The sequence below is a fragment of the Pectobacterium brasiliense genome (genome assembly GCF_013449685.1).
Taxonomy (GTDB): domain Bacteria; phylum Pseudomonadota; class Gammaproteobacteria; order Enterobacterales; family Enterobacteriaceae; genus Pectobacterium; species Pectobacterium brasiliense_A.
This window is the reverse complement of the sequence record NZ_JACDSF010000033.1, coordinates 57,854-100,418: the sequence shown is the minus strand read 5'-3', so window position 1 is coordinate 100,418 and position 42,565 is coordinate 57,854. Positions and strand designations below refer to the sequence as shown.

At 53.0% G+C, this 42,565-nt stretch carries 42 protein-coding genes (1 of these 42 only partly in view); 14 read left to right on the top strand and 28 right to left on the bottom strand.

Annotated elements, in window-relative coordinates:
- Positions 1–377 precede the first annotated feature (377 nt).
- On the bottom strand, positions 378–680 hold the full coding sequence (locus tag H0248_RS14555) for a hypothetical protein (protein ID WP_180786451.1): 303 nt from the start codon (positions 678–680) through the stop codon (positions 378–380).
- Positions 681–925: 245 nt separating this feature from the next.
- On the opposite strand from H0248_RS14555, the gene H0248_RS14550 reads away from it, so the two are divergent.
- Complete coding sequence (locus tag H0248_RS14550; protein WP_180786450.1) at positions 926–1,228, top strand: DUF1889 family protein; 303 nt, start codon at positions 926–928, stop codon at positions 1,226–1,228.
- A 158-nt stretch (positions 1,229–1,386) separates the two neighbouring features.
- On the opposite strand, the gene fis is transcribed toward H0248_RS14550, so the two are convergent.
- The 6 genes from fis to H0248_RS14520 form a co-directional block, all read right to left on the bottom strand.
- On the bottom strand, positions 1,387–1,683 hold the full coding sequence (gene fis / locus H0248_RS14545) for a DNA-binding transcriptional regulator Fis (protein ID WP_005975342.1): 297 nt from the start codon (positions 1,681–1,683) through the stop codon (positions 1,387–1,389).
- A 23-nt stretch (positions 1,684–1,706) separates the two neighbouring features.
- Positions 1,707–2,672, bottom strand: coding sequence for a tRNA dihydrouridine synthase DusB (gene dusB / locus H0248_RS14540; RefSeq protein WP_010681537.1), 966 nt, complete (start codon positions 2,670–2,672; stop codon positions 1,707–1,709).
- 357 nt (positions 2,673–3,029) lie between these two features.
- On the bottom strand, positions 3,030–3,764 hold the full coding sequence (locus tag H0248_RS14535; protein ID WP_180786449.1) for a carbonic anhydrase: 735 nt from the start codon (positions 3,762–3,764) through the stop codon (positions 3,030–3,032).
- Between the two features lie 175 nt (positions 3,765–3,939).
- Positions 3,940–4,827 (bottom strand): 50S ribosomal protein L11 methyltransferase, encoded by an 888-nt coding sequence (prmA, locus tag H0248_RS14530; protein ID WP_039282860.1) that lies wholly within the window; start codon positions 4,825–4,827, stop codon positions 3,940–3,942.
- Positions 4,828–4,844: 17 nt separating this feature from the next.
- Positions 4,845–6,296 (bottom strand): sodium/pantothenate symporter, encoded by a 1,452-nt coding sequence (gene panF, locus H0248_RS14525; RefSeq protein ID WP_014913828.1) that lies wholly within the window; start codon positions 6,294–6,296, stop codon positions 4,845–4,847.
- Positions 6,286–6,528, bottom strand: coding sequence for a YhdT family protein (locus H0248_RS14520; protein ID WP_010681541.1), 243 nt, complete (start codon positions 6,526–6,528; stop codon positions 6,286–6,288). Before H0248_RS14520 ends, panF begins: the two co-directional genes overlap by 11 nt.
- Before the next feature lie 331 nt (positions 6,529–6,859).
- Here H0248_RS14520 and leuA point away from each other — a divergent pair, with 331 nt between their 5' ends.
- A complete protein-coding gene (gene leuA / locus H0248_RS14515; RefSeq protein WP_180786448.1) occupies positions 6,860–8,530 on the top strand; it encodes a 2-isopropylmalate synthase in 1,671 nt (556 codons plus the stop codon).
- Here the strand turns inward: leuA and H0248_RS14510 are convergent.
- The 7 genes from H0248_RS14510 to acuI all read right to left on the bottom strand — a co-directional run bounded on the left by H0248_RS14510 (position 8,520) and on the right by acuI (position 14,791).
- Positions 8,520–9,281: an AraC family transcriptional regulator gene (locus H0248_RS14510; protein ID WP_180786447.1), complete on the bottom strand. Its 762-nt coding sequence runs from the start codon at positions 9,279–9,281 to the stop codon at positions 8,520–8,522. The genes leuA and H0248_RS14510 overlap by 11 nt on opposite strands.
- Positions 9,282–9,428: 147 nt before the next feature.
- Complete coding sequence (gene accC / locus H0248_RS14505; RefSeq protein ID WP_039557841.1) at positions 9,429–10,772, bottom strand: acetyl-CoA carboxylase biotin carboxylase subunit; 1,344 nt, start codon at positions 10,770–10,772, stop codon at positions 9,429–9,431.
- Positions 10,773–10,783: 11 nt separating this feature from the next.
- The gene (gene accB / locus H0248_RS14500) at positions 10,784–11,251 is read right to left on the bottom strand and encodes an acetyl-CoA carboxylase biotin carboxyl carrier protein (protein WP_010681551.1); all 468 of its coding nucleotides are present in this window, start codon (positions 11,249–11,251) and stop codon (positions 10,784–10,786) included.
- A 24-nt stretch (positions 11,252–11,275) separates the two neighbouring features.
- Positions 11,276–11,728, bottom strand: a complete 453-nt coding sequence (gene aroQ, locus H0248_RS14495; protein WP_180786446.1) for a type II 3-dehydroquinate dehydratase — start codon at positions 11,726–11,728, stop codon at positions 11,276–11,278.
- Between the two features lie 254 nt (positions 11,729–11,982).
- Entirely contained in the window at positions 11,983–12,582 is a 600-nt protein-coding gene (gene msrQ, locus H0248_RS14490; RefSeq protein ID WP_180786445.1) for a protein-methionine-sulfoxide reductase heme-binding subunit MsrQ, read from the bottom strand.
- 58 nt (positions 12,583–12,640) lie between these two features.
- On the bottom strand, positions 12,641–13,642 hold the full coding sequence (msrP, locus tag H0248_RS14485) for a protein-methionine-sulfoxide reductase catalytic subunit MsrP (protein ID WP_180786444.1): 1,002 nt from the start codon (positions 13,640–13,642) through the stop codon (positions 12,641–12,643).
- A 171-nt stretch (positions 13,643–13,813) separates the two neighbouring features.
- Entirely contained in the window at positions 13,814–14,791 is a 978-nt protein-coding gene (gene acuI, locus H0248_RS14480; RefSeq protein WP_110162846.1) for an acrylyl-CoA reductase (NADPH), read from the bottom strand.
- 177 nt (positions 14,792–14,968) lie between these two features.
- Here acuI and csrD point away from each other — a divergent pair, with 177 nt between their 5' ends.
- The 8 genes from csrD (at position 14,969) to tldD (ending at position 27,343) form a co-directional block, all read left to right on the top strand.
- Complete coding sequence (csrD, locus tag H0248_RS14475; protein WP_180786443.1) at positions 14,969–16,906, top strand: RNase E specificity factor CsrD; 1,938 nt, start codon at positions 14,969–14,971, stop codon at positions 16,904–16,906.
- 317 nt (positions 16,907–17,223) lie between these two features.
- Positions 17,224–18,267, top strand: coding sequence for a rod shape-determining protein MreB (gene mreB, locus H0248_RS14470; RefSeq protein WP_010300322.1), 1,044 nt, complete (start codon positions 17,224–17,226; stop codon positions 18,265–18,267).
- A gap of 172 nt (positions 18,268–18,439) precedes the next feature.
- Complete coding sequence (mreC, locus tag H0248_RS14465; protein ID WP_180786442.1) at positions 18,440–19,423, top strand: rod shape-determining protein MreC; 984 nt, start codon at positions 18,440–18,442, stop codon at positions 19,421–19,423.
- On the top strand, positions 19,420–19,908 hold the full coding sequence (mreD, locus tag H0248_RS14460) for a rod shape-determining protein MreD (RefSeq protein ID WP_010300327.1): 489 nt from the start codon (positions 19,420–19,422) through the stop codon (positions 19,906–19,908). The genes mreC and mreD overlap by 4 nt, the downstream gene beginning before the upstream one ends.
- A gap of 8 nt (positions 19,909–19,916) precedes the next feature.
- A complete protein-coding gene (locus H0248_RS14455) occupies positions 19,917–20,510 on the top strand; it encodes a Maf family protein (protein ID WP_180786441.1) in 594 nt (197 codons plus the stop codon).
- Positions 20,500–21,969 carry a ribonuclease G gene (gene rng / locus H0248_RS14450; protein WP_180786440.1) on the top strand — a complete coding sequence of 490 codons (1,470 nt, stop codon included), beginning with the start codon at positions 20,500–20,502 and terminating at the stop codon, positions 21,967–21,969. The genes H0248_RS14455 and rng overlap by 11 nt, the downstream gene beginning before the upstream one ends.
- 41 nt (positions 21,970–22,010) lie before the next feature.
- On the top strand, positions 22,011–25,841 hold the full coding sequence (gene yhdP / locus H0248_RS14445) for an AsmA2 domain-containing protein YhdP (RefSeq protein WP_180786439.1): 3,831 nt from the start codon (positions 22,011–22,013) through the stop codon (positions 25,839–25,841).
- Positions 25,842–25,897: 56 nt separating this feature from the next.
- A complete protein-coding gene (gene tldD / locus H0248_RS14440) occupies positions 25,898–27,343 on the top strand; it encodes a metalloprotease TldD (protein WP_180786438.1) in 1,446 nt (481 codons plus the stop codon).
- A 39-nt stretch (positions 27,344–27,382) separates the two neighbouring features.
- Here the strand turns inward: tldD and aaeR are convergent, their stop codons facing one another.
- Complete coding sequence (aaeR, locus tag H0248_RS14435) at positions 27,383–28,324, bottom strand: HTH-type transcriptional activator AaeR (protein WP_110162844.1); 942 nt, start codon at positions 28,322–28,324, stop codon at positions 27,383–27,385.
- Between the two features lie 335 nt (positions 28,325–28,659).
- On the opposite strand from aaeR, the gene aaeX reads away from it, so the two are divergent.
- The 3 genes from aaeX to aaeB are packed head-to-tail and all read left to right on the top strand — an operon-like array spanning position 28,660 to position 31,836.
- Positions 28,660–28,863 (top strand): p-hydroxybenzoic acid efflux pump operon protein AaeX, encoded by a 204-nt coding sequence (aaeX, locus tag H0248_RS14430; protein ID WP_005975424.1) that lies wholly within the window; start codon positions 28,660–28,662, stop codon positions 28,861–28,863.
- 7 nt (positions 28,864–28,870) lie between these two features.
- The gene (aaeA, locus tag H0248_RS14425) at positions 28,871–29,836 is read left to right on the top strand and encodes a p-hydroxybenzoic acid efflux pump subunit AaeA (RefSeq protein ID WP_180786437.1); all 966 of its coding nucleotides are present in this window, start codon (positions 28,871–28,873) and stop codon (positions 29,834–29,836) included.
- 11 nt (positions 29,837–29,847) lie between these two features.
- Entirely contained in the window at positions 29,848–31,836 is a 1,989-nt protein-coding gene (gene aaeB / locus H0248_RS14420; RefSeq protein WP_180786454.1) for a p-hydroxybenzoic acid efflux pump subunit AaeB, read from the top strand.
- Between the two features lie 56 nt (positions 31,837–31,892).
- On the opposite strand, the gene yjgA is transcribed toward aaeB, so the two are convergent.
- Positions 31,893–32,444 carry a ribosome biogenesis factor YjgA gene (gene yjgA / locus H0248_RS14415; RefSeq protein WP_010681569.1) on the bottom strand — a complete coding sequence of 184 codons (552 nt, stop codon included), beginning with the start codon at positions 32,442–32,444 and terminating at the stop codon, positions 31,893–31,895.
- Between the two features lie 295 nt (positions 32,445–32,739).
- Between yjgA and pmbA the strand changes: the two genes are divergently transcribed.
- Complete coding sequence (gene pmbA, locus H0248_RS14410; RefSeq protein WP_010681570.1) at positions 32,740–34,080, top strand: metalloprotease PmbA; 1,341 nt, start codon at positions 32,740–32,742, stop codon at positions 34,078–34,080.
- Positions 34,081–34,180: 100 nt separating this feature from the next.
- Here the strand turns inward: pmbA and rnk are convergent, their stop codons facing one another.
- From rnk to H0248_RS14350, 12 genes are all read right to left on the bottom strand, one after another.
- Positions 34,181–34,591 (bottom strand): nucleoside diphosphate kinase regulator, encoded by a 411-nt coding sequence (rnk, locus tag H0248_RS14405; protein ID WP_014913850.1) that lies wholly within the window; start codon positions 34,589–34,591, stop codon positions 34,181–34,183.
- A 171-nt stretch (positions 34,592–34,762) separates the two neighbouring features.
- Positions 34,763–35,035, bottom strand: a complete 273-nt coding sequence (gene npr, locus H0248_RS14400; protein WP_010296626.1) for a PTS phosphocarrier protein NPr — start codon at positions 35,033–35,035, stop codon at positions 34,763–34,765.
- 31 nt (positions 35,036–35,066) lie between these two features.
- Positions 35,067–35,924, bottom strand: coding sequence for an RNase adapter RapZ (rapZ, locus tag H0248_RS14395; protein WP_010296630.1), 858 nt, complete (start codon positions 35,922–35,924; stop codon positions 35,067–35,069).
- 160 nt (positions 35,925–36,084) lie between these two features.
- On the bottom strand, positions 36,085–36,558 hold the full coding sequence (ptsN, locus tag H0248_RS14390; RefSeq protein WP_039279069.1) for a PTS IIA-like nitrogen regulatory protein PtsN: 474 nt from the start codon (positions 36,556–36,558) through the stop codon (positions 36,085–36,087).
- Positions 36,559–36,653: 95 nt separating this feature from the next.
- Positions 36,654–36,941 carry a ribosome hibernation promoting factor gene (gene hpf, locus H0248_RS14385; protein WP_180786436.1) on the bottom strand — a complete coding sequence of 96 codons (288 nt, stop codon included), beginning with the start codon at positions 36,939–36,941 and terminating at the stop codon, positions 36,654–36,656.
- A 23-nt stretch (positions 36,942–36,964) separates the two neighbouring features.
- Complete coding sequence (rpoN, locus tag H0248_RS14380; RefSeq protein WP_180786435.1) at positions 36,965–38,398, bottom strand: RNA polymerase factor sigma-54; 1,434 nt, start codon at positions 38,396–38,398, stop codon at positions 36,965–36,967.
- Positions 38,399–38,447: 49 nt separating this feature from the next.
- Positions 38,448–39,173 (bottom strand): LPS export ABC transporter ATP-binding protein, encoded by a 726-nt coding sequence (gene lptB, locus H0248_RS14375; RefSeq protein WP_010296638.1) that lies wholly within the window; start codon positions 39,171–39,173, stop codon positions 38,448–38,450.
- A 3-nt stretch (positions 39,174–39,176) separates the two neighbouring features.
- Positions 39,177–39,743, bottom strand: a complete 567-nt coding sequence (lptA, locus tag H0248_RS14370; RefSeq protein ID WP_180786434.1) for a lipopolysaccharide ABC transporter substrate-binding protein LptA — start codon at positions 39,741–39,743, stop codon at positions 39,177–39,179.
- Positions 39,724–40,290, bottom strand: a complete 567-nt coding sequence (lptC, locus tag H0248_RS14365) for an LPS export ABC transporter periplasmic protein LptC (protein WP_180786433.1) — start codon at positions 40,288–40,290, stop codon at positions 39,724–39,726. Before lptC ends, lptA begins: the two co-directional genes overlap by 20 nt.
- Positions 40,287–40,853 carry a 3-deoxy-manno-octulosonate-8-phosphatase KdsC gene (gene kdsC / locus H0248_RS14360; RefSeq protein ID WP_180786432.1) on the bottom strand — a complete coding sequence of 189 codons (567 nt, stop codon included), beginning with the start codon at positions 40,851–40,853 and terminating at the stop codon, positions 40,287–40,289. The genes lptC and kdsC overlap by 4 nt, the downstream gene beginning before the upstream one ends.
- Before the next feature lie 19 nt (positions 40,854–40,872).
- A complete protein-coding gene (kdsD, locus tag H0248_RS14355) occupies positions 40,873–41,964 on the bottom strand; it encodes an arabinose-5-phosphate isomerase KdsD (protein WP_180786431.1) in 1,092 nt (363 codons plus the stop codon).
- 53 nt (positions 41,965–42,017) lie between these two features.
- On the bottom strand, positions 42,018–42,565 hold the 3' portion of the coding sequence (locus H0248_RS14350; RefSeq protein ID WP_180786430.1) for a calcium/sodium antiporter. The gene runs 418 nt beyond the window's last position; the window shows 548 of its 966 coding nt (coding positions 419–966); its start codon lies beyond the right edge, outside the window — the gene reads right to left on this strand; the stop codon is at positions 42,018–42,020.

Genomic DNA, 42,565 nt, shown 5'->3' with positions numbered 1-42,565 from the left:
TACACAATTTTAATTACAGGCTCGAAACAGAGCCAACGGCGATGCGTGAGGTTGTTCCTTCATTACTTTATGTTTTAGCTGATGATAATTAGATAGGCGTCAATGCATGTTTATTTTTGTACTTTGCCAGCTATTTGCTGGCTTTTTTAACTAGGCCAATTACCGAATTCTTGCGGAGGTCTGGAAGGGGGATCGTAGTAAATGTGGCTTACTGGAGCTGTTTTCTACTAATTTCTTCTCTCAAAAATTCAACACTTCCTTTACGAATATCAATATTTTCTCCGCAGGAACTGAATGATTTATGCCTTTCTTCCCAGCAGGGCGAGATCTAACTCACTTTGTGTGGTTATTATGCTCAAAATAGATACGATTTCAGTTCAAAGAATGCACGTCAGATACATAATTACCGATTGATAAAAGGTTATTAATATATGGGTATTATCAAATTTCTTGAATTGTATGCGTTTTAAGCAAAGTGGAATCCCGCCCTGTTCTTCCCAGTCATCCGGGTGTGCGCCTTCTGCCATTGATAATGACATAACGGCATGATGTACATCAGAGATACAATTTAGCGTCTGCTTATTCAGTTTGACCATCATCCACTCATAACCAAGGATGGAGATAGGCACGCCAAAAATGATGCTTAAACCAAGTACAATCACTCGAAATTTCATTTCCATAATTTCTTCTGCTCACGATAAAGACTAGTAACTTACATTATCGGAGGGGTTAGGCATTTTATGAGTGGAATTACAATAGTTTACGCGTATGTCAATTCATATAAAGATGATAATGAGGGGCTACTTCGCAGCGCCCTTACCTGCGTCATTTAGTTTGGTGGCCCGCCAATACTGTGTCGAAATATTTAGCACAATAATGCACTAATGATATGGTTATATTTCAAAGGCAACTGAAAGGAAATCATATGAATGCTGCATTAGAGCGGGCTTTAGAACATCTTCAGATTGTTACTAATATTTCTTCAGGCCTTGCTCATCCATTGGATGAAAGCACCGCAAAAGAGGTATTCAAGTACCTACATAAGTTAAGTATTAGGCTTGAATATGATGAAATTTCTACATGGGCTAAACAGCATGGTTGGGAAGATCGTCATGCCAGAGAGCTTGCTCTGTTGGCTGAGAAAATTGGATCAGGTGGTCGAGTTGTGGTTAAAAACAAGGGGCGGTTAAGTGAAGACTTTCAAAAAGAGCTACGATCGTTGAAGTAAACCCCAGGTGTTATCAGGGCTGCGAAAGCGGCCTTTTTTGTTTTTGTGCTTTCTGTATCGTTCAGCAACCAGTGTATAAACATCTGTATAAACATTATAAAAAAACGCTTGCCATTTCTGACAAGCGTTCTTTAAAAACAATAGGTTATGAATTTTGATTAATTCATGCCGTATTTTTTCAATTTCTTACGCAGAGTACCGCGGTTGATGCCCATCATCAGGGCAGCGCGAGTTTGGTTACCGCGGGTGTATTGCATCACCATGTCCAACAGTGGCTGTTCAACTTCAGCCAATACCAGCTCATACAGGTCACTTACATCCTGACCGTTCAATTGAGCAAAATAGTTCTTCAGTGCCTGTTTAACCGAGTCGCGCAGGGGTTTTTGGGTTACCTGAGCCTGAGAGTTTACAGTGGAAACGGTCAGTACGTCAGAATTCACGCGTTGTTCGAACATAGTTCTGTCAGCTCTTTTTCTGTTTACGCAAGATTTTCAAAATATGCCTTCAACGCCTCCAGCTGCTCGCTGGCATCCTCAATGGCGTTGAATGTGCGCCTAAACTGGTCGTTTGGGGCATGCTCCTGGAGATACCAGGATACGTGCTTACGAGCGATACGAAATCCCTTGCCTGGACCATAAAAGTCGTGCAATTCCCGTATATGCTCGATCAACAAGCGCTTGACCTCTGCCAACGGCATTGGTGCCAGCAACTCCCCTGTGTCCAGATAATGCTGGATTTCCCGAAAGATCCAGGGTCTTCCCTGAGCGGCTCGTCCTATCATCAGGGCGTCAGCCCCGGTGTAGTCAAGAACCGCTCTGGCTTTATGCGGGTCTGTAATGTCGCCATTCGCAATAATAGGAATGGAAACGGCCTGCTTAACTGCCCGAATGCTGTCGTATTCCGCGAAACCATTGAACAGGCACGCACGGGTGCGTCCGTGAATGGTTAACGCCTGAATGCCACAGTCTTCAGCCAGTTTGGCAATTTCTACACAGTTACGATGCTCTGGTGCCCAACCGGTTCGGATCTTCAGTGTCACCGGTACGTCTACCGCTTTCACTACCGAAGAGAGGATCTGTTTGACCAAATCCGGATACTGCAACAACGCAGATCCTGCCATCTTGCGGTTCACCTTCTTCGCCGGGCAGCCCATATTGATGTCGATGATCTGCGCGCCGGAATCAGCGTTGATTCTCGCTGCCGCCGCCATCTCATCGGGGTCACAACCGGCAATTTGCACGGCTCTGATACCCGGTTCATCGCTATGAACCATTCGCAAACGCGACTTGTCTGAACGCCACACTTCCGGGTTGGAAGAAAGCATTTCAGACACGGTCATTCCAGCGCCCATCGCATGACAGAGTGCTCTAAATGGGCGATCGCTAATACCAGCCATTGGGGCTGCTATCAAGCGATTACTAAGCTGAAATTGTCCAATGTGCATAGACAAAAATTGACCATACTGTGCCTGCAAGGGCGCGTATATTACGCATTTTTTACGTCAGATGAAAGGCCAAACTTTGACCAATTTACGGCTATCGATCAATGAAAATGCAGTTCGTAGAGGTATATGAAAATATTATTCATATTTAACAGTGTGTTATGTTTTTGTGCTGATTTTTTGAACGACAAAATATTCATCTGCTTACAGAATTTTATCTGCAAGCACGGTCATTTTTGGTGGAGATACAGCAGCCTATCAAGGCTTTATCAGTGAAATGCGTTGGTTAATGTGGCAAAAAAGGGTACTGATTTACCTGAGGCTGGCCGACAGACGGTCTGACCAGCCTCGCGACGTGGCTTAATGGATGATGATTCGGCCATTAAGCGGCTGTGTGGGGCGGTTATTCGCGTGATGCATGACCGAGCGGAACTGGTTTATCTGATCGGTAGAAGCAGTGACGGGATGGTCCAGTACGAGCCAGCGAATGCCTTCTGAGCACGGTGGCGTGGTGAGCGACCCACTAAACCGATAGTAGTTTAATGATGTCGGTAACAAGGCCTGAATCGCGATTGGCGTGCGCACGTCCTCCGGCTGATTAACCTGAGCCGGAATCTGCTGCCATGTCGTGGCTAGCGGCAGATTGGCTTCTCCTTCCTGAAACATCAACGCGATAACGGTAAGCGCGCCAGCCGCGTCTTTATAGACAAAATGGCCTTCTAGCGGAAACTGCTTACCGTCAATTTCATTCTCGCTCGGTGCGTGAAAGTGAAACTGCTGCAAGGTGAATGTCTCGTTATCCAATACCAGCGTATTCCCCGGGCCCACGTTAACCTGAACGGTATGCCCGTTGTTGATAATTTGCTGTGTCCCAGACTGGAAAGCTAGCTGTAGAGGGGCGTGCTGGGCGTCCAGCGCCTGGCGGATATTAATGGGAGATTGGTTTTTACCGGTTTCACACAGCGAGAAGTCTGGGGACAGCTTTCCCCAGTGTGCGGGATCGCCGTTGCCTTCGTAGCCCCAGTGAACCGGATCGGCCGCCAAGGCGGAAAAGCTGGCGGATAACATCAATACGACAGAGAGTTTACCTTTCATTTTTCATCCCTTGAAAATAATGATATGGCATCGTTGAGCGCCGGGCGCAGGTGACGTCCAGTCGCTTGCCGAGCTGAATAATACGCCTGTTTATGGGGATCAATCGTGAGATATAGCAGGAAGAAGTGTGCCCACCGTTGCACATACGGTGGGCGGGACTAGCAGGATAATGTTATTACGATGTGCGGCGTTGGCCGGTAATGCGGCACCACTCTTCGCGTTCAGCCACTGGATCGAGCGTGAACTTGTCTGCGTACGCTTCTGCGACGCCTTCAGCCTGCGTCGCAAGCACGCCAGACAGGCCGAGGTGGCCGCCTGCTTTTGGCAAATCGCTAATCAGCGGTGCCAGCTCGCGTAGCGGACCAGCAAGGATGTTGGCGACGACGACATCGGCAGACAGGTCGGCAGGCTGGTCTTTCGGCAGATAAAGCTCAAGGCGCTCGGAAACGCCGTTGCGCTGTGCGTTGTCGCGGCTGGCTTGAATCGCCTGCGGATCGATATCAATCCCGATGGCGCGTGCGGCACCCAGTTTCAGAGCGGCAATCGCCAGAATGCCGGAACCGCAGCCGAAATCGATGATGGTTTTCCCTTCCAGATCCAGTCCGTCGAGCCATTGCAGGCAGAGCGCGGTCGTTGGATGGGTACCGGTGCCAAATGCCAGACCGGGATCGAGCATGACGTTGACGGCAGTCGGGTCAGGAATGTCACGCCAGCTTGGGCAAATCCACAGGCGTTTGCCGAACTGCATCGGGTGGAAGTTATCCATCCACTCGCGTTCCCAGTCTTTGTCTTCCAGTTGTTCGATTTTGTGTTTAAAACCGACGCCCAGCAGCGGTTCTTGCTCCAGCATCGCGATAACCGCGTTCATATCGGTTTCGGCATCGTACAGGGCAATCGCGTCGGTATCACCCCACAAGCGAGTCTCGCCCGGCAGCGGTTCGAACACGGGATTATCGTGCGTATCCTGAAACGTAACGGATACCGCACCGCTTTCTATCATGGCGTCACCCAGTTGTTCTGCAACATTTCCTGAGGTGTTTATTTTCAGTTGAATCCACGGCATAGCAGTCTCTATTACATTTAAAGTGAAGATGAAGCGGCAACCGGCGCTGGTGGATTATGACCAAAGCGGTTGCCAATAATAAACGCCATCAGGCTGAGTAACAGCGATGGCACAATCGGGTGATATCCAGCCAGCTGAAGATTGAAGCTAGCCAGTAAGGTATAGCAAATCGCCCCGGTGAACATGGCGCTAAGCGCCCCCGCAGCGTTCGCGCGTTCCCAATACAGGCCCAGCACCAGCGGCCACAGGAACACCGCTTCCAGCCCGCCAAACGCCAGCAGGTTCAGCCAGATGATCATATCCGGTGGCCGTAAGGAGGCCAGCAGCACCAGTAGACCCAATAGTAGCGTAGTCATGCTGGACAGGATCTTGATGCGGCGTTCGTTATGGATCTGCTCTGGGCGCACGCTGAGATAAAGATCCTTGATGATCGTGGCGGAAGCCTGAAGCAGATGCGCATTAATGTTGGACATGATAGCGGCCATTGGCGCAGCGAGAAAGATCCCGGCGGCCAGCGGCGGTAGTACGGTAACCATCAGCGCCGGTAACACCTGATCGGGAATCGTCAGATTTGGCATCACGGCGCGGCCCAGCGCGCCAGCCAGATGCATGCCGAGCATCAGAATTCCGATGACGATCGTGCCGATAATAATCCCGCGGTGCAGCGCTTTGCTGTCGCGATAAGAGATGCAGCGCACGGCGGTGTTCGGCAGGCCGATAACGCCGAAGCAGACCAGCACCCAGAATGAGGCCATAAACGGCATCGACAGAATACCGCCGCTGCCCTGCGGCGAGACCAGCATTGGGTCGATCTGTTGCAGCTTATCCACCGCGCTGTGCAGGCCGCCAGCGGCATAGATTACGCCGACCAGCAGGATAACGGTGCCGATCAGCATCACAATGCCCTGCATTGCATCATTGAGCACGCTGGCGCGAAAGCCGCCAAACGTGGTGTACAGCGCAATGGTGACGCCGAAAATCAGCAGGCCGATGTCGTAAGGAATGTTAGCCGCGGTTTCCAGCAGGCGTGCGCCGCCGATGAACTGCACGGCCATCGCACCGATAAACGCGACCAGCAGGCTGATACTGGCGAACCACACCAGCAGCGGGCTGTTGTAGCGGGCGTACAGCATGTCGTTCAGCGTGATGGCGTTGTAGCGCCGCGCCAGAATGGCGAACTTTTTCCCCAGAATCCCGAGCGACAGCAGCATGGTGGGAAGCTGGATCATCGACAGCAGCACCCAGCCCAGCCCATATTTATACGCGGCACCCGGCCCGCCGATAAACGAGCTGGCACTGACGTAAGTGCCGATGAGCGTCATCGCTAGCACAAACCCGCCCATTGAGCGGCCGCCAAGGAAATACTCGTTAAGAAAGTTACCCGCCTGACGGCGACGGTACGCATAGACCGACAGCCCGAAGACCAGCAGCAGATAGCCAATCAGCGGCAATAAAATTTCAATTTGCATCGTCACTCTCCAGTGAGATATCGCGGAAAATGACGCGCACCATCAGCCAGCACAGCAGCGTAAACACGAGCGGCAGCAGCAGGCAAGCCATCTCAAACCAGTGTGGAAGGCCGGTGATCCCTTGTGTGTTGTCAGGCAAATAGGCGGCAAGCACCCAGGCCACTAAATAAACCAGCGTCAGGCCAAACGCCCAGCGGGCCTCTTTGTGCGCCTGAGGAAAGCGTGTATCCATGTTCTGCTCCACCGTGAATGGGAGAATGGGTATCGTTATGAACGTCGTGATGACGAAAGCGGGAATTTTACGGCATGTGGGCCAATTGACTAGTAAGAATTACGTCATCAGCGTAAAAGCCAGTCGCGATGTACGCATTATTTGACGCGAGAACATTTTACTCCAAGCGCCAACGGGGAGTGAACATGACGGTTTTTTCAGAGTGAAAAACGCGGAAAAGGAGCCGAACGGTTTAATGATTGTCACTTTTGCGTCATTAGTTGTCACCTCCGGATGAGCGTGCTCATGGCTCTCTGGATAACACTGGGGTTCCATTAAAAGGAGCCCGATCATGTTGAATAACCCTTCATCGAAATACAAAGCGTATCCACCGATTGGTCTAAAAGATCGGCAATGGCCTGACAAGACATTAACTCAGCCTCCACGTTGGCTTTCCACCGATTTACGGGACGGTAATCAGGCGCTTGCTGAGCCGATGAATGAAATGCGTAAACTGAAATTTTGGGATCTGCTGATTGCCTGCGGATTCAGAGAGATTGAGGTCGCTTTTCCGTCTGCTTCCCAAACTGATTTTAATTTTGTTCGCTTATTGATCGAAGAAAAGCGTATTCCGCAGAATGTGACGATTCAGGTGTTAACGCAGGCGCGAGAAGATTTGATTGCGCGTACCTTTGAATCGCTGAGCGGTGTACATCGCGCCACCATTCACTTATACAACGCGACTGCACCGGTTTTCAGGGAAGTGGTGTTCCGTCAGACACGCGATGAAATTATTCAGCTTGCGGTCAATGCGACGAAGCAGATCCGTCAGCTATGTGCTGAGGCGCAGGAGACTGACTGGACCTTTCAATATTCACCGGAAACGTTCTGTTTTACCGAGCCAGATTTCGCGCTTCAGATTTGCGAGGCTGTCGCCGATGTCTGGGAGCCTGATGCGTGCCGTCCCATGATCATCAACCTTCCTGCGACCGTTGAGGTCAACACGCCTAATGTGTATGCCGATCAGATAGAATATTTTTGCCGACATTTTTCCCGTAGAGATAAGGTCTGTATCAGTGTGCATCCGCATAATGACCGCGGTACAGGCATTGCCTGCGCTGAACTTGCTTTACTGGCTGGTGCTGAAAGAGTTGAGGGCTGCCTGTTTGGTAATGGAGAGCGTACCGGTAATGTCGATTTAGTGACGCTGGCGCTTAATCTTTACACGCAGGGAATCTCTCCTGAGCTCGATTTCAGCCACATGAAGAAGGTGGTGGAAGTGGTTGAGGAGTGTAATCAACTCCCCGTTGCACCACGTCACCCTTATGCCGGAGAACTCGCTTTTACGGCTTTTTCCGGTTCACATCAAGATGCGATTAAAAAAGGGTTTGCAGCACGACAGCGTTCGGCCTCGCCATTATGGGAAATTCCCTATCTTCCGCTCGATCCGGAAGACATTGGTTGCAATTATGAGGCCGTTATTCGCGTAAACAGCCAGTCAGGAAAAAGCGGTGCTGCCTGGCTGCTTGAGAAAAACCATGGCCTCATCTTACCTCGTCAACTTCAGAAGGCATTCAGTCTGCTGGTACAGAAAGCGTCTGAATCTGAGGGGAAAGAGATGTCGCAGATGGCTGTCTGGATGCTATTTCGTGAGGCTTACGGTTTAGTCGAATTACCGCTGATTCGGTTAACTAAATATACCTGCGATAATCAGCTTGGGCAGAACACAACGCTTTCAGCTGACATCATTTTCCGTGAGAAAAGACTGAATTTGAAGGGCGCAGGAAACGGTTTTCTCTCTGCGGGCATGACGGCTCTCTGCCGAGAGGTGAAAGCAGACCTTAATATTGTGAGCTATCAGGAGCACACGTTAGGTCAGCGTAGTGACAGCCGTTCTGTGGCTTATGTGTGCTGTCAGAACCATGCGGGTGAATGTGCATGGGGTGTCAGCATTGACAGCGATGTTACCCGAGCCTCTTTGCAAGCGATGTTGAATGCCGCAGGGCGTTTGATTATGGGTTGAAGTAATTGCCGGGCGCCACGCCCATGACTCTGCGAAACATGGCACTGAAAGCTCCCGGGTTGGCATAGCCTAAATCCAGCGCCACTCGGGTGACTTGTTCGCCCTGTGCCAGACGCGTTAGCGCAATCAGCAAACGTGCACGGCGAACCCACTCACTGAATTGCATACCGGTTTGCTGATAAAAATGTCGGCTGAGTGTTCTTACGCTGACATTGGCTTGCTCGGCAGCGTTGGCCACAGTCCAGGCCTCATAGGGGGCCTGACGGACGGCATTGCACAATAATTTCAGACGCTCAGAAATCGGCTCAGGAAGACAAAAAGGAAGCGTATTCATCAAACGTATTTCATCAAGGATCAGTTCATAAATACGTTCGGTCCGACTTCCTGGCTCATAATTAGCGGGAAGTTTCAGGACATCGACGATGAGTTCTCGTAATAAAGGTGTTATCCCCACGACCTGACAGATAACAGGGAGGTCTGCTCTGGCAAGCGGTTCGACAAAAAGTACTCTGGCCTTAACTTCACCCACAATATGTAAGGCATGTGGAATATCTGCGGGTATCCATACCCCACGCGAGGGTGGAACCACCCAGATTCCCTGTTGGGTTTCAACCCGAATAACCCCGCTAAGCGTATGAATCAACTGAGCGCAACTGTGAGTATGCCAGCTTTCATAATCCCCGTGATTATAGTTGTGTGCGTACGGAATTAATGGTCTGCACGAGAAATCAAAATCGGATTGTCTTGTCACTCTGCAACCACCATCTCATCCTAAAAAAGACGATATATCCTACCTCGTTTGCTTGTGCTAGTCAGCGCTTGAGAACTGCATGACGACTCGGAGGCATAAATAACAAAGGCCAGCATAAGCTGGCCTTTTGACTCGATTGCGCAGTATTTACTGCAAGCCGAGTTTCTTCTCCAGATAGTGGATATTGGTGCCACCTCTCTGGAAGTTTTCATCGCTCATGATCTTCATCTGAAGTTCGATGTTGGTTTTGATGCCATCGATGATCAGTTCAGCCAGCGCGTTCTTCATACGGGAAATCGCGATTTCGCGCGTTTCGCCGTAGGTGATCAGCTTGCCGATCATGGAATCGTAATACGGCGGTACGGTATAACCGGCGTAAATATGCGATTCCCAACGGACACCAAAGCCGCCCGGCGCGTGGAAACGCGTGATTTTACCCGGGCTTGGCAGGAACGTGTTCGGATCTTCCGCGTTGATACGGCATTCCACCGCATGACCGCGAACCTTGACGTCTTTCTGCTTGATGGACAGTGGCAGACCGGCAGCGATGCGCAACTGCTCTTTGATCAGATCCACGCCGGTAATCATTTCGGTTACCGGATGCTCCACCTGAATACGGGTGTTCATTTCAATGAAGTAGAACTCACCGTTTTCGTACAGGAACTCAAACGTACCCGCACCACGATAGTTGATATCGACACAGGCTTTGGCGCAGCGATCGCCGATATTGCGGCGCAGCTCGTCCGTAATGCCCGGTGCTGGCGCTTCTTCCACCACTTTCTGGTGGCGGCGCTGCATGGAACAGTCACGCTCGGCCAGATAGACGGCGTGGCCCTGACCATCAGCCAGAATCTGAATTTCCACGTGACGTGGGTTTTCCAGATATTTTTCCATGTAAACCATGTCGTTGTTGAAAGCCGCTTTGGCTTCCGCACGGGTCATGTTGATGGATTGTTCCAGCTCTTTGTCGCTGCGCACTACACGCATACCACGACCACCGCCGCCGCCAGAGGCTTTGATGATGACCGGATAGCCGATGCGTTTTGCATGAACACGGTTAGCGTCCATGTCGTCGGTCAGAGGGCCATCAGAACCGGGTACGGTTGGAACACCCGCTTTTTTCATGGCGGTGATGGCTGACACCTTGTCGCCCATCAGGCGAATGGTTTCTGCGCGTGGGCCGATGAAGATAAAGCCAGAGCGTTCAACCTGCTCGGCAAAATCCGCATTTTCGGACAGGAAACCGTAGCCAGGGTGAATCGCGACGGCACCCGTGATTTCCGCAGCGGAAATAATCGCTGGGATATTCAGATAGCTTTTTGTCGACGGTGCCGGGCCGATACACACGGTTTCGTCCGCCAGCAATACGTGTTTCAAATCGCGATCCGCACTGGAGTGAACGGCGACGGTTTTGATGCCCAGTTCTTTACAGGCACGCAAAATACGCAGCGCAATCTCTCCGCGGTTAGCGATAACGATTTTATCTAGCATGATAAGCCTCGTTATTCGATGACAACCAGTGGCTCGTCAAATTCAACCGGCTGACCGCTTTCGACCAGGATGGCTTTAACCACGCCTGACTTGTCGGCTTCGATCTGGTTCATCATTTTCATGGCTTCGACGATGCACAGGGTATCGCCAACATTGACGTGCTGACCCACTTCCACGAAGGCTTTAGCATCCGGGCTTGGGGTGCGATAGAAGGTTCCAACCATTGGAGAACGAACGATGTGTCCACTGATGGCAGCCGGTGCTGCTGCAGCTTCCACTGGCGCTGGTGCAACGGCGGCGGCCAGAGCAGGCTGTGGCTGCATCATTGGCGTAGCGTAGGCCTGTTGCATCATCGGGTAGTTAACCGCTGCTGGGGCACGACTGATACGTACTGATTCTTCACCTTCAGAAATTTCCAGTTCGGCGATGCCGGACTCTTCAACCAGTTCGATCAGTTTTTTGATTTTACGAATATCCATGGATGTGGTTCCGTACTCTTTTGTTTAATTGGAAGTTGACAGGCGTTTTACCGCCGTCTGTAAAGCATACCGATAGCCATCTGCCCCCAGGCCACATATCACGCCTACCGCAACATCAGAAAGGTAGGAATGATGACGAAAAGGCTCACGTGCATGCACGTTGGACAGATGAATTTCGATAAACGGAATCGAGACCGCCAGCAGGGCATCACGCAGCGCCACGCTGGTGTGGGTGAATGCCGCCGGGTTAATCAGAATGAAGTCTGTGTTTCCTCTGGCCTGATGGATGGTATCGATCAGAACATGTTCCGCGTTGGATTGCAGATGGGAAAACTTCACGTTCAATGCCTGCGCCTGTGTTTCCAGTTCGCTGACAATGTCTGCTAGCGTCGTCTTACCGTATTTGTCGGGCTCTCGGGTTCCTAGCAGATTCAGGTTTGGACCGTTCAAGAGCAAAATGTGAAACTTTTCTGCCATTGTGCTGCTATCTCCCGCGATTGACCAAGATTGCCAAAACCGTGTCGCACAAAATAGCGCGAAGCTATTCGTTTGTCACCTTTCGTGATGCAAATTGTCCGACCCGAGAAATTAAAGTCGTGCATTATAACCATATCGTGGCAATTCGCAGCTAAATACTGGTCTTATCTGCGGAGATATTCCTGCGCCAGACCGTGAGACGGCGTGAATCTTGCTGCGGCTCATACCCGGCTTTTCCCCTGCTAGCGCGGCGTTTAGCGCCACCATTGACGAAATTTCTTATAACGAAACAGCAGCAATATCAGCGCCGCGAGCGCATACAAAATGGGCTGTGGAGACAGCGTTTTAACTGACCAAAGATAGTGGATAGGCGCAAGGATGGCGACTAAATAGACGAAATTATGCAGTTTTTGCCATTTCGATCCCAACTTGCGCATCATTATCTGTGGCGAGGTCACCGCCAGCGCCAGCAAAATCAGCCAGCTTATGACACCTAGCGTCAAATAAGGACTGGATATCAGCTCCTTACCCAACAGCGCCAAATGATCCAGACCCAGTTCCAGTAGCGCATAGCTCACCAGATGTAACGTCGCCCAGAAAAAGCACCACAGCCCGAGGAGGCGTCGGCAGCGAATGAGCAGCGGCTGTTTGCCGTAGCGCGCTAATGGTGTAACCAGCAGCGTCGCCAGCAGCAATTTCAGCGCCATTCTTCCGGTAAAGTGCTGGATATCTTTGGCCGGGTCGGCACTGAGCCACCCTTGGTCAACGGACAATATCAGCCACAGCAGCGGCAGAAAACCAGCCAGATGGAGTAGCACTTTTAACCGGGTAATGTGTTGTAACGTCAGTCTCATGCTGATGTGGATTCCTATCCTGACAAGGTGTTATTGGCGAGACGTTTTGTGTTGTTAACTAAAAATTATCGCGCAGATTCAGACCGCGATACAGCGAGGCGACCTCATCGGCATAACCGTTGAACAACAGCGTGGGTTGACGCTCAACGTTAAGGAGCCCGCCGGAACCGATGACGCGTTCTGTCGCTTGCGACCAGCGCGGGTGATCCACATGCGGGTTAACGTTGGCATAGAAGCCATATTCATCCGGTGCCGCCAGATTCCATGTGCACGGGGGCTGCTCGCGAGTCAACCGGATATGTACGATAGATTTGATGTTCTTGAAGCCATATTTCCACGGTGTGACTAACCGGATGGGCGCACCATTCTGTGGCGGTAACGTTTTGCCGTAAACGCCGACGGCCAGCAGCGCCAACGGGTTCATGGCTTCATCCAGCCGCAGCCCTTCTACATAGGGGTAATCCAGCCCGCCGCCCATGAAGCGATCTTTTTGTCCCGGCATCTGTTCCGGGTCGTAAAGCGTCTGAAACGCTACGTAGCGGGCATTGTTGGTGGGTTCGGCGTATTTAATCAGCTTGGCTAACTCAAACCCGACCCACGGAATCACCATTGACCACGCTTCGACGCAGCGGAAGCGGTAGATGCGCTCTTCCAGCGGAAAGCGTTTGAGCAAATCGTCTATATCCAGCGTGAGGGGTTTGGCGACATCGCCGTCTATTTTGACGGTCCAGCCTTCGGTTTTTAGCCCGCCAGCATTGGCTGCTGGATCGGCTTTATCCAACCCGAATTCATAGAAGTTGTTATAACCCGTGACTTTATCTTCCGGCGTGAGCGGCAGATCGAGTTTCCAGTCGGCAGGTTGGCTAAATGTGAGCGGTTTACCCGGCGGCGCTTTCGGTTTATCACCGCCTTTAAACCAGGCCAACAGGTCAGCCTGTGCAGAAAATGGCAGCGAGAGCGCCGCAGCGGAAATACCCAGCGCTTTTAAGACGCGCCGACGCTGATAGAAGAGGGATTCCGGGGTAACGTCGGCTTCCGTGAACTTGCGATGTTTTTGCATGTGAACTCCCGCCAGTCATTATTATTGTTGACGCAAAGTGGCGTTTTTTAATGCTTACCGTTCACTTAGTTATAGATTAATTGCGGTAGAAACCGCGACAGGAGAGATGAAATACTTTTTTGCAGGGTGTAACAGCCACCCGAAGGTGGCTGAGTGCGTCAACGAAAGACGTTAGCTGATTTTCACCAGTGTGCGGCCAGTGACTTTGTTTTCCAGCAGCGCAGCGGCAGTGGCAGGGACGTCTTCCAATCCGATTTCCTGTGTCACCTGCTGATAGAACGACTCAGGCAGAATGGTAGCCAGACGCTCCCATGCTTGCTGACGACGATCCAGCGGTGCCATCACGGAATCCACACCTTGCAGGCGAACATTACGTAAAATAAATGGCATCACGGTAGTTGGCAGCGCAACACCGCCAGCCAGACCGCACGCGGCGACCGTTGCGTTGTAATCCATCTGCGCCAGCAGCGTCGCCAACACGTTATCGCCGACGGTATCCACCGCGCCAGCCCAACGTTGTTTCTCCAGCGGACGAGGGCTTCCGCTGAATTCGCTGCGATCCAACACCTGTTTGGCGCCCAGTTTCTTCAGGTAATCGGTGTTGTCAGCGCGGCCGCTGACGGCAGTGACCTGATAACCTAGCTCTGCAAGCAGGGCGACTGCTGTGCTGCCGACGCCGCCGCTGGCACCCGTCACAATAATGTCGCCGCTTTCCGGCGTGATGCCACCGTCTTCCAGCGCCATCACGCACAGCATCGCGGTAAAGCCTGCTGTGCCAAGAATCATGGCCTTACGCGCATCCAGCGATGCGGGCAGTGGCACCAGCCAATCGCTCTTCACGCGTGCCTGTTGCGCCAATCCGCCCCAGTGGTTTTCACCCACGCCCCAACCAGTCAGGATAACAGGCTGGCCGACGCTAAACCGATCGCTGTCGCTGTGGCGTACGGTTCCGGCGAAGTCGATTCCAGGAACCATCGGGAAGTTACGGATAATTTTACCTTTGCCGGTAATGGCAAGCGCATCTTTATAGTTAATGCCGGACCAGTTGATATCGACAGTTACATCCCCGGTGGGAAGCTGCTCGGCGTCAATCTCGCGAATCTGAGCGTGGGTCAGTCCGTCTGACTGTTCAAGAACTAAAGCCTGCATGGGCTATCTCCTGTGGCAGGATTAAAATGGGGAAGTCATTAACGACTATAGTTATTACAGGTACTATTTGTTAAAAAGTACTGTTTGTTAAAAAAGGTACTATGTTGCTGGCCTATGCGAACTGATAAAAAACAACAAACTCGCAGAAATAACAATTATTTGGAATAGGACGCAGGGATGGGATTTACGACCAGGTTCTCGATACTCATAGTATTGCTGACGGTTATCGCCATTTTTCTTATGCTTTTCAGTAGCATATTTAGCCTCTGTTATTATAGCCAGTGGCGAACCGAGCAGCAGCTACGCGAGGTCACGGCCAGTATCGATCAGGCGCTATTAGTGCAATCGCCCGAAAATATTCAATATTGGCTGCCGGGAATGATGAAAACGGCAGGTATTGTGGTGTTGGATATTCAGGATAACGATTCGACGCTCTATTCAATACAACTGCCCGAGGCCGGCTGGGAACGCACGCACCTCTATCATGAGGTCGAATTTCCGCTGATGCATCATTTGAACATGACGATCGCCTTAAAATATGTTGACCCGCTGATTGGTTTACCGCGTTTCGTGGTGTCGACGCTATCGGTATTGCTGGCTGCGGGCCTGATGCTCCTCATGCTGTACTTTTCCATTTGCTGGTTGCGTCGGCAGGCTGCTGGACAGGAAGAATTAGAAAAACGCGCACAGCGTATTCTTAAGGGCGAGCGAGAATCGGTTATGCAGGGCTCGGTACGTGAATGGCCAGCTAAGACCAGCGGGGCGCTCGATCAACTGCTGTCTGATTTAGTGGAAGCGCGTGAGGAACGCGGACGTGTTGATACGTTAATTCGTGCTTTCGCCGCGCAGGATGCTGAAACTGGGCTGAGTAATCGTCTGTTTTTTGATAATCAATTTACCACCCAGTTGGAAGATGGCGAAGAGGTGAGTACGCACGGCGTCGTCATGATGATTCGCGTACCTGACTTTGAAACGTTGCAAGAAACGCACGGCTATACCAGTGCGCTTCAGGACTACCGTTTCACGCTGGTCAATCTGCTATCGACGTTTGTCATGCGCTATCCCTCTGCGCTGCTGGCGCGTTATTTCAGCAGCGATTTCACCGTATTGCTCCCCCACAGCACGCTAAAGGAAGCCACTGCAATTGCCACGCAACTGGTGAAGTCTATCGATATTCTTCCCGCCTGCCCGTTGATCGATCGCGAGGACGTTCTCCACATTGGTATTTGTGCCTATCGCGGCGGGCAAAGTGCCGAGCAAGTGATGGAGAGCGTGGAAGATGCGACGCGTAATGCGGTGTTGCAGGGCGGTAATAGTTGGTGCGTGTTTGACAGGCAGGTGCCTGACAAAGGGCGTGGCAGCGTGAAATGGCGGACCTTGCTGGAACAGACGCTGGCACGCGGTGGCCCACGACTGTATCAGAAACCTGCGGTGACAAAAGAGGGCGTGGTACATCATCGCGAAATGATGAGTCGGATTTATGATGGGGAACAGGAACTGCTCGCGGCGGAGTATATGCCGCTGGTGCAACAACTGGGACTGGCAGCCAGCTATGATCGGCAACTGGTAGCACGAATTATTGATCTGTCAGCGAGCTGGCCGGGAGAAACACTGGCTTTACCGGTAAGTGTGGACTCACTTTTGCAAAAGCCTTTCCTGCGCTGGCTAAAAGAAATGTTGCTGCAATGCCCGAAAACACAGCGTCAGCGCATTTTATTTGAACTTGCAGAAGCAGATGTCTGTCAATATATCGGCCGCCTGCGCTCGGTTCTCACTTTGATCTTGGGATTAGGCTGTCGCCTGGCGGTGACGCAAGCGGGTTTGACGCTGGTGAGTACGACGTATATCAAGTCACTCCCCGTGGAGATCATCAAGCTTCATCCTGGTTTGGTCCGCAGTCTTGAGCGCCGCCCGGAAAATCAGCTGTTTGTACAAAGCCTGACCGAGGCCTGTAAAGGGACGCAAACGCGGGTGTTTGCCGCTGGCGTGCGAACCAAAGAGGAGTGGCGGATGCTGTTGGGCAAGGGCGTTTATGGTGGGCAAGGCGATTTTTTTGCCGCATCAGTCCCTGTAACGGATGAGCTGAAAAAATATTCACCGCGGTATCGTGTTTAATATAAACGTCCCGTTCAAATTGACGTAGAATGAGGCGGTTGTTAAATCGGTTAGTGTGTGCTTACGTTAGCAGCAATCCGATTAAATGTTAGATTTTATGTCCTGTGTTAGCGCAAATTCTGTCGGGTGGACAGTGGTAAGATGCCTTGCCGCCTGAGGAGAAAGCCTGTTGTGCCTTCTCCCTGATGCCGACGTGCGCAACGCAGACTTATTTTTCACCGAAGCAGAGCCTTTTCGTGCCTTGTCGCTGCTTCGTGTGGTTGGTAAAGTAGGCGGATTTATTTTTCGCCCCCAGCTTGCAGGATTATCCTTTAGTTATGTTTAAGAAATTTCGTGGCATGTTTTCCAACGACTTGTCCATCGACCTGGGTACCGCCAATACCCTGATTTATGTTAAAGGGCAGGGCATCATACTGAATGAACCCTCTGTGGTTGCGATTCGTCAGGATCGTGCCGGTTCTCAAAAGAGCGTGGCGGCAGTCGGCCATGACGCTAAGCAGATGCTGGGCAGAACGCCTGGGAATATCGTGGCGATTCGCCCGATGAAAGACGGTGTGATTGCCGATTTCCAGGTCACAGAAAAAATGTTGCAGCACTTCATCAAGCAAGTGCATAGCGACAGCTTTATGCGTCCGAGCCCACGCGTGCTGGTATGTGTTCCGGTCGGCGCAACGCAAGTTGAGCGTCGTGCCATTCGCGAATCCGCGTTGGGTGCCGGTGCCCGCGAAGTGTTCCTCATCGAAGAGCCGATGGCGGCTGCGATTGGTGCTGGCATGCCAGTATCCGAAGCGACGGGTTCCATGGTGGTGGATATCGGTGGTGGTACCACGGAAGTCGCGGTGATCTCGCTGAACGGCGTGGTGTATTCCTCTTCTGTCCGTATTGGTGGTGACCGCTTTGATGAAGCGATCATCAACTACGTTCGTCGTAACTACGGTTCACTGATTGGTGAAGCCACGGCAGAACGTATCAAGCATGAAATCGGCTCCGCTTATCCGGGCGACGAAGTGCTTGAGATCGAAGTGCGCGGCCGTAACCTTGCTGAAGGTGTACCGCGTGGGTTCACGCTGAACTCCAACGAAATTCTGGAAGCGCTGCAAGAGCCGTTGACGGGTATCGTCAGCGCGGTCATGGCGGCGTTGGAACAGTGTCCACCGGAACTGGCCTCCGACATTTCCGAGCGCGGTATGGTGTTAACCGGCGGCGGTGCGCTGCTGCGTAACCTGGATCGTTTGCTGATGGAAGAAACCGGTATTCCTGTTGTAGTGGCTGAAGATCCGCTGACCTGTGTCGCCCGTGGCGGTGGCAAGGCGCTGGAAATGATCGACATGCACGGTGGCGATTTGTTCAGCGAGGAGTAATCCTGTCTGGAAAAGGGGGACCGGATGGATGAACGCCTACGTTTTTCATCTTTCGTGGTTACCCCTTTTTTATTTGCCTGAGCAATGAAATTCGCCCTACGGGGCACCGCTTTGTGACGTTAAAAATCGCCAGGTGCGATTTGAGGTTGCTGTCGAGGAATACGCAAATTTTATGAAGCCGCTTTTTAGCAGGGGGCCTTCCCTGCAATTACGACTTTTTCTTGCTGTCGTTACCGCGATTGTCGTGATCGTTGCGGACAGTCGGCTCGGTTCGTTCGTCAAAATCAGAACATATATGGACACCACCGTCAGTCCATTCTATTTTCTGGCGAATGGGCCCCGTCAGATTCTGGACAATGTGTCTACCTCACTGGCAACTCGTGAGCAATTAAGCCTTGAAAATACCGCGCTGCGTCAAGAATTGTTGATGAAAAACAGTGACCTGTTGCTGCTGGGCCAGTTCAAGCAGGAAAATGCACGCTTACGTGAACTGCTCGGCTCGCCACTGCGTCAGGATGAGCAGAAAATGGTAACGCAGGTGATGTCCGCCGGAACCGACCCCTATAGCGATCAGGTGGTGATTGATAAAGGTCAGGCGAACGGCGTGTATGAAGGGCAACCGGTCATCAGCGATAAAGGTGTGGTGGGTCAGGTTGTGGCGGTTGGTCAGTTTACCAGCCGGGTTTTGTTGATTTGTGATGTTTCCCACGCGTTGCCGATTCAGGTGCTACGCAATGATATCCGCGTGATTGCCGCCGGCAATGGCTGCGCCGACGATCTGCAACTCGAACACTTGCCTAACAATACCGACATCCGAGTGGGTGACGTGCTGGTCACATCGGGTCTGGGCGGTCGTTTCCCCGAAGGGTATCCCGTTGGTGTGGTGTCATCGGTCAAGGCCGATACACAGCGAGCCTATACGATTATTCAGGCACGTCCGACTGCGGGGCTCCAGCGCCTGCGCTATCTGCTCTTACTGTGGGGCGTGGAAAATAACGCCAATACGGCGCTGCCGCCAGCGGAAGTCCATCGGGTTGCCAATGAGCGTCTGATGCAAATGATGCCGCAGGTTTTACCGTCGCCTGACGACATGGGACCGCCGCTTCCTCCTGATACCGCTGCACCCACCGCCGAGCCGCAAAGAGGCCGCCAATGAACCGTTATCGCAGGCATGGCAACTGGATTATCTGGCTTTCTTTTCTGATCGCCATGGTTTTGCAGATTATGCCGTGGCCGGATGAAATCTACATGTTTCGCCCCTCCTGGCTGACGCTGTTTCTCATTTACTGGGTGATGGCATTGCCACATCGGGTGAATGTCGGCACAGGATTTATATTAGGTCTGATTATGGACCTGATTCTTGGGTCTACACTGGGAGTACGGGCGCTGGCGCTGAGCATTGTTGCTTATCTGGTCGCCTTTAAATTCCAGCTATTCCGAAATATGGCGCTATGGCAGCAGGCTTTAATCGTCATGCTGTTGTCGCTGCTGATGGATCTCACGGTATTCTGGGCAGAATTTTTAGTTATTAATGTCTCTTTCCGACCGGAAACATTCTGGAATAGCGTCGTTGATGGCGTACTCTGGCCGTGGCTGTTCCTGCTGATGCGTAAAATTCGTCGTCAGTTTACTGTGCAATAAGGTGATTCATGACTCAGCTTTATCTGGCCTCCGCCTCTCCTCGCCGTCGCGAACTGCTCACGCAGCTCGATATTCCTTTTTCTGTACTGAATGTCGAGGTGGAGGAACAGCGGTTACCGGAGGAGGCGGCGGACGCTTATGTCCGGCGTCTGGCGCATGAGAAAGCGGCTGCGGGTGTCGTAGCGGCACCGTCTGATTTGCCGGTTCTGGGTGCCGACACCATTGTGGTACTGAACGGTCAGGTATTGGAAAAACCACAGGATGAAGCCCATGCGGCAGAGATGCTGAGTCAGCTGTCTGGGAAACCACATCAGGTGATGACAGCCGTCGCGCTGGCAGATAAAGACGATGTATTGAGCTGTCTGGTGGTAACCGATGTCGTTTTCCGTTCGCTCTCGCAGCAGGATATCGAACGGTATATCGCCAGCGGCGAACCGATAGATAAAGCCGGGGCTTACGGTATTCAGGGCAAAGGTGGATGCTTTGTCCGGTCGCTTAACGGGAGCTATTACGCGGTGGTTGGGCTGCCGCTGGTAGAAACCCATGAGTTATTCAGTAATTTTGCTGCATTGCGGAGTGCAAGAGGAAAACATGACTGCTGAGTTACTGGTAAACGTTACACCGTCAGAAACGCGCGTTGCCTATATCGATGGCGGCATTCTGCAAGAAATTCATATTGAGCGTGATGCGAAGCGCGGCATTGTCGGCAACATTTATAAAGGCCGCGTGAGTCGCGTCCTGCCGGGCATGCAGGCGGCGTTTGTGGATATCGGTTTGGATAAAGCGGCATTCCTGCACGCGTCCGATATCATGCCGCACACCGAATGCGTTGCCGGTGACGAACAGAAGAATTTTCACGTCCGTGATATCGCCGAACTGGTGCGTCAGGGGCAGGATCTCATGGTGCAGGTGGTCAAAGACCCGCTGGGAACCAAAGGCGCACGCCTGACGACCGATATCACGCTGCCGTCGCGCTATCTGGTGTTTATGCCCGGTGCATCGCACGTCGGTGTGTCACAGCGGATTGAGAGCGAAGCGGAACGCGAGCGCTTAAAGAAAACGGTCGCCGAGTATTGCGATGATGACGGTGGTTTTATCATTCGTACCGCTGCGGAAGGCATCGGTGAAGAGGAGCTCTCGCAGGATGCGGCATTCCTGAAACGTCTGTGGGGCAAGGTGATGGAGCGCAAAAAGCGCAACCAGACCAAATGTAAGCTCTACGGTGAAGTGGCGCTCGCCCAGCGAATTTTGCGTGATTTTGCGGGTGCCGCGTTGGATCGCATTCGGATTGACTCCCGACTGACGTATGAAGCGCTGCAGGAATTTACCGCCGAATACATCCCGGAGATGACCCGCAAACTTGAGCATTATGCGGGTAAACAGCCTATTTTTGACCTGTTTGACGTGGAAAATGAGATTCAGCGTTCGCTGGACAGAAAGGTTGAACTGAAATCCGGTGGCTATTTGATCATCGATCAGACCGAAGCAATGACGACCGTCGACATCAACACGGGGGCATTCGTCGGCCACCGCAATCTGGATGAAACCATTTTCAATACCAACACGGAAGCGACGCAGGCGATTGCACGACAGCTGCGTCTGCGTAACCTCGGTGGCATCATCATTATCGACTTCATCGATATGAATAATGAGGATCACCGTCGGCGGGTGCTGAATTCCCTGGAGCAGGCGTTGAGTAAAGATCGGGTCAAAACCAGTATTAGCGGCTTCTCTCAACTAGGATTAGTGGAGATGACGCGTAAACGCACACGTGAGAGTATCGAACACGTGCTGTGTCATGAATGCCCGACGTGTCGTGGTCGTGGCACGGTGAAGACGGTAGAAAGCGTCTGCTATGAAATTATGCGTGAAATCGTGCGTGTCCACCACGCTTATGACACCGATCGTTTCCTGGTCTATGCCTCACCGGCAGTCGGGGAAGCGCTGAAAAGTGAAGAGTCGCACGCGTTAGCTGAGGTTGAGATTTTCGTCGGTAAACAGGTCAAAGTACAAATCGAACCCCTGTATAGCCAGGAGCAGTTTGACGTCGTCATGATGTAAATTCGTGCGCTTGTCGTCGGCGACGAAAGAAGGAGAAATTAGTGAGGCGACTGCCCGGAATACTCATCATCACGGGTGCCACTCTTGTCGTGATGGTAGCGCTGTTAGTCAGCGGCTTAAGACTGGTGCTGCCACAGCTCGATCACTTCCGGCCACAGCTGGTGGCCTGGGCGCAGTCTGCTGCTGGGGTTCCGTTAGAAATCGGCTCGATGACGGGGCGCTGGGAGTCCTTTGGCCCCACGCTGGAAATTGGAAAGCTTCGCACGTCCCTGCCGGAATCGGACTGGCAGGTTGACCGCATTACGCTGGCGCTTGATGTGTGGCAGTCGCTGCTGCACGGGCGCTGGCAGTTTCGCGATCTCACGTTTCACCAGTTAAAACTGGATATTAATAGCCAATTTACCGGGCAGCAGCAGGATAGCAAACCGCTGGAGTCAGGGAAGGCCAGCGATCTTTTCCTGCGCCAGTTTGACCACTTTGACCTGCGTGACAGCCACATTACCTTTCTTACCCCTTCCGGTTCCCGCGCGGAGCTGAGCATCCCGCAACTGACCTGGCTGAATTCCGAGAAGCGCCACCGAGCAGAAGGCTTGATCAGCCTGTCGAGTTTTAATGGTCAGCACGGCGTCGTGCAGATGCGCATGGACTTGCACGACGATCAGGGGCTGCTCAGCAACGGCACCTTCTACCTGCAGGCTGACAATATCGATATGAAGCCCTGGCTCAGCCGCTGGATGAAAAACACGACCGGGCTGGAAAATGCCGATTTTAGTCTGGCAGCCTGGTTGAACGTCCGTGACGGCGACATCCACAGCGGTGATGTGTTCCTCAATCACGGAACGGCCAACTGGGGTGAAGGCAGCGACGCGCATCGCCTGAATGTGGATGACATGACACTGCACGTCAGCCGTCAGGAAAATGGCTGGCAGGTCGATGTGCCTGCGTTGAATCTGGCAACGGATGGCGTCGCCTGGCCGAAAGGTCGGCTCTCTGCTCTCTGGCTGCCAAAGAATGAACACATGTTAGGGCCCGATCGGCAGGAAGCGCTGCGCGTTCGAGCCAGCAATCTGGCGCTGGAGCGGGTAAGTACGCTGCTCCCGTTGTTGTCTGGAACGACGCCAGAATTGAAAGCGCGCTGGGATGAACTGCAACCGACGGGCACACTGAATACCGTTGCTGTCGATATCCCTCTGCAACAGCCGGAGCGAACCCGTTTTCAGGCTAACTGGCAGGATGTGAGCTGGAAACAGTGGAAATTGCTGCCGGGGGTCGATCATTTCTCTGGTTCTGCGCGCGGTAGCGCCGAGCGTGGTCAGGTCAGCGTTGAATTAAAACAGAGCACGTTACCCTATGTGGATATGTTTCGTGCGCCGCTGGAAATCAAGCAGGCCAGCGGCACGATTGACTGGCGTAATGATGCACAGGGTCTGGCGCTATGGAGTCATGGACTGGACGTGCAGGCGAAATCGCTATGGGCTAACGGCGATTTCCGCTATGAACAGCCCGCTAAGCAGGAGCCGAAGCTGGATATTCTGGCGGGTATTCGGCTGACCGATGCGGCGGATGCCTGGCGCTATTATCCTGAACGGTTTATGGGCACCGAGCTGGTGGACTATCTGAGCGGTGCGCTGAAAGGCGGCCGTGTCGATAATGCCACGCTCATCTTTGCTGGTAATCCGCAGCACTTCCCGTATACGCATAACGAAGGCCAGTTTGAAGTCTGGGTGCCGGTTAAAGATGCCACCTTCGAATTTCAGCCGGGCTGGCCTGCGCTGACGCCGCTGGATATCAATCTGGACTTTGCCAACAACGGCCTGTGGATGTTTGCACCGCAAACCTGGCTGGGCAAGGTGGAAGGCAAAAACATTAGCGCGGTCATTCCCGATTATGAAAAAGAGATGCTGCTCGTCGATGGTGAGCTGGACGGTCCTGGGCCGGAAGTGGGGAACTATTTTAATCAGACGCCGCTGAAATCCTCGCTGGGTGCGGCGCTGGATGAGCTGAAAATTGGCGGGCCGGTGAAAGGCACACTGCATCTGGATATTCCGCTTGCTGGTGATGATGTTCGCGCCAGCGGTGATATCGCGCTGAACAATAACAGCCTCTACATCAAGCCGCTGGAGACCACGATTAAGAATCTCACCGGTAAGTTTCGCTATGAAAACGGCAACTTACGCAGTGACACGCTCCAGGCGAACTGGATGAATCAGCCGATGGCGGTCAATTTCACGACGGAAGAGCAAGCCAAGGCTTTTCTGGTGAATGTTGGCTTGCAGGGCGACTGGCAGCCTGCGCTCTTGCCCGGTTTACCGGCATCGGCCAGCAAAGCCCTGTCCGGCACGGCTGGCTGGAAGAGTACGGTGGCCGTCAACCTGCCGCATTCCGGTAAAACAACCTATGATGTTGATGTACAAGCTGATCTCAATAAAGTAAGTAGTCACTTACCTAACCCGCTAAGTAAACTCGCTGGCGAGAGCCTGCCGCTGGAGGTAAAAGCCAGCGGTGACCTGAATGGTTTCGCGATGCAGGGACGGCTGGGCAAGGATAACCACTTCAATAGCCAATGGCTGCTGAAAGGCAACACTGTGACGCTGGCGCGGGCAAGCTGGCAGAACGGGGCTGCGGTGGCGCCTGCATTGCCAGAAGATTCCTCGCTGGTGCTCGATCTTCCGCCACTGGATGCTGAAAGCTGGCTGGGACTCCTGCCTTCGCTGCGTGCCTCGACATCGGCGGAAGGGAAAAAAGCGCATAGCGCTTTCCGTTTTCCTGAAGCGGTGACGCTGCGGACGCCTGAGCTACAGCTGTTGGGGCAGCAGTGGCACGATCTGGAAATCACACGCAAAAATACGCTTGCTGGTAGTGAAGTGCAGGCAAAAGGACGCGAAATTGACGGAACGGTTGAGATACCCAATCGTGGTATGTGGCGCAGCGACATCACTTATCTCTACTACAATCCTCAGTGGAAAGGGAATGAAGCGACCAACCCAGTGGCATTAGCAGAGAAAAAATCGCCGCTAAACGACCCGAGTATCAGCTTTGAAGACTGGCCGTCGCTGGCGGTTAACTGTCGCCAGTGCTGGATTATCGGGCAGAATATGGGACGTATTCAGGGAACGCTGCTGACAGAAAAGGAAAAATTAACGCTGGCAGACGGTATGATTGATACGGGCAAAGCGCGTCTGACGGTAAACGGTTCCTGGCAGGAAAACGCGGAAGGCGTGCGGACGGCGCTAAAAGGCCGTCTGACGGGGGATAGCTTGGAGCAGAACGCTAACTGGTTTGGCGTTGATTCACCGCTGAAAGCCGGTTCTTTCGATGTGGACTACGATCTGTACTGGCGCGGTACGCCTTGGGCGCCGGATATTGCCAGCCTGAGCGGAATATTGCACACGCGCATTGGTAAAGGTGAAATTGCCGAAGTGGGCGCGGGTCAGGCGGGTCAATTGCTACGTTTATTGAGCTTTGATGCGCTGATGCGTAAGCTGCGGTTCGATTTTAGCGATACGTTTGGTCGCGGATTTTACTTCGACTCGATTCGCAACACGGCATGGATTAAAGACGGCGTGTTGCATACTGATGATATGTTGGTCGACGGACTGGAGGCCGATATCGCGATAAAAGGCGATCTCGATCTCGCTAAGCGACAGGTCAATATGGAAGCGGTTATCGCCCCGGAAATTTCCGCGACGGTGGGGGTGGCGACCGCATTTGCCGTTAACCCGGTTGTCGGGGCCGCGGTGTTTGCGGCCAGTAAAGTGCTGGCACCGCTATGGAACAAGATTTCGCTGATTCGCTACCAGATTTCCGGTAGCCTCGATCAGCCAAAGATTCAGGAAGTGCTGCGTGAGCCGAACAAGAAGAAAGGCGAATAATGCCGTTGGGGCAGCGCAGCGTACTCAGCCGATTATCTGATAAAGAGTGAAAAACTATGAGCCTTTCGTTTATCAGTGAGCAGTTACTCACCGCCAATAAATTGAATCTTGACGATCTTGCTGCTGTGCTGGGGTCGCTTAATGAGCGTCGACTGGACTATGCCGATCTCTATTTCCAGTCTAGCTACCATGAGTCCTGGGTACTGGAAGATCGCATCATTAAAGACGGTTCTTACAATATCGATCAGGGCGTGGGTATCCGTGCGATTGACGGTGAAAAGACCGGGTTTGCTTATGCCGATCAGATCACGCTGAACGCATTGCATCAGAGCGCGCAGGCTGCACGCAGCATTGTGCGGGAACAAGGTACAGGGACTGCACACACGTTGGGAGCGGTATCGCATCATGCGCTTTATCCAACGTTGAATCCGTTGGATAGCCTGACGCGTGAGGACAAAATTGCGCTGTTGCAGCGTGCCGACACGGCCGCACGTGCCGCAGATGCGCGGGTACAGGAAGTGTCAGCCAGCCTGACCGGCGTGTATGAGTTGGTGCTGGTGGCAGCGACGGACGGCACGCTGGCGGCGGATGTGCGCCCTCTGGTTCGTCTGTCGATCAGCGTGCTGGTTGAATCTGAGGGCAAACGCGAACGCGGTTCCAGCGGCGGCGGCATGCGTGGCGGCTATGACTATTTCTGGGAAGTGGCTGACGGCGAAGCACGCGTTGATGCCTGGGCAAAAGAAGCCGTGCGGATGGCGCTGGTTAACCTGTCAGCGGTGGCCGCTCCTGCCGGGCCAATGCCCGTGGTGTTGGGTGCCGGCTGGCCGGGTGTACTGCTGCATGAAGCAGTGGGTCATGGTTTGGAAGGTGATTTTAACCGTCGCGGTACATCAGTATTCAGCGGGCAGATGGGGAAACTCGTTGCGTCAGAGCTGTGCACGGTGGTGGATGACGGCACGCTGACCGGGCGTCGCGGTTCAGTTTCGATGGACGATGAAGGTGTTCCAGGGCAATACAATGTCCTGATTGAAAACGGTATTCTGAAAGGCTACATGCAGGACAAGCTGAATGCGCGTCTGATGGGTGTTGCGCCGACGGGCAATGGGCGTCGCGAATCTTATGCGCATCTGCCGATGCCGCGTATGACGAACACCTATATGCTGGCTGGGAAATCCACGCCGGAAGAGATTATCTCCAGCGTCGAATACGGCCTGTATGCGCCAAACTTTGGCGGTGGTCAGGTGGATATTACCTCTGGCAAGTTCGTCTTCTCGACATCCGAAGCCTACCTGATCGAAAAAGGTCGTATCACCACGCCAGTCAAAGGTGCCACGCTGATTGGTTCCGGCATTGAAGCGATGCAGCAGATCTCGATGGTCGGCAACGATCTGGCGCTGGATAAAGGCGTCGGCGTGTGCGGCAAAGAAGGGCAAAGTCTGCCTGTCGGCGTGGGTCAACCTACATTGAAGCTGGACAGCCTGACCGTCGGCGGCACCGCGTAATTTGCTCTGAATCCTGAGTTCCTTTAAGACCGCGCGTTATTAGCGCGGTTTTTTTTCCTCGCTATGCTCCTGCCGATAGCCCTGATAGGTCAGAGCGACGTTTTTGAAGTATTCCGTCATGTAGTTAATGCAGACTTGTACTTTCAGCGGCAGGTTGTCTTTGCGGGTGTAGAGCGCGTAGACCGGGCGCGGGTCGGAGTGGTAGCGGTTAAACAGAATCTCGATTTCACCACGGTTAATTTCATCCACGACCCACATGAGCGGCACGTACGCGATACCCGCACCGGTCTTAAGCCAACGCACCAGCGTTTGTGGGTCGTTAGTGACAAAGCGCCCTTGTGGCGTGACGCGGGTCGAAATGCCTTCCGGGGCGATCAGCTCGAATTCGCTGTCGGGCCGTACGCTGTATTCCAGCCAGGAAAAGTTCACCATATCTGCCGGTTTATCCGGCGTGCCGTGCTGTGCCAGATAGCTTTTTGCGGCACAGACCACCATTGGCATCGAGCCTAAGCGTTTCGAGAACAGGCTGGAATCCTGTAGCGCGCCGACGCGGATAACGATATCCAGCCCGTCGGCAATCAGATCGGGAGCGGGAATTCCGGTGACCAGATTGACGGACAAACCAGGATATTCCTTCAGCATAGCGGCAGTCATGGTGGACAGCACATTCTGCGCCATCGTAGAAGAACTGCCGATGCGCAGCGTGCCGATCGGCGTGTTGTTGAAGGCATAAAGCTGCTCATGGACTTCATGCGCCTCATGCAGCATGCGGCGACAGCCGTGGTAATAGATTTTCCCCGCTTCCGTCAAACCAATGCTGCGCGTACTGCGATTAAGCAGCTTAATCTGTAGCTCATCTTCAAGCTTGGTAACGGTCTGGCTGACGGCGGATACGCTCATTTGCAACTGACGGGCGGCTGCGGTAAAGGAACCAAATTCCACCACGCGGGCAAACACCGACATACTCTTTAGTCTTTCCATTATTCACTCTGGCTTAAAAGTGATTTAGATCACGCTATGTAGATAAGGTGATAATAAGCATCCATAATATAGCCTATCCGGTGGTTCTGGGCAGAACAGAGCCATTCAATGATTATGTTTATTTACCTAATTAGAGTAATACGCTGATTTCCCATCGTTAGTCAGCCCGTGCTGACATCGCTATTCATCAGTTTAACGCTATCCCATCCGTTGGCTGGTCGCCTGCGGGATTAAGCGCTTTTGTCTATGCTGAACGCCAGTATCAGACAACATAATTTACCATCCGGTAGCGAACCTGCGCGCTACCGCTACCTAATAGAAAAAAGGAAAAGAGGATGAGTTCACTCCCGGTTATGGTGTTGTTCGGGCTGTCATTTCCCCCCGTATTTTTTGTCTTGCTGGTATCGCTGACCCTGTTTTTTGTCGTGAACCGCCTGCTGCAACCGACGGGGATCTATGACTTCGTCTGGCATCCTGCGCTGTTTAACAGCGCGCTGTTCTGCTGTCTGTTTTATTTACTGTTCCGTTACGGTCTGTGAGGTATCTGTGAAAGCGTTCTTTTTACCCTTGTTTAGACAGCAGGCCGTGCTGATCAAGAAACTGAGCCGCGTGGTTATCACGTTAGTGATTGTACTGTGTGCGATCGTGGCCATTTTTCGTGTCTGGGCGTTCTATACCGAATCACCCTGGACGCGTGATGCCAAATTTACGGCGGATGTCGTGGCGATTGCGCCGGACGTCAGCGGCTTATTGAGCAATGTTCGCGTGACGGACAATCAGCTGGTGAACAAAGGTGACGTGCTGTTTGTCATCGATCAGCCGCGCTACCATCAGGCCGTGGCGCAGGCGGAAGCCGATGTTGCCTACTATCAGGCGCTGGTGACGGAAAAACGTCGGGAATCAGGACGTCGGGCGCGGCTGGGCATCAGTGCGATGTCACAGGAAAATATCGATCAGTCCAGTAATGCATTGGAAACTGCCACGCACCAGTTGGCTAAAGCGCAGGCGGTATTGTCACTGGCGCAACTGGAGCTGGAACGTACCGTGGTACGCGCCCCTGCCGACGGCTGGGTGACCAACCTGCATGTGCAGAGCGGTGAGTTCATTGAACGCGGTAATACGGCGGTGGCGCTGGTGAAGAAGGATTCGTTCTATCTGCTGGCATACATGGAAGAAACCAAGCTTGAAGGCGTGCGTCGTGGCTACCGTGTGGAAATTACGCCGCTGGGTAGCGAAAAGATATTTTATGGCACGGTTGATAGCGTGGCGGCTGGGGTGAATAACAACAGCAGCAGCGCGAACAGTAAAGGCTTGGCTAACGTGGATTCCAATCTGGAGTGGGTGCGTTTAGCACAGCGTGTGCCGGTAAAAATCCGTCTCGATCGCCAAATGGGCGACCTCTACCCCGCTGGTACGACGGCAACCGTGGTGATCACCGGTGAGCAGGTCAACAATGATAAAGCGCCTTCGCCGCTCATCCGTCTCCTGTATCGTCTGCGTGAGTTCGGCTAAGTGAGGCGATGATGAAAACTCCGTCGCTAACAGGCTCTATGTTCTTTACGACGCCACAGTTTGCGCGCTTGCGCTTCGCTTTCAAGCTGAGCTTCGCGATCGTGCTGTCCCTGTTTCTGGGCTTCCATCTCCAGTTGGAAACACCGCGCTGGTCGGTGCTGACGGCGGCGCTGGTCGCCGCTGGTCCGGCGTTTGCTGCGGGCGGTGAGCCATTTTCTGGCGCCATTCGCCATCGTGGTATGCTACGTGTTGTCGGCACTTTTATCGGCTGTATCGGCGCGCTTGTCATCATTATCGTGACCGTTCGCGCACCGGTTGTGATGTTGATGCTGTGCTGTATTTGGGCTGGCCTCTGCACCTGGGTTTCTTCACTGGTTAAAGTCGAAAACGCCTATGTGTTCGGGCTGGCAGGCTATACCGCACTGATTATTATTGTGTCGACGCAGGGGACACCGCTGCTGACGCCGCAGTTTGCCGTGGAACGCTGTAGCGAGATTGTGTTGGGCATTGTTTGTGCGATTCTGGCGGATTTACTGTTCTCGCCGCGCTCGATCAAGCAGGATGTTGACCGCAGTATCAGTGAACTCTTGGTGGATCAGTATCGGTTACTGCAACTCTGCATGAGCGGGGCGGAGAAAGACGCGATAGATGCAGCATGGCACGCACTGGTGCGCAAAACCACTGCGCTAAACGGCATGCGCAGCAGCCTGATGTTGGAGTCTTCGCGCTGGCAGAACAGTAATCGCCGCTTAACGTCGTTGCATACGCAGTCGCTCACGATGATTACACAGGCGTGTGAAACCTACCTGATTTTGCAGGATGCCCCGACTCCCGTAAAAAGCAGCTTAAAACTGGTGTTGGATCAGCCTGTTGAGTCGTTTCGCGATGTGCATTGCCGTATGAAAGCATTGCGCTACCTGATTGCGGCGGACAGCCGTGACGTGCCACCGATGCTGATCACTTGGGTCGGAGCGGCGACGCGCTACCTGCTGCTGGCGAAGGGCGTGCAGACCAACGGGCGTATCAATACGATTGAAGCCGACGTGCTGAACAGCGAAGTGGAAATTAAAGTGCCATCAGCTGAAACGCATCACGCCATGATTAATGGATTACGCACTGGCGTGGCGACGGCGCTGGGCTGCCTGTTCTGGCTGAGCACGGGCTGGACTTCTGGCAGCGTGTGCATGGTGATGATTGCGGTGGTGACGTCGCTTGCCATGCGGTTACCGAACCCGCAGATGATGGCAAAGGATTTTCTTTTTGGGACGATCTACGCGTTGCCGCTGGGGGCGCTGATGTTCATGTTTATCATGCCGTCAACGCAGCAAAGTATGCTGCTGCTATGCCTGAGTCTGGGAGCAATGGCCTTCTTCCTCGGCCTTGAAGTGCAAAAACGTCGACTCGGCTCACTGGGTGCATTGGCCAGTACGATCAATATTCTGGTGTTAGATAACCCGATGACGTTCAACGTCAGTCGGTTTCTGGACAGTGCGATCGGCCAGGTCATCGGCTGTTTTCTGGCGTTGATGGTGATCCTGTTGATCCGGGATAACACCAAGGCACACACGGGGAGAACGCTGTTGAACCGCTTTGTGTATGGCGCGGTCTCGGCGCTGACGACCAACACAGCGCGTCGCAAAGAAAACCACCTGCCTGCGCTGTATCAGCAGCTGTTCCTGCTGTTGAACCGCTTCCCTGATGATATTGCTAAGTATCGCCTCGCACTGTGGCTGATCATCATGCACCAGCGTCTGAGAACGCTGGATATTCCGCAAAACGCGGAGCTGTCTGCCTTTCATCGCCAGATTCGTGCAACGGCGGAGCAGGTGATTTCGGCCCGACGCGATAGCACGCGCAGCCGCTATTTCACACAGCTGTTGGACGAGCTTGAACGCTATCAGCAGATGCTGACAGAACAGCAGCTTCCCCCGAGCGTGACAGCGCCGGTGGGACGATTAACTGGGATCCTGCGTGATTATCAGCATGCACTGAGTCGCTGATTTTGATGGGGTATTAAATCATGGGATGAGGCCTGTGCCTCATCCCACTATCGCCGTTAGTCTGTGGTTTCAGCCAGTTCGCGCAGATACTGGAAGATCTGACGGGCGGATTTTGGCGGCTTGTTCGTCGCTTTCTCTTTCTGCGCATTACGCACCAGAGAACGTAACTGCTGACGGTCTGCGTGAGGATACAGCGCCAGAATATCGGGAACCACATCGTCACCTTCTTCAATCAGACGGTCGCGCAGCTGTTCCAGTTTGTGGAATAACGCGACCTGCTGATTATGACGGTTGTTCAGCTTATCCAGCGCGGTTTGGATCGGCTCTGGATCGCGGGCGCGCAGCATTTTACCAATCAGCTGTAGCTGGCGGCGGCGGCCTTCTTTCTTGATCCGCTGCGCCAGTTCCACCGCCGCACGTAGATCGTCGTCCAACGGGATCTTCTCCAGCGCGTTTTTGCCCAGATCGACCAGTTCCGCGCCGAGATCTTTCAGCGCTTCGGCATCGCGCTTTATTTCACTTTTGCTGACCCAGATAATTTCATCATCTTCGTCGTCTTCTTGGTTATCTGGGACGTCATTCAGCCAGTCTTCGTACTTTTGCTTCATGGTTGGCTCCTAAAAAGTGTCCAGGAGCAATTCGTAACGCTACGCGTAGCGGCTCCGGGATGGTGAACAGCGTGCCCACCAGAAAAAAGAGGCTGATACTAACAGGTTTGGGCTTTGTGCGAAATTGTCCGTAGATCCTGTTAGACTAGAAAGCATTATGCTACACCATTTTATGCTCCTCATACTTCACGTTACCTACGTGTTGGCTGCGTGAAGTATAGAGAGTATACGCCCCTTTTGTGCTCGTTGCGGGGATGATGATGGTGAGCTTTCTTCCACTCATTATGGCAGAACAATGACGATAACTACTCAGGTTGCAGAGCAGCGTAAAGCGCTGGAGCTCGCGGTTGCTCAGGCGCTGGAACTGGCGCGTGCCGGTTCTGATGCGGCAGAAGTCGCGGTGTCAAAAACGACGGGCATTAGCGTCAGTACCCGTTATGGTGATGTTGAAAATGTTGAATTCAACAGCGATGGCGCGTTGGGCATTACGGTTTATCACCAACAGCGTAAAGGTAGCGCATCGTCTACCGATCTCAGCCCAGATGCGATAGCCCGTACCGTACAGGCCGCGCTGGATATTGCTCGCTATACCTCAGTCGATCCGTTTGCTGGCCCGGCGGATCGGGATCTTCTGGCGTTCGACGCGCCGGATCTGGATCTGTTCCATCCAACCGAGCTGGATGCGGATCGCGGCATTGAATTAGCCGCTCGCGCAGAGCAGGCCGCATTACAGGCTGATAAGCGCATTACTAACACCGAAGGCGGCAGTTTTAACAGCCACTACGGCGTTAAGGTGTTCGGCAATAGCCACGGCCTGCTGAAAAGTTACTGCTCTAGCCGTCATTCTATGTCCAGCTGTGTGATTGCCGAAGTGAATGGCGATATGGAGCGCGATTATGCCTACACCGTCGGCCGTGCGCTGGATGACTTGCGCAGCCCGGAATGGGTAGGTGAAGAGTGCGCGCGCCGCACGTTATCCCGCCTGTCACCGCGTAAGCTGCCTACCATGCAGGCACCGGTGATGTTTTCTGCGGAAGTGGCGACGGGCCTGTTTGGCCATTTGGTTGGCGCTATCAGCGGCGGCAGCGTTTATCGTAAATCCACTTTCCTGCTGGATAAGCTGGGTCAGCAGATTCTGCCGGAGTGGCTGACGATTGAGGAACAACCGCATCTGCTGAGAGGGCTGGCCTCTACGCCGTTCGACAGCGAAGGCGTGCGGACACAGGCGCGTGACATTGTGAAGGCGGGCGTGTTGCAGACCTGGCTCATGACAAGCTACTCCGCGCGTAAGCTGGGAATGCAGAGCACCGGCCATGCGGGGGGCATTCATAACTGGCGGATTGCCGGACAGGGGCTGGATTTCAACGGTATGTTGAAACAGATGGGCAAAGGCCTGCTGGTGACCGAACTGATGGGGCAGGGTGTGAGCGGTGTGACGGGGGATTATTCCCGTGGAGCATCCGGCTTCTGGGTCGAAAACGGTGAAATTCAGTATCCGGTCAGTGAGATTACTATCGCGGGTAACCTGAAAGACATGCTGCGCAATATTGTGACGGTGGGGAATGATATCGAAACCCGAAGCAATATCCAGTGTGGTTCCGTGTTGCTGCCAGAGATGAAGATCGCAGGGGAATAAGCCTGCTCTTTGTGAATAACCGTCGCCGTCGGCAGTGTCCGACGGCTGTTACTCTATGCCTTATTAGCACGCATTTATAGCAGAGTCGCACCTTGCTGGTTTAGCGGTGGTACTCGCCTGCGGCTTCAGGCTGATAGAGTAGTTCTAGTACTTCAATTCGCGTTTCTTCACCGTTTGGCAACTGCCAGGTGATCGAGTTTCCCACATGCATTCCCAATAGTGCCGCGCCCAGCGGAGCCATCACCGACAGCGGTTCTTGACTGTCCTTCACCGCTGCCGGATAAACCAGCGTGCGGATGTGCTCTTCATTGGTATTCAGATCGCGGAAACGCACCCGACTATTCATGGTGACGACATGTGAGGGAATCGATGCCGAAGGCAGAATGTCCGCCCGATCCAGCTCCTCATTCAACGCCTGTGCGATATCGCTGTCCGCAAAGGCGGGCTGCTCCAATAACATATCCAGACGTTCTGCATCCAATTCACTGATTGTCAGGTTAGGTTTCGTCATACTCCTCTCCAGTTGGTATTTTCAGATGATATAAAAATAACCCCCCGCACCCAAAGGAGCAGGGGGTATAAGAAAATATTATGATTTATAGAGGTAGATAGTAGGAGGTTCGGAAGGGAAAGTGAAGCGCTCCTTGCTACAAAGGCTGGCAGATAGCCTGCTAAGGAAATGCTAGTCCTCGTCGAACCCGGCTTCGAACAGCCCGATGACGGCGGCAAGCGCCTGCTCTTCATCTGGGCCCGTCGCTTCTACCTCGATGAGTCGCCCTTTGGCCGAGTCCAGCATTAGCATGGCAATCACGCTGCTGGCTTCGGCTTCGGTGCCGCTGTCATTACGCAGTATCACTTCTGCATCAAAGCTCTGCACCAGCTCGAACAGCTTCATGGCTGGGCGAGCGTGCATGCCCAGCTTGTTTTTGATTTCAACCGTTTGCCGGACTGTCATAGGTTACCTGGTTGGTCTGGTTTGTCGACTCTTACGAGGGTTTACGTTTTTCCAGCGTACGGTGGCGAGACTGTACGTTCTTACCGCGTGAGCGGAAGTAGTCTGCCAGCTGTTCGGCGACGTAGACGGAACGGTGTTTACCGCCGGTACAGCCAATGGCGACAGTCAGGTAGCTACGGTTATTGGTTTCCAGCATCGGCAGCCACAGTTCCAGATAGCTGCGAGTCTGGTAGATGAAGTTGTGAACTTCGGTGTGCCTGTCGAGGAAGGACGCAACGGGCTTATCCAGACCGGTCATCGGGCGCAGTTTCGGATCCCAGTGCGGGTTCGGCAGGAAGCGCACGTCAAAGACGTAATCCGCATCGATAGGGATACCGTGCTTGAAACCGAACGATTCGAACACCATCGTGAGCTCGCGTTCTCGCTTGCCGAGTAGTCGGGTACGCAGCATCTCGGCCAGTTCATGTACCGACATCTCTGAGGTGTCGATAATCAGGTCGGCGCGTGAACGCAGCGGCTCCAGCAGGTCGCTTTCTTCATCAATCGCGCTTTCCAGTGACAGGTTCTTGCTGGAGAGCGGGTGAAGGCGACGAGTGTCGCTGTAGCGACGGATCAGCGTATTGCGATCGGCATCCAGAAACAGCAGTTGAGGCGAGAAGCTTGGCGGCAGTTGCTCCATGGCATGCTCGAAGATCTCGGGTGATTCCGGCATATTGCGCACGTCAATGCTGACTGCTGCGGAAATGTTACGTGCTGCAAGCGTATTAGCCAGTTCTGGCAGTAGAACCACTGGCAGGTTATCTACGCAGTAGAACCCCATATCTTCCAGTGCGCGCAGGGCGACAGATTTCCCTGAACCTGAGCGACCACTGACAATCATCAGCACCATCTGACGACTCCCCTCTGGCAATGTGATAGCGAATTTACATTGCCACTGTTTTTATAAAGTGATGTATAGCTAAAAAAATGACGGCTTAGCGCAGGGATTGCAAGCATTCTCTGAATCCACGGCGAATCGCCCGTCATCGTGAACATGACAACCATCCGGCTTAACCGGCTTCCGTCATAATCTGGTACAGCTCTTCATCGCTTTGCGCCGCACGCAGGCGTCGGCAAACCGTTTTATCCGCCAGCCGCTTGGCAACAAGCGACAGGGTATGCAAATGGGTTTTACATTGTTCCGCTGGAACCAGCAAGGCAAAAAGCAGATCAACGGCCTGATTATCAATGGCATCGAAAGCGATCGGTTGCTCTAATTGGATGAAAACACCGATGGCACCCAGCGCATTATCATCTTCCAGCTTACCGTGAGGAATGGCAATGCCGCCGCCGATTCCCGTGCTGCCCATCCGCTCCCGGGTCAGGATGGCATCAAAGATAATCTGCGAAGGAATGTTAAGCTGCCTGGCGGCCAGCTCACTGATAATTTCCAATGCCCGTTTCTTACTCTGGCAGTGGACGGTGCTTCGGGTGCACTCAGGACGTAGTACGGTGCTGAGCTGCAATACGGGATCGTGGTTCATTTTATTTTCACTTAACGACGCTTTCACTTCTGGTGATCCCGACCCACCCGATGGATGGGCCGAGTTTGTCCTTTGCCAAATGGCAAAGGAGAAAATTAGTGCTGCTTGAGTTTATCTTTATGCTTATTGAGCTGTCTCGCCAGCTTATCAATCAATAAATCTATTGCGGCGTACATATCTACCGCCTCTGAGGTTGCATGCAGCTCGCCGCCATTTACGTGGAGCGTGGCCTCGGCAATTTGCTGAACTTTTTCCACTCTCAATACCACATTGACCTGATTAATCCGGTCAAAATACTGCTCTAATTTGGCAAACTTGCCATTCACAAAATCACGTAGTGGTTCAGTGATATCGATGTGTTGTCCGGTAATGTTGAGCTGCATAGTGTCTTCCTTCTCTGTTGAGATCAAACCAGTTGTTTACGCTGATTCGATGGTGGGATAGATAAAGACTCTCGGTATTTTGCCACGGTTCGACGTGCCACGATGATGCCCTGATCGGAGAGCAGCGCCGTAAGCTTGCTATCGCTCAGTGGCTTCACGGGGTTTTCCGCTGCAATAAGCTTCTTCACCAACGCGCGGATTGCCGTTGACGAGGCTTCTCCGCCGCTATCGGTATTAACGTGGCTGGAGAAGAAATATTTTAGCTCAAAAATGCCGCGCGGGCTGTGCAGGAACTTCTGTGTCGTCACGCGTGAGATGGTGGATTCATGCATATCCACCGCTTGAGCGATGTCTGCCAGTACCATGGGCTTCATGAATTCTTCGCCCTGCTCGAAGAAATCCTGCTGCTGTTCGACGATGCAGCGGGTGACCTTCAGCAGCGTGTCATTACGGCTTTCCAGGCTTTTGATGAGCCAGCGGGCTTCTTGCAGATTGCTGCGGATAAACTGCCCGTCGCTGTCGTTGCGTGCGCTGTTACCCAGCGCGGCATACTGCTGGTTAATCTGCAACCGAGGTATGCTGTCGGTGTTCAGTTCGACGGTCCAGATCCCCTGAACTTTACGTACCAGCACGTCAGGAATCACGTATTCGGATTCACCGGTGTTGATCGATTGTCCCGGACGGGGATCGAGCGATTGGATCAGCGCCAGCGCTTCTTTCAGCACCTCTTCTTTCAGACGAGTAACGCGGATCAGGCTGCGGAAATCATGGTTGGCTAACAGATCGAGATGATCGCTGACGATCAGGCGCGCTTCGGTCAGGCGTGGCGTGTCGTCGGCGAATTGGGAAAGCTGCACCAGCAGACAATCACGCAGATCGCGAGCGGCGACGCCAACGGGATCGAAGCGCTGCACGCGTTTGAGTACGGCTTCAACCTCTTCCAGCGTCACGTCGTCGTCACCGATGCTGTCAAGAATGTCCTGCAACGGTACGGTCAGGTAACCGGTGTTGTCGACGGCATCGACGATAGAGGTCGCGATAGCCGCGTCGGTGTCGGAAAACGGCGTTAGCTCAACCTGCCACATCAGGTAATCCTGAAGCGTTTGCGTGGTTTCACCTTGATAAATCGGCAGTTCTTCATCGCGATAGTCGGTGCCAGTGCCCGACGGCGTGCCTGCGGAGTAGATTTCATCCCAGGTGGCATCGAGCGGTAATTCTTCCGGCATATCTCTTTGTTCAAGGGCTTCGCCGGTATCCAGCGAATCGCTGTCTGCCTTTTCAAATGACTCGATTTCGTCGTGCTGATCCGTTTGTTCGAGCAACGGATTACTTTCTAACGCCAGTTGAATCTCCTGTTGCAATTCAAGCGTGGACAGTTGCAACAGGCGGATCGCCTGTTGGAGCTGTGGAGTCATGGCCAGTTGCTGGCTAAGCCTGAGTTGCAAACCTTGCTTCATAAATCGCGCTAACGTCCCATAAGTACTGCAAAGAGAAGATATTACCCTATCAGAGTCGGAAGCCTTCGCCCAGATAGACGCGTTTCACCTGTTCATCGGCCAGAATATCAGTCGGTGAACCGTGGGCGATCAGGTTGCCCTGACTCACGATATAGGCTCGTTCACAGACATCAAGCGTTTCGCGGACGTTATGATCGGTAATCAACACGCCAAGCCCGCTGTCACGCAGATGCTCAATGATTTTTTTAATATCCAGTACGGAGATCGGGTCTACGCCCGCAAACGGTTCATCCAGCAGGATGAACTTCGGATTCGCTGCCAGCGCACGCGCAATCTCTACGCGGCGTCTTTCTCCACCGGACAGCGATTGTCCCAGACTATCGCGCAAATGAATAATATGGAATTCTTCCATTAGCTCATTGGCACGATCTTCCTGCTGTTCGGTCGTCAGATCTTTACGGATCTGTAACACCGCCATCAGATTGTCATAAACGCTTAAGCGACGGAAGATAGAGGCTTCCTGCGGCAGATAGCCGATGCCGCGCAGCGCGCGTTCGTGCAAAGGAAGCAGGCTGATGTCGTCATCGTCGATGACGATACGTCCTTCATCACGCGGAACAATGCCCACGACCATGTAGAACGTTGTCGTTTTGCCAGCACCGTTCGGCCCAAGCAGGCCGACGATTTCACCGGAATTCACCGTGAGACTGACGTTTTCCACGACCTTACGGCCTTTGTACGCCTTGGCGAGATTTTCTGCGGTTAATGTTGCCATAACTTATTCAGTGACCCGTGGTTGCTGAGAACGAGAAGGCTTGCTCTTGTTCTCTTTCTCCTGAAGCTGAGAAGGGACCAACACCGTCGTCACGCGTTTTCCTTTGTCGCTGGTCGCTTCCATTTGCTGCTGCTTCACCAGATAAGTGATGCGATCACCTTTGACATTGCTGTCCTGCTGTTCCAGATAAGCATTGCCCGTCAGCACCAGAAAGTCAGTGGCCAGCTCGTAGCGGATTTTCTGCGCGTGACCTTTTACCGGTTTGCCGTTGTCCTGCATCTGGTAGAACGTCACAGGGTTGCCGTAACCTTCCACCACTTCACTGCCTTGCGTGCCCTGTGGGCGCGTCACGACGACCTTGTCGGCTTTTACTTCAATCGTGCCTTGCTTCACGACAACATTACCGGTGAAGGTCACCGTGTTGCCCTGCATGTCCAGAGATTGCTGTGCTGAATCAATATGAATAGGTTGATTGCTATCGCCGGTCACGGCAAAGGCGGAAACGCTGACGGCGAACAGCGAGCTGGCGATCAGGGTGTTACGCATCAGATTATTGGTTTTGGATTTCATAAGAGGTTTTTACCTTTTCGATCAACTCGGCCGTTTTGTTACGCAGATTTCCGCGCATTTTCATTCCGCTTGACGTGAAGCTGGCGCCGTACAGGGTGACTTCATCATCGGAAGAGATGTCCTGCGTGACCAGATTCACCTGGGCATTATTCGTTGTGATGCGCTGAAGCTGTGCGTCTTTCGTCAGGCTATTCACCTCAACGTTGCCGTACAGATAGAGCATCTTGTCTTTGGTCAGCTTGGCGCGATCGGCACGTACTGACCAGGTTGCAGTGCCTTGTTCATTGAATAGCGTGGCAACAGGCTTGGTAAACCAACTCAACTGCTCGTCGTTAAAATACTCCGCTTTTTCCGAAATCAGTCTGTAGCTCAGCTTACCCGCGGGGCTGTATACCTGCGTACTCGTCTTTTCACTGGTATAAACTGGCACGGCGGGGTCGTTTTCATCCGGTACTGTTACCCTGTCGTTATCCGCAATATTCCAGCCGATGAGGATAAGCGCTAACAGGGCCAGAAAAGTGGTGAGCCAACGCTTGGTTGTACTCATATTGACAACCCTTTGGCATGCTCCAGCTTGTCCTGCGAGAACAGAATCAAATCACACAGCTCACGTACTGCGCCACGGCCTCCCGCAATGCGGGTGACATAATTTGCACGTGGTAACAGCAGTGGATGGGCGTCTGCCACGGCAACGCTTAGCCCGACCTGTGCCATCACTGGCCAGTCGATCATATCGTCGCCGATATACGCCACCTGATTTGCTGTTACTGACAGTTTATCCAACAGATCGTTGAAGGCCAAAACCTTATCCGATTGCCCCTGATAAAGATGGTTAATGCCCAGCGTTTTACACCGATCTTCCAGCAGTTTTGCTGAACGGCCGGTAATGATGGCAACCTCAATATCGGACGTCAGCAAGCAGCGAATGCCATAGCCGTCGCGGACGTTAAAGGCCTTCAACTCTTCGCCGTGATTACCCATGTAAATCAGACCATCTGACATCACGCCGTCAACGTCGCAAATTAACAGGCGAACCTCACGGGCTTTATCCAGTACCTGTTGATCGACAGGTCCATAGCAGGTATCGGTTTGCGCCCTGACTTCACTCATTCACTATTATCCTTTCTTTTTAAACCACGCCAGCCCGCAGCATATCGTGCATATGGACGATCCCGACCAGACGATCGTTTTCTGCCACCAGCACTGAGGTGATGTGGCGCGACTGCATCAGGTTAAGTGCATCCACCGCCAGCGTTTGCGGTGCGACCCGGATGCCGCCTGCGGTCATCACATCAGCAATGCGCGCGCTGTTCAAGTCAATATTCATGTCGAAGATGCGGCGCAGGTCACCATCGGTAAAGATGCCCTGAATTTTCATATCCGCCTCGCAGATTACCGTCATACCCAGATTTTTGCGCGTAATTTCCACCAGCGCATCACGCAGCGAGGCATCGTGTGGGACATGGGGAATCTCATCACCCGAATGCATGATATCGCTGACGCGCAATAAAAGTTTGCGGCCGAGTGCGCCACCAGGGTGAGAAAGGGCGAAATCTTCGGCAGTAAAGCCGCGCGCCTGTAACAACGCCACCGCCAGCGCGTCTCCCATGACCAGCGTTGCCGTGGTGCTGGTGGTGGGTGCCAGACCGAGCGGACAGGCTTCCTGCGGGACGTGAACGCACAGGTGAATATCCGCAGCCTTGCCCATCGAACTTTCTGGTGCGCTGGTCATGCAGATCAGGAACACTTTCTGGCGTTTCAGAACCGGAATCAGCGACAGAATTTCATGTGACTCGCCAGAGTTGGAAATGGCGATCACGATATCGTGCGGCGTCACCATACCGAGGTCACCGTGGCTGGCTTCGCCTGGATGAACAAAAAAAGCAGGCGTACCGGTGCTAGCGAAGGTTGCGGCAATCTTGCAGCCGATGTGACCGGATTTGCCCATTCCCATCACGACCACTTTGCCCTGGCAATCGAATATCTTTTTGCAGGCAAGTGTAAAGTTGTCATCAATGTACTGGTCTAATTGCGCAAGCCCATCGCGCTCAATACTCAGTACTTGCTTGCCCGCTTGTTGGAAGTCGAAATCGGCTGGTAGTTCATGAGCCTTTTGTAACCTATGGCCGGTTTGTGAGCCATGATCGACTCGTGGTGTATGATCGGATAGTGCACGGTCAGACTGCTGTTTTAGATGAGCATCTTGTTCAAACTGTGACATACCAATAGTCCTGATTATGATGAAAAACAGAGCATTTTATGAAAAACAGGCTCTTATGAAAAAAAGAACAGAGCCGTCAGATAGGCGATGAACGCGCAGCATAATAATGCGCCTGCGCCTTGTTCTATACGGCGTTTTTTGCTGAGGCACAGTGCGGTTAACAGCACGCTCGCCGCCAGCATGACCCAATAGTCGCGCTGAAAAGCCTGAGGGTTCAGTGCGCCCGGTGAGAGCAGAGCCGGTACACCCAGCACAATAGCAATATTAAAAATGTTCGAGCCAATCAGGTTGCCCAGCGCAATATCATCTTCTTTCTTCAGCGTCCCGACGATAGCGGTAGCAAGCTCAGGCAAGCTGGTACCAATCGCCAAGATGGTCAGCCCGATAGTCAACTCACTGATATCGAAGTAGCGTGCAATGACGGTAGCGTTATCCACCACCATACGAGCGGCCATGGGTAAAATAATCACGCCGAGAATCGACCACAGCACGGCGACCATCTGGCTGCTGTCATCCTGTGGGAGTTCCGCCAGTTGTTCGCGTGTCAGGCTATCGCCGCCTTCCCGCTGCGCCCGTTGTGCCATGCGAAGTATCAACACCA

Bases quoted from the DNA above. Each gene is read 5' to 3' on its own strand.
- H0248_RS14555 (WP_180786451.1), bottom strand. From the start codon at position 680: ATGGAAATGAAATTTCGAGTGATTGTACTTGGTTTAAGCATCATTTTT.
- H0248_RS14550 (WP_180786450.1), top strand. From the start codon at position 926: ATGAATGCTGCATTAGAGCGGGCTTTAGAACATCTTCAGATTGTTACT.
- fis (WP_005975342.1), bottom strand. From the start codon at position 1,683: ATGTTCGAACAACGCGTGAATTCTGACGTACTGACCGTTTCCACTGTA.
- dusB (WP_010681537.1), bottom strand. From the start codon at position 2,672: ATGCACATTGGACAATTTCAGCTTAGTAATCGCTTGATAGCAGCCCCA.
- H0248_RS14535 (WP_180786449.1), bottom strand. From the start codon at position 3,764: ATGAAAGGTAAACTCTCTGTCGTATTGATGTTATCCGCCAGCTTTTCC.
- prmA (WP_039282860.1), bottom strand. From the start codon at position 4,827: ATGCCGTGGATTCAACTGAAAATAAACACCTCAGGAAATGTTGCAGAA.
- panF (WP_014913828.1), bottom strand. From the start codon at position 6,296: ATGCAAATTGAAATTTTATTGCCGCTGATTGGCTATCTGCTGCTGGTC.
- H0248_RS14520 (WP_010681541.1), bottom strand. From the start codon at position 6,528: ATGGATACACGCTTTCCTCAGGCGCACAAAGAGGCCCGCTGGGCGTTT.
- leuA (WP_180786448.1), top strand. From the start codon at position 6,860: ATGTTGAATAACCCTTCATCGAAATACAAAGCGTATCCACCGATTGGT.
- accC (WP_039557841.1), bottom strand. From the start codon at position 10,772: ATGCTAGATAAAATCGTTATCGCTAACCGCGGAGAGATTGCGCTGCGT.
- accB (WP_010681551.1), bottom strand. From the start codon at position 11,251: ATGGATATTCGTAAAATCAAAAAACTGATCGAACTGGTTGAAGAGTCC.
- aroQ (WP_180786446.1), bottom strand. From the start codon at position 11,728: ATGGCAGAAAAGTTTCACATTTTGCTCTTGAACGGTCCAAACCTGAAT.
- msrQ (WP_180786445.1), bottom strand. From the start codon at position 12,582: ATGAGACTGACGTTACAACACATTACCCGGTTAAAAGTGCTACTCCAT.
- msrP (WP_180786444.1), bottom strand. From the start codon at position 13,642: ATGCAAAAACATCGCAAGTTCACGGAAGCCGACGTTACCCCGGAATCC.
- acuI (WP_110162846.1), bottom strand. From the start codon at position 14,791: ATGCAGGCTTTAGTTCTTGAACAGTCAGACGGACTGACCCACGCTCAG.
- csrD (WP_180786443.1), top strand. From the start codon at position 14,969: ATGGGATTTACGACCAGGTTCTCGATACTCATAGTATTGCTGACGGTT.
- mreB (WP_010300322.1), top strand. From the start codon at position 17,224: ATGTTTAAGAAATTTCGTGGCATGTTTTCCAACGACTTGTCCATCGAC.
- mreC (WP_180786442.1), top strand. From the start codon at position 18,440: ATGAAGCCGCTTTTTAGCAGGGGGCCTTCCCTGCAATTACGACTTTTT.
- mreD (WP_010300327.1), top strand. From the start codon at position 19,420: ATGAACCGTTATCGCAGGCATGGCAACTGGATTATCTGGCTTTCTTTT.
- H0248_RS14455 (WP_180786441.1), top strand. From the start codon at position 19,917: ATGACTCAGCTTTATCTGGCCTCCGCCTCTCCTCGCCGTCGCGAACTG.
- rng (WP_180786440.1), top strand. From the start codon at position 20,500: ATGACTGCTGAGTTACTGGTAAACGTTACACCGTCAGAAACGCGCGTT.
- tldD (WP_180786438.1), top strand. From the start codon at position 25,898: ATGAGCCTTTCGTTTATCAGTGAGCAGTTACTCACCGCCAATAAATTG.
- aaeR (WP_110162844.1), bottom strand. From the start codon at position 28,324: ATGGAAAGACTAAAGAGTATGTCGGTGTTTGCCCGCGTGGTGGAATTT.
- aaeX (WP_005975424.1), top strand. From the start codon at position 28,660: ATGAGTTCACTCCCGGTTATGGTGTTGTTCGGGCTGTCATTTCCCCCC.
- aaeB (WP_180786454.1), top strand. From the start codon at position 29,848: ATGAAAACTCCGTCGCTAACAGGCTCTATGTTCTTTACGACGCCACAG.
- yjgA (WP_010681569.1), bottom strand. From the start codon at position 32,444: ATGAAGCAAAAGTACGAAGACTGGCTGAATGACGTCCCAGATAACCAA.
- pmbA (WP_010681570.1), top strand. From the start codon at position 32,740: ATGACGATAACTACTCAGGTTGCAGAGCAGCGTAAAGCGCTGGAGCTC.
- rnk (WP_014913850.1), bottom strand. From the start codon at position 34,591: ATGACGAAACCTAACCTGACAATCAGTGAATTGGATGCAGAACGTCTG.
- npr (WP_010296626.1), bottom strand. From the start codon at position 35,035: ATGACAGTCCGGCAAACGGTTGAAATCAAAAACAAGCTGGGCATGCAC.
- rapZ (WP_010296630.1), bottom strand. From the start codon at position 35,924: ATGGTGCTGATGATTGTCAGTGGTCGCTCAGGTTCAGGGAAATCTGTC.
- ptsN (WP_039279069.1), bottom strand. From the start codon at position 36,558: ATGAACCACGATCCCGTATTGCAGCTCAGCACCGTACTACGTCCTGAG.
- hpf (WP_180786436.1), bottom strand. From the start codon at position 36,941: ATGCAGCTCAACATTACCGGACAACACATCGATATCACTGAACCACTA.
- rpoN (WP_180786435.1), bottom strand. From the start codon at position 38,398: ATGAAGCAAGGTTTGCAACTCAGGCTTAGCCAGCAACTGGCCATGACT.
- lptB (WP_010296638.1), bottom strand. From the start codon at position 39,173: ATGGCAACATTAACCGCAGAAAATCTCGCCAAGGCGTACAAAGGCCGT.
- lptA (WP_180786434.1), bottom strand. From the start codon at position 39,743: ATGAAATCCAAAACCAATAATCTGATGCGTAACACCCTGATCGCCAGC.
- lptC (WP_180786433.1), bottom strand. From the start codon at position 40,290: ATGAGTACAACCAAGCGTTGGCTCACCACTTTTCTGGCCCTGTTAGCG.
- kdsC (WP_180786432.1), bottom strand. From the start codon at position 40,853: ATGAGTGAAGTCAGGGCGCAAACCGATACCTGCTATGGACCTGTCGAT.
- kdsD (WP_180786431.1), bottom strand. From the start codon at position 41,964: ATGTCACAGTTTGAACAAGATGCTCATCTAAAACAGCAGTCTGACCGT.